This window comes from Streptomyces sp. RK62 (assembly GCF_018070255.1).
Classification (GTDB): domain Bacteria; phylum Actinomycetota; class Actinomycetes; order Streptomycetales; family Streptomycetaceae; genus Streptomyces; species Streptomyces nigra.
Genome location: NZ_JAGPYD010000016.1, coordinates 169,149 through 225,043, shown reverse-complemented (window position 1 = coordinate 225,043; position 55,895 = coordinate 169,149). Strand labels below are relative to the sequence as shown.

The following is a 55,895-nucleotide window of genomic DNA, read 5'->3' as shown; positions in this document are numbered from 1 at the left end:
TCGTCATGACGCGGACCACCGGGGTGCCGGTGGCCAGACGGGACTCGAAGAAGGAGGTGGGGATGCCCGCCGCGCCGCTGATGACCAGGCGGTCGGCGGGGACGAAGGGGGCCAGTTCGTCGAGGAGGGTGCCCATGTCCTGCGGCTTGACGGTGAGGATCAGGGTGTCGGCCGACTTGGCGGCTTCCGCGTTGCTGACCGGGGTGACTCCGTAGCGGGTGCGGAGTTCCTCGGCGCGTTCCGGGCGGCGGGCCGTGACCAGGAGATCGGCCGGTGTCCAGCCACCGCGGATCATTCCGCTGAGCAGGGCTTCGCCGATCTTGCCGGTGCCGAGGACTGCGACTTTCTGGGTCATGGCTGGGGTGCCCTCCGGGGGTTGCGTCGTCCGCGTTCATCCTCGCACCGGAGGGCCGGGTGCGCGGTGGACTGTCCGGTGGGCGGACGCGGGGCGGCGCGGTCGGTCAGGCGGTGCGGTCGGTCAGACGGTGCGGCGGCGCAGGGTCGCGGCGCCCAGGCAGAGGACGAGGAGGGCGCAGCCCGCGACGATCAGGGCGTCGCGGACGAAGGCGGCCGTCATGTCGGAGTGCTGGAGGACTTCGTTCATGCCGTCGACGGCGTAGGACATGGGGAGGACGTCGGAGAGGGCTTCCAGGGCGGGGTGCATGGCGTCGCGGGGAGTGAAGAGTCCGCAGAGGAGGAGCTGGGGGAAGATCACGGCCGGCATGAACTGGACGGCCTGGAACTCGGAGGCGGCGAAGGCCGAGACGAAGAGGCCGAGGGCGGTGCCGAGGAGCGCGTCGAGCAGGGCGACCAGCAGGAGCAGCCAGGGGCTGCCGGTGACGTCGAGATCGAGGAACCACAGGGCGAGTCCGGTGGCGAGCGCGGACTGGACGATCGCGAGGGCGCCGAAGGCGAGGGCGTAGCCGGCGATCAGATCGCCCTTGCCCAGGGGCAGGGCGAGGAGGCGTTCGAGGGTGCCCGAGGTCCGTTCGCGCAGGGTGGCGATGGAGGTGACCAGGAACATCGTGATCAGCGGAAAGATCCCGAGGAGGGAGGCGCCGATGGTGTCGAAGGTGCGCGGGCTGCCGTCGAAGACGTAGCGCAGCAGGAAGAGCATCACGCAGGGCACGAGGAGCATCAGTGCGATGGTCCGCGGGTCGTGGCGGAGCTGGCGCAGGACGCGGGCCGCGGTGGCGAGGGTGCGGGCGGGGCTGAGGGCGCCGGTGGGGGCCGGGCGGAGCGGGGTGGGCGTGCTCGCGGTGGTGCTCATCGGGTGGTCTCCTTCGCGCGGGCGGTGGCGGCCGCCTCGTCGACCAGGTGCAGGAAGGCCGCTTCGACGGTCTCGGAGTCCGTACGGGCGCGGAGGGCTTCGGGGGTGCCGTCGGCGAGGACGCGGCCCTCGCGCATGAGGAGGAGGCGGTGGCAGCGCTCGGCCTCGTCCATGACGTGGGAGGAGATGAGGAGGGTGGCGCCGCGGGAGGCGGCGATGTCGTGGAAGAGGGCCCAGAGGTCGCGGCGCAGGACGGGGTCGAGGCCGACGGTGGGTTCGTCCAGGACGAGGAGTTCGGGGGCGCCGAGGAGGGCTACCGCCAGGGAGACGCGGCTGCGCTGGCCGCCGGAGAGGGCACCGGCCAGGGCGTCGGCGTGGCTGGTGAGGTCGACGTCGGCGACGGCGCGGGTGACGGCGTCGGCGCGCCGGTCGGCGGCGGAGCGGCCGGGGTCGAGGATCGCCGCGAAGTAGTCCAGGTTCTGGCGGACGGTCAGGTCGTCGTAGACGGAGGGGGCTTGGGTGACATAGCCGATGCGGGTGCGCAGGGAGGGGTGTCCGGCGGGGTGGCCGAGGACGTCGAGGGTGCCGGTGACCTTGGCCTGGGTGCCGACGATGGACCGCATCAGGGTCGTCTTGCCGCAGCCGGAGGGGCCGAGCAGGCCGGTGATCTGTCCGCGCGGGACGGTGAAGGCCAGGTCGCGCAGGACCTGGCGGGTGCCGCGGACGACGGTGAGGGAGTCGGCGCGGACGGCCGGCTCGTCCCCGGGGCTGTCGGGAGGGTCGGTGCGGGCGGCGTCATAATTCATCATGCGATGAATAATGCTCGCGCCGGACCTTGAGCGTCAAGCGCCGTGCGGGGCGCGGTTCCCGGTCCCGGGGGTGGTGGCGACGACCAGGTCCACGTCGTACGTCTCCTCGACGGTGCCGTCCGGGAAGGCGTCGAGGAGATGGCGCCGCTCCTCGGCGAAGAAGGCGGCGCTCGACTCGGCGCCGTGGACGAGGAAGAGCGAGTGGCTGGCGAGGTTGGCCAGGTGGGTGTCGACGGGGACACGGCGGCTCCAGCGGACCGTGCGGGAGGTGAAGGTGAGGCGGCCGGTGGGGTCGGCCTCGGCGGCTCGGGCGCCCCTGCCCTGCTGCTCGACGGCGGGGGCGACGGGCGCGGGGCCACCGGAGTGGAGGCCGAAGCGGCTCTCGATCCGCATCGCCTGCTCGACGTGCCAGGGGATGTCGAGGGGGGTGATGTTCCACCACAGGGCGAGCGCGCCGCCGGGGCGCAGCACGCGCAGGGCCTCCGGCACCGAGCGGGCGGGGTCGGTCCAGTGCCAGGCCTGGGCGTAGGTGAGGAGGTCGGCGGAGGAGGTGGCCAGGGGCAGGGCGTCACCGGTGCCCCGTACGAGCGGGATGCCGGGGTGGCCGCGGCGGAACTGGGCCGCCATGCCCTCGCCGGGCTCCACCGCCAGCACGTCGGCGCCGCGGTCGTGGAGCAGGGCGGTGGCGATCCCGGTCCCGGCACCGACGTCGACGACCCGCGCACCGGCCAGGGGCCGCCCCGCGAGTTCCTCGACCGCGTCGAAGAGGGCGGGTGGATAGGAGGGGCGGTTCGCCGCGTACTGGGCGGCGGCGGTGTTGAAGGAGTGGGCGCGGGCCGCGTCGGAGGGGGCTGTCATGGAGCCATGGTGCCGCCCGTCACCCGGTCGGCCACAGCGCCAGGGGCGTGCTCAGCGGTTGCGCTTGGTCTTGCGCTTGGACGGGTTGCCGGTGCGGCGGGTGGTGCGGGACTCGTGGCGCTTGCGGGCCGTCTCGTACTCCTGGCGGTGCAGTTTCTCGCCGGGGGCCTCGAAAAGGGAGCGGAAGAAATAGGCGAGGAGGGAGCCGACGAAGCCGATGGTGAGCAGGCCGCGCAGGCTGGCCTGCCGGTCCGGGTCGGGGCGCTTGGTGAAGCCGTCCCAGGTGTGGCGGAACGCCAGCGCGCTGCAGACCGCGAACATCACGACGACCAGCACCGTCACGAAACTGCCGGTGCCGGCGATCGCGATGCCCTGGTAGGCGAAGCGCAGCACCAGGCAGGCGGCAGCGGCGGCGGCCAGGGAGCCGACGGCCACGCCGATCCGGCGGAGCGTGTAGCCCTGGTCGTGCTCGACCCAGGTCGTGCCGAAGAAGCGCAGGGGCTCGGGGCGGGGGCCCGAGGTGTCCGCGGGGGTGGCCGGGGTGCCGTTCGTCTCGCTCACGCGTCGATTATCGCCCCGGCGCCCTCGTCAGTCCCCGCTCAGGCCGTCAGGCCCCGGCCCTGGGCTCGGGCACCCTCGCCCGAGCCCATGGCCCACGGCCCATGACCCAGGCCCACGGCCCGTACGCCAAGGCCCAGACCTCGCTACGAGCAGCGCGGGCGGATGTAGCCGTCGCTGCCGGTCTTGACGTACGCGTCGGAGACGTACTCGCCGTTGGCGATGTTGTCCCAGATGGCCGAAGTGCCGTAGGGGCCGGTGACGCTGGTGCCGGGCCGCTGGCAGTAGATCGCGACCCGCGTGCCCTCGGGCAGGACCTTGATGATCGGGTAGCTGGTGCCGGGACCGCTGCGGACGTTGAGGCGCACGCCCGGCGCGACCGGGTAGTAGGGCACTCCGGCGGACGCCGCGAGTGTGCTGACGGCGTCGTCCTCGCCGCGGTCCGCCACTTCCGTACGGTCGACAGACATAGGTACTCCCCCCGTTGAGCCCACGACCATCGTGGGGCCCCGTTGATTCCCCCAGATCACGCCATGAAACAGGCGTGCTCAGATCGAACGCGAAGACTAGCAAGCCGCCTCGGTATCGCACGTGTCATCGACTAGGCTCCGTGCGTCGCGCGCGTGGACGAACAGCACGGGGGTGGTCCCATGGCGTCACGGCACAACATCGGGGCGGACGCCGAAGCGGAACTTCCCGAGTACGCCGGGCACTACCGCCTGGAGTCGGTCCTCGGTTCCGGGGGCATGGGCGTCGTCCATCTGGCCAGGAGCACCTCGGGCATGCAGGTCGCCGTGAAGGTCGTCCATGCCGAGTTCGCGAAGGACCCCGAGTTCAGGGGCCGTTTCCGGCAGGAGGTCGGGGCGGCGCGCAAGGTCAGCGGCGCGTTCACGGCACCGGTGGTGGACGCCGATCCGGAGGCCGGACGGCCGTGGATGGCCACGCTGTTCATCCCCGGCCCGACGCTCTCCGACCATGTGAAGCGGAACGGCCCGATGGACCCCGCGCAGTTGCGGCGGCTGATGGCCGGGCTGGCCGAGGCGCTGCGGGACATCCACCGCGTCGGCGTGGTGCACCGCGATCTGAAACCGAGCAACGTGCTGCTCGCCGACGACGGCCCGAAGGTCATCGACTTCGGCATTTCTCGGCCAAAGGACAGCGAACTGCGGACCGAGACCGGCAAGTTGATCGGGACGCCGCCGTTCATGGCGCCGGAGCAGTTCCGGCGGCCCCGGGAGGTCGGCCCCGCCGCGGACGTCTTCGCGCTCGGCTCGGTGATGGTGCACGCGGCCACGGGACGCGGGCCGTTCGACTCGGACAGCCCGTACGTCGTCGCCTACCAGGTCGTCCATGACGAACCGGATCTGACCGGGCTGCCGGAGAACCTCGCCCCGCTCGTGCTGCGCTGTCTCGCCAAGGAGCCGGAGGACCGGCCCACCCCGGACGAGCTGATGCGCGAACTGCGGTCGGTGTCGGCGTCGTACGACACACAGGCGTTCATACCGGCCCAGCGTGCGAGCGAGGAGGGCGACCCCGAGCCCGACCCCGGGAGCACCAGCAGGAGGCGAAGAACCGCCGGATCTCGGCAGCCCCGGAAGACGGCGACGCGACGGCGGATGGGCCTGGTGACGGCGGTCGTCGTCGCGCTGGGCGTCGTCGCCGGGGCCGCCGTGCTGTGGCCCGGGGACGAGCCCCGGCAGGAGGCGGGTGCGCGAAAGCCCGCGGCGGCGTCGCCGGTCGAGCCCTGGGCCGTGAAGCCGTCGCCGGAGCACGGCGGACTGCCGCGGTGCGCGCACGACGGCCGGCGGCTGGTGTGTACGCAGCCGGGGCTGGTCAGCGCGCTCGACCCGGCCGACGGACGGGTGCTGTGGCGCCACGACCTCGCCGACGAGGACGACGCACCGGGCGGCACTCCGGTGTTCTCGGGCGGCCTCGCACATGTGGCGACCCACGCGGACCAGCATCTGGAGGCCCTCGACCCGGCGACCGGCGAGTCGCGGTGGGAGCTGGACGTGTCGGCGTACCGGGGATTCCGGTACGCGGGCGACATGCTCGTGCTGATCGGCGCGGACGGTGTGGCGCGGGGCGTGGACAGCGCGTCCGGCGAGACCCGCTGGAAGCGGCGGATCCCGGGGCTGGGTGAGGCGTACGCCGTCTCGTTCCCGGGGAATCCCTGGCTCTTCGTCGCGAACGTGTCGGACGGCGGCAGCACCCGGGTGCGGTCCATCGACCCGAAGGACGGCAAGGTGCGCTGGGACGCGCCGTTCGACGGCGCCCTGACCCCCGTCGGCGCCACCGACGGCGAGGTCTTCCTCGTCGCGAGCGGCGGCGACTACGGCGAGGCGCTGGCCGTCGTCCGCTACAGCCCGGCGTCGGGCGCCACGCGGCGCGTGCGTCTGTCGGAGTCGCTGAACCGGGCACAGGCCGGCGTGCACGGCGGGACCGTCCACCTGCTGGGGGCGAACGGCTCCCTGGTGGCCGTCGACATGCGCGCGGGACGGCAGCGCTGGTCGCTGCAGACGGGCGTCAGCCAGGGCTCGGCACCGGTCTCCGACGGCCGGCGTGTGTACGTGAGCGCGGTGGACGGGCGGCTGCTCGCCGTGGACGGGACCCGGGGACGGCTGGTCGGCCAGACGGAGCCCCGGCTGAACCCCGACCCCGCCGGCGCCATCGCGGACCTGCCCGCACCCGCCCTGGGCGACGGCCGGGTCCACGCCACCGCACCGGACGGCACGGTCTTCACCGTCGACGGCCGGTCGCCGGGCACATGGTGACCTGAGCCCCGGGGCCGTACAAAGGGACCGTACGGCGAAGGGGCCGCCCCCGAAGGAGACGGCCCCACCGACTACACAATCCCGCCTGGGTCAGCCCAGCTTCGAGACGTCGCGCACCGCGCCCTTGTCCGCGCTGGTCGCCATCGCCGCGTAGGCGCGCAGGGCCGCAGAGACCTTGCGCTCGCGGTTCTTCGGCGCGTACGCGCCGTTCAGCGCCTGCTCGCGGCGGGTGAGCTCCGCGTCGTCGACGAGCAGCTCGATCGTGCGGTTCGGGATGTCGATGCGGATGCGGTCGCCGTCCTCGACGAGGGCGATGGTGCCGCCGGACGCGGCCTCCGGGGAGGCGTGGCCGATGGACAGGCCCGAGGTGCCGCCGGAGAAACGGCCGTCGGTGATCAGCGCGCAGGTCTTGCCCAGGCCGCGGCCCTTGAGGAAGGACGTCGGGTAGAGCATCTCCTGCATACCGGGGCCGCCCTTGGGACCCTCGTAGCGGATGACGACGACATCGCCGTCGGTCACCTGCTTGTTGAGGATCTTCTCGACGGCCTCCTCCTGCGACTCGCAGACGACCGCCGGGCCCTCGAACGTCCAGATGGACTCGTCCACGCCCGCGGTCTTCACGACACAGCCGTCGACGGCGAGATTGCCCTTGAGGACCGCGAGTCCGCCGTCCTTGGAGTAGGCGTGCTCGACGCTGCGGATGCAGCCGCCCTCGGCGTCCTCGTCGAGCGCCGCCCAGCGCTCCGACTGGGAGAACGCCTCGGCCGAGCGGACGCAGCCGGGGGCCGCGTGCCACAGCTCGACGGCCTCCGCCGAGGGGGAGCCGCCGCGCACGTCCCAGGTCTTCAGCCAGTCGGACAGCGAGGGGCTGTGGACGGCGTGGACCTCCTCGTTGAGCAGTCCGCCGCGGTGCAGCTCGCCCAGCAGGGCCGGGATGCCGCCGGCGCGGTGCACGTCCTCCATGTAGTACGTGCGGTCCTTGGCGACGTTCGGGGCGACCTTGGCCAGGCAGGGGACGCGGCGCGACACGGCGTCGATCTCCTCCAGGCCGAACGGCACGCCCGCCTCCTGGGCGGCGGCCAGCAGGTGCAGGATCGTGTTGGTGGAGCCGCCCATGGCGATGTCGAGCGCCATGGCGTTCTCGAACGCGGCGACGGTGGCGACGTTGCGCGGCAGCACCGTCTCGTCGTCCTGCTCGTAGTAGCGGCGGGTGATGTCCATGACGGTGCGGGCGGCGTCCTCGTACAGGCCCTTGCGGGCCGTGTGCGTGGCGAGGATCGAGCCGTTGCCCGGCAGGGAGAGGCCGATGGCCTCGGTGAGGCAGTTCATCGAGTTGGCGGTGAACATGCCGGAACAGGACCCGCAGGTCGGACAGGCGTTCTCCTCGATACGGAGGATGTCCTCGTCCGAGATCTTGTCGTTCACGGCGTCGGAGATCGCGTCGACCAGGTCGAGGGTGCGGACCGTGCCGTCGACCAGGGTGGCGCGGCCGGACTCCATCGGGCCGCCGGAGACGAAGACCGTGGGGATGTTGAGCCGCAGGGCGGCGTTCAGCATGCCCGGGGTGATCTTGTCGCAGTTGGAGATGCAGATCAGGGCGTCGGCGCAGTGCGCCTCGACCATGTACTCCACGCTGTCCGCGATCAGGTCGCGGGACGGCAGGGAGTACAGCATGCCGCCGTGGCCCATGGCGATGCCGTCGTCGACGGCGATCGTGTTGAACTCGCGCGGGATGCCGCCGGCCTCGCGGATGGCCTCGCTGACGATCCGCCCGACGGGCTGGAGGTGCGTGTGACCGGGCACGAACTCGGTGAAGGAGTTCGCCACGGCGATGATCGGCTTCCGGCCGATGTCCGCACCGGGTACACCGGAGGCGCGCATAAGGGCGCGTGCGCCCGCCATGTTGCGGCCGTGGGTGACTGTGCGGGACCTCAGCTCGGGCATCGTCGCTCGCTCCTTCAGACAGATAGGGCTGTTGTCGAGCGTACGCCGGTCATCCAGTGGGCGGGACGAGGCGTCCGTCATACGGGACGAATGTCTCGCGGAGAGAGCGGTACGGGGGTCCGGGGCAGGCCTCAGGGCCCGGTGAGGTGCCCCTGCACCACAGGTGCCACGCGCTCGACGATCCGCTCCATGTCGGCCGAGGCGATCGGCTCGATCTTGATGACGTACCGCATCATCGCGATCCCCACGAGCTGCGCGGCGGCCAGCTCGGCGCGCAGCTCCGCGTCCGGCGCGTCGATCTCCCCGGCGATCCGGCGCAGCAGCTGGCTGGCGACCAGGCGGCGGAACACGGTGGCCGCGGCCTCGTTCGTGACCGCCGACCGGACGATCGCGAGCAGCGGCTTACGGGTCGCCGGGTTCTCCCAGAGCCCGAAGAGAAAGCGGGTCATCCGCTCGCCGACGTCGTCCAGGGGCGCCTCGAGGACGGCGTCGCGCACCTTCAGGGCGGGGACGAGGGCGACCTCGACGGCCGCCTCGAAGACCTGCTCCTTGGTGCCGAAGTAGTGGTGGACGAGCGCGGAGTCGACCCCGGCGGCCTTGGCGATGCCCCGTACCGAGGTCTTCTCGTAGCCCCGTTCGGCGAACTCCTCGCGGGCCGCGTCCAGGATGCGCTCACGGGTGCCGGCGGACTCGGTGCGCGGGGGCCGGCCCCGGCGTCGCCCGCCCGTGCCCGGTGCGGTGTCGGTCACGGCCGGGGCACCTTCACCGCGGACGCCAGATGGAGCCGGGTGAAGGCGAGGGCCTCCGCGAGGTCGGCCTCACGCTCGGCGCCGGACATCGCGCGCCGGGTGTTGACCTCGATGACGACGTGCCCGTCGAAGCCGGTGCGGGCGAGGCGTTCCAGCACCTCGGCGCAGGGCTGGTTGCCGCGGCCGGGGACGAGGTGCTCGTCCTTGGCCGAGCCCCGCCCGTCGGCGAGGTGCACATGACCGAGCCGGTCGCCCATGCGGTCGACCATCTGCAGCGCGTCGCAGCGGGCGGTCGCGGTGTGGCTGAGGTCGATCGTGAAGTGCCGGTAGTCGTCCTGCGTGACGTCCCAGTCGGGGGCGTACGCCAGCATCTCGCGGTCGCGGTAGCGCCAGGGGTACATGTTCTCGACGGCGAAGCGGACGTCCGTCTCGTTCGCCATGCGCCAGATGCCCTCGACGAAGTCCCGGGCGTACTGGCGCTGCCAGCGGAACGGCGGGTGCACGACGACCGTGCCGGCCCCGAGCTTCTCGGCGGCGGCCTGGGCCCGCTGGAGCTTGGTCCAGGGGTCGGTGGACCACACGCGCTGGGTGATCAGCAGGCAGGGGGCGTGGACGGCCAGGATGGGGATGCGGTGGTAGTCGCTGAGCCGGCGCAGCGCCTCCAGGTCCTGGCTGACCGGGTCGGTCCACACCATGACCTCGACACCGTCGTAGCCGAGGCGCGCGGCGATCTCGAAGGCCGTCGCCGTCGACTCCGGATAGACCGAGGCCGTCGACAGGGCGACCTTCGCATCCGGGATGCGCACCACTGGATCTGCCACGAGGGACAGCGTACGGGGACTCCCCCGGCCCGCGGGAACGGATGACCATGTGCCCGGGGGCGTCGCACACAACCGGCCACCTGTGCGAACAGGGCATTCACGGCTCGGGGCGCGGCCCGGGCTCCGGCCGGTGTGTGGCGGGCTTCACGCGGGGGTGCGGTGGACCGCCGGGGCGCGCGGGCGGAGCCGGGCGCCGCCCCACGGCCCGCACACGACCGCCCTCACGCCGGCCGCGGCCCGCACACGACCGCCGCCCTCACGGGTTCATGTGATCCAGCTTGCGCAGGATGACGCCCTCGCGCAGGGCCCACGGGCAGATCTCCAGCGTCTCCACGCCGAACAGGTCCATGGCCCCCTCGGCCACCAGCGCCCCGGCGAGCAGCTGGCTCGCGCGGCCCTCGGAGACTCCGGGCAGTTCCGCGCGCTCGGCCTCGGTCATCCCGGCCAGCCGCGGGACCCACGCCTCCAGGGACTCCCGCTTCAGCTCGCGCTGGACGTACAGGCCCTCGGCGGAGCGGGCGGCACCGGCGATCCGGGCCAGCTGCCGGAAGGTCTTGGACGTGGCGACGACGTGGTCGGGCGCCCCGAACCGGGTGAACTCGCCGACCGTACGGGCGATCTCGGCCCGTGCGTGGCGCCGCAGCGCGCGTATGTCCTCCGGGTCCGGCGGATCGCCCGGCAGCCAGCCCGCGGTGAGCCGGCCCGCGCCCAGGGGCAGGGACACGGCGGCGTCCGGTTCCTCGTCCATGCCGTACGCGATCTCCAGGGAGCCGCCGCCGATGTCCAGGACGAGGAGTTTCCCGGCCGACCAGCCGAACCAGCGGCGGGCGGCCAGGAAGGTCAGCCGGGCCTCGTCGTCGCCGGCGAGGACCTGGAGCTCGACACCGGTCTCGGCCTTCACGCGCGCGAGGACCTCGTCGGCGTTCACGGCCTCGCGTACGGCGGAGGTCGCGAAGGGCAGGACCTCCTCGACCCCCTTGTCCTCGGCGGCCTGCAGCGCGTCCTGGATCACCCGCACCAGCCGGTCGACCCCGTCGATGCCGATGGCGCCCTTGTCGTCGAGGAGTTGGGCGAGCCGCAGCTCCTCCTTGTGCGAGTGCGCGGGCAGCGGGCGGGCGCCGGGATGCGCGTCCACCACCAGCAGATGCACCGTGTTCGAACCCACGTCGAGGACACCGAGTCTCATGTACGGCACGCTACTGCCAGCCGGGCCCCGCTCCGTCCTCGAATGCGCAGGTGCGGACGCCGTACCCTGGACCCGTGCCAAAGACGAAAAAGGCGAAGGACGACAAGACGGCCAAATCAGCCAAGGGTTCTTCGCAGGCGAAGGCAGCCGCGGTGGCGAAGCACCCCAGGAAGGGCCGGGACGCGGACGAGAAGGGGCTCGACTTCGCACGCGCGTGGGTGGAGTTCCCTGATCCGGCGGACGACGAGCAGGTCTTCCGCTGCGATCTGACATGGCTGACCTCTCGCTGGAACTGCATCTTCGGCAGCGGCTGCCAGGGCATCCAGGCGGGCCGCGCGGACGACGGATGCTGCACGCTGGGCGCGCACTTCTCCGACGAGGACGACGAGAAGCGGGTGGCCGAGCATGTGGCGAGGCTCACGCCGGACATCTGGCAGCACCACGCCGAGGGCACCCGCAACGGCTGGGTGTCCGAGGACGAGGACGGCGACCGCCAGACGCGCCCCTTCAACGGTTCGTGCATCTTCCAGAACCGCCCCGGTTTCGCCGGCGGCGCGGGCTGCTCGCTGCACATCCTCGCCCTGCGCGAGGGCCGCGAGCCGCTGGAGACCAAGCCGGACGTCTGCTGGCAGCTGCCGGTCCGGCGCACGTACGACTGGATCGACCGGCCCGACGACACGCGCGTGCTGCAGATCTCGATCGGTGAGTACGACCGCCGCGGCTGGGGTCCGGGCGGCCACGACCTGCACTGGTGGTGCACCTCGGCGACCTCGGCGCACGGGGCGGGCGACCCGGTCTACGTGTCCTACCGGCCGGAGCTGATCGAGCTGATGGGCAAGGCCGGCTACGACCGCCTGGTCGAGCTGTGCGAGGAGCGGCTGGCCTCGCAGCTGCCGCTGGTGGCCCCGCACCCGGCGGACCCGGTCGCCTGATCGACAGGACACCCCTCTAGGAGTCCGTCGGGCTCGGCTCGCCGCTGCCGTCGGCCGGTGACGTGGTGTCCGACGGGCCGGTCGGGTCCGTCGGGCCCGGTGTGGACGGGTCCGTCGACGGCGGCGGGTCGCTGGGCTCCGGATCGGTGGGCGTCGGGTCGGTCGGTGTAGGTGTCGGCGTCGTGGGTGTCGGGTCGGGGTCGGACGACGAGGGCGGCGGGTCGCTGGGGGTGCCCGGGTCGGTCGGCCGGCCGGGGTCCGAGGGGGTCGGCGCGGTGCCGTAGCCCTGGATGGTGACGAGCGTCCCGGCGGGCGAGATCGCGAGGCGCGCGCTCCAGAACCCGGACGGCTCGCGCAGATGGTCGACGTACACCTTGACCGTCGCCGACTCGCCGGGCGCGAGCATGCCCGTCGACCGGCTCATATAGAGCCAGGGGGCCGAGGTGCTCGCGGACCAGCGCACCGGTGTGCGGCCCGTCGCACGGAGCGTGACCAGCGTGGTGTCGCCGATGGTGGACGCGGACACCTCCAGCCGGGCGGCGCCCTTCTCCCCGGGGCCGCCGACGCTGATGACCTCCACGGAGACGTCCGGCGCGTCACGGTCGCCGAAGCGGTCCGCGTGCCGGGGGCTGGCGTTGCCGGCGTTCTCGTAACCGCCGTCCGCGCCCTCGCCGTCGAGCGCGCCGGGGCCGTGTGCCGCGCCCGCGGTGGCCGAGTGCCCGTCGACGGACTCGCCGGTCGGGGTGGACCGGTAGGCCGCCCACAGCGCGAGGACCGGGGCGGCGACGACGGTGGCGACGACGGTCGTGGTGACGGCACGCGCGCGCAGCCGGTCCCGGCGGGCGGCGCGGTCCTTCGGGTCCATCGGGAAGCCGCGCCGGTCGAAGCGGGGCACGGCGCCGCCCCGCGCGCGGGGGGCGTGGGCGAGGGCCATGTGCAGGGCCGCGCGCGGGGCGGGCAGCACGGGCAGCTCGGCGGGGGTGACGGCGGCGCCGGGCCACCGGCCGGGGACGGCGCGCTCGGCGGTACGGCGGCAGCGCGGGCAGTCGTCGACGTGCCGGACGAGCTCGCGGCGCAGGGCGGTGCCGAGGACGAGCTGGCGGTCGCCGGTGAGCCGGGCGACGCCCGGACAGGTGCCGGTCTCGACGACGGCGAGGGCGGCGCGGGTGCGCTCGACCTCGCAGGCGGCGGAGGCGAGCAGCTCGCGCGCGGCGGCGAGGCCCAGACCGAGGACGGCGGCGACCTCGTGGGCGGCCAGGTGGTGGCGCACGGCCAGCTCCAGGGCCTCGCGCTGCTCCGGGGTGGTGCCGGCCGCCTCCGGCCAGGCCAGCAGGGCCAGTTCGCGGCGCCGCTGCTCCTGGACGTCCTCGGGGACGGCGGGGCCCGGCTCGGGTCCTGTCCCCCGGTGGGCGCCGTGCCGGCCCGCCGCGTGGCTGCCCTGACGTTTCTGCTTGGCCTCGGCCAGCTTGCGCAGGCATGCCCAGCGGGCCAGGGCGTACAGCCAGGGCCGCCGGTCGGCCGGGCTGTCCGGCACCCGCTGTCCGCGGCGCTCGGCGAGGACGAGGACGTCGGCGAGGGCGGCGGTCGCGGCGTCGTGGTCGCACAGCACGGACAGGCAGTAGGTGAACAGCCCGTCCAGATACGGCTCGTAGCGCGTGGACGGGTGCTGCGCCACCGTTCGCGCCGCCGCACGATCACGCGCTTCCCGATGCGCCCTGTGCGCGCCGGTGGTGCGGGTCGAGGTCTCCGGACTGCTGCTCGTCATTGGGGGACCGTAGGCGTCCGGCACCGGCGCCTTCTCCCTGCTTGAGCACTTTTAATCCGTACGGGTGAAACGATCCCTCAATGGGGTACAGGAGCCCCGGATTCCATGTCCTGTTCATGGCGAATGCCTGCCGAACCCGTGGCCGCCGGGACAGGCACCGCATGCCCAGCCCCATGCCCAGAAGGTCAGCGCCCGGAGCGTTGTCAGTGCCCTCGGCTACGGTTCCTCGCATGGCTGCCCGTACCAAGTCCACCAAGGACCGCCCGTCCTACCGCTGCACCGAGTGCGGCTGGCAGACGGCCAAGTGGCTCGGCCGCTGCCCCGAGTGCCAGGCGTGGGGGACGGTCGAGGAGTACGGCGCGCCCGCGGTCCGTACGACGGCACCGGGCCGGGTCACCAGCTCCGCCCTCCCGATCGGCGAGGTCGACGGCCGTACGGCGACCGCCCGCAGCACCGGCGTGCCCGAGCTGGACCGGGTGCTCGGCGGCGGCCTGGTGCCCGGCGCGGTCGTCCTCCTCGCGGGCGAGCCCGGCGTCGGCAAGTCCACCCTGCTGCTGGACGTCGCGGCCAAGTCGGCGAGCGACGAGCACCGCACCCTCTATGTGACGGGCGAGGAGTCGGCCAGCCAGGTGCGGCTGCGCGCCGACCGCATCCACGCCCTCGACGACCATCTGTACCTCGCGGCCGAGACCGATCTGGCGGCCGTGCTCGGGCATTTGGACGCGGTGAAGCCGTCCCTGCTCATCCTCGACTCGGTGCAGACGGTTGCCTCCCCCGAGATCGACGGCGCCCCCGGCGGGATGGCCCAGGTCCGCGAGGTGGCCGGCGCCCTGATCCGCGCCTCCAAGGAGCGCGGCATGTCGACCCTGCTCGTGGGCCATGTCACCAAGGACGGCGCCATCGCCGGCCCCCGCCTCCTGGAGCACCTGGTCGACGTGGTGCTCCACTTCGAGGGCGACCGGCACGCGCGCCTGCGCCTCGTACGCGGCGTCAAGAACCGCTACGGGGCGACGGACGAGGTCGGCTGCTTCGAGCTGCACGACGAGGGCATCGTGGGGCTGACCGACCCCAGCGGCCTCTTCCTGACCCGCCGTGACGAGCCGGTCCCGGGCACCTGCCTGACGGTCACCCTGGAGGGCCGCCGCCCCCTGGTCGCCGAGGTCCAGGCCCTCACCGTCGACTCCCAGATCCCCTCCCCCCGCCGTACGACGTCCGGTCTGGAGACCTCGCGGGTCTCGATGATGCTGGCCGTGCTGGAGCAGCGCGGCCGGATCAGCGCCCTCGGCAAGCGGGACATCTACACCGCGACCGTCGGCGGCGTGAAGCTGTCCGAGCCCGCCGCCGACCTCGCGGTGGCCCTCGCGCTGGCCTCCGCCGCGAGTGACACACCTCTCCCCAAGAATCTCGTCGCGATCGGCGAGGTGGGCCTCGCGGGCGAGGTCAGACGGGTCACGGGCGTGCAGCGCAGGCTCGCCGAGGCCCACCGTCTGGGCTTCACGCACGCCCTGGTCCCGAACGACCCGGGGAAGGTCCCGCCGGGCATGAAGGTGCTGGAAGTGGCCGATATGGGAGACGCTCTCAGGGTCCTTCCGCGCTCGCGTCGGCGAGAGGCCCCACGGGACGACGAGGACCGCCGGTAGACTTTGCCCAGGTCTCGCCCGTCCGTACGAACCGAATGTGCGAAACGGGAGCGCCTTGGAACCTGCGACCGGAGGAGTGCAGTGGCAGCCAACGACCGGGCGTCAGCTCCCGGAAAGGCCGGCGGGAGCTCCGGTGCCGATGGCCTGATGCGCGCCTCACTGAGTGCTGTGGCACCGGGCACGGCGCTGCGCGACGGCCTGGAGCGGATCCTCCGGGGCAACACCGGCGGACTCATCGTGCTCGGCTCCGACAAGACCGTCGAGGCGATGTGCACGGGTGGATTCGTCCTGGATGTCGAGTTCACGGCGACGCGTCTGCGTGAGCTGTGCAAGCTCGACGGCGGCATCGTGCTCTCGTCCGACCTGTCGAAGATCCTGCGGGCCGGCGTCCAGCTGGTCCCGGACCCGACGATCCCCACCGAGGAGACCGGCACCCGGCACCGCACGGCGGACCGGGTCAGCAAGCAGGTCGGCTTCCCCGTCGTCTCCGTCTCCCAGTCGATGCGCCTGATCGCGCTGTACGTGGACGGTCAGCGCCGCGTCCTGGAGGACTCGGCGGCGATCCTGTCCCGCGCCAACCAGGCGCTGGCCACCCTGGAGCGCTACAAGCTCCGCCTGGACGAGGTCGCGGGCACGCTGTCGGCGCTGGAGATCGAGGACCTGGTGACGGTCCGGGACGTCTCGGCGGTCGCCCAGCGCCTGGAGATGGTCCGCCGTATCGCGACGGAGATCGCCGAGTACGTGGTGGAGCTGGGCACCGACGGCCGGCTCCTGGCGCTCCAGCTGGACGAGTTGATCGCCGGCGTGGAACCCGAGCGCGAGCTCGTGGTGCGCGACTACGTCCCCGAGCCCACCGCCAAGCGCTCCCGCACGGTCGACGAGGCGCTCTACGAGCTGGACGCCCTGTCCCACGCGGAGCTTCTCGAAATGCCCACGGTGGCCAAGGCGTTGGGCTACACCGGCTCCCCCGAGGCGCTGGACTCGGCGGTGTCGCCGCGCGGCTTCCGGCTGCTGGCCAAGGTGCCGAGGCTGCCGGGCGCCATCATCGACCGGCTGGTGGAGCACTTCGGCGGGCTGCAGAAGCTGCTGGCCGCCAGCGTCGACGACCTCCAGACCGTGGACGGCGTCGGCGAGGCCCGCGCCCGCAGCGTCCGCGAGGGCCTGTCCCGCCTGGCGGAGAGCTCGATCCTGGAGCGGTACGTCTAGGACCTGCCCAGGGCCCCGGACCCTAGTCCTTGTCCAGCACGAACGACGTCTGCGCCGTGCCGAAGCCCGGCGTCTTCGTCTCCACCAGATAGGTCCCGGCCTTGGCCGCCCCGGCCTTCGGGGTGGCGCACTCCGGCGCGCTCGCCTTGCGGTCCCACTTCACGGTGTAGGTGATGCTCGACTCGGCGGGCACCCGGAACCGCAGATTGCCGGCCCCGTCGGGGCAGTCGGCCGAGGACCAGATGTCGTCGTCGGCGCCGGCCTGCGTGATGGTCGTCACGGCGTTCTTCGGGCCGAGGTCGATCTTGCAGTCGTAGCTGGAGGAGTTGGCCGCCGTGAGGCGCAACGTGGGCTTCTGGCCGGGCGCGTAGGAGTTGCGCAGGCTGCGCAGCGTCAACTTCACCTGTCCGGCGACGCAGTTGGGCAGCGAGGACCCCTCGGCGACCGTGTCGCCCGCGCCGACCGCGGTGCCCGAGCCGCCGCCCGCGGAGCCGCCGCCGGAGCCGGCCTCGCCGCCGGAACTCCCGGCGTCCCCGCCGCCCGAGTCCGACCCGGAGCCGTCGTCCGCACCCGAACCGCCGGAGTCCCCACCGCCGGGCGACTCGTCACGCCCGCCCGGCGCCTGGCTGATGGCCGGTCCGGAACCCGAGGGGCCCGGGGTGATCGTCGTGGGTGAGGGATTCTTGCCGTCGGACCCGCCGGCGTCGTTCTTTCCGCCCCCGCCGCCCGACGTGAGCACCCAGGTGGCCAGCAGGGCCAACAGGGCGAGCACGGACAGCATGACGGCCCTCCGTCGCCAGTAGATGGAGGAGGGAAGCGGCCCGACCGGATTGCGCAGAGATCCCACGGCGCAAACTGTACGAGAGATCGGTGGCCCGGCTTGCGTCACCCGCCGCCGAGACGACAACTTTTCCGGATCATCATCCCGGAGAGCCCCCGAAGCCGCCTTCCGGAGCCGAACTACCGGGGCGATCCCGGCACTTCGAAGCAGCGCTCACGACCGACCTCCCGCCGCCCCGGCCGCCGGGAAACGCACCGACACCGCCGCCTCCCCTTCCGGCCGCCCCCGGCATGGCAGGATCGGAAGGCCATGACTGCGCCCACGAAACCCCCGCACAGCCACTCCGCCGCGCCCCGTTCCGACGGCCCTCTCGGTCAGTCGCTGCACGGCGCCGTCATCGACTGGTTCGAGGAGAACGCACGCGACCTCCCCTGGCGGCGTCCCGACGCCGGTCCCTGGGGCGTGATGGTCAGTGAGTTCATGCTCCAGCAGACTCCGGTGAGCCGCGTCCTGCCCGTCTACGAGCAGTGGCTGGCGCGCTGGCCCCGTCCCGCCGACCTCGCCAAGGACACCCCCGGCGAGGCGGTCCGCGCCTGGGGCCGGCTCGGCTACCCGCGCCGCGCGCTGCGGCTGCACGGCGCCGCAGTCGCCATAGCGGAACGGCACGACGGCGACGTACCGACCGACCACGCGCAACTCCTGGCGCTGCCCGGCATCGGCGAGTACACGGCCGCCGCGGTCGCCTCGTTCGCGTACGGGCAGCGGCACGCCGTCCTGGACACCAATGTCCGCCGGGTCCTGGCCCGTGCCGTCACGGGCGTGCAGTACCCGCCGAACGCCACGACGGCCGCCGAGCGCAAGCTGGCCCGCGCGCTGCTCCCCGAGGACGAGCGCACCGCCTCACGCTGGGCGGCCGCGTCGATGGAGCTCGGCGCGCTGGTGTGCACGGCGAAGAACGAGGCCTGCCACCGCTGCCCGATCGCCGCGCAGTGCGCGTGGCAGCTGGCGGGCAAGCCGGAGCACGAGGGCCCGCCCCGCCGGGGGCAGACGTACGCCGGGACCGACCGGCAGGTGCGCGGCAAGCTGCTCGCCGTGCTGCGCGACGCCCACGCGCCCGTGCCGCAGGCCGCGCTCGACCGGGTGTGGCACGAGCCGGTGCAGCGCGCCCGCGCGCTGGACGGGCTGGTGGCCGACGGTCTGGTGGAGCCGCTGCCGGACGGGATGTACCGGCTGCCGGCGAGCTGACGCCCGGGGAAATCACCCGGCTCTGTCACAGGAACCGGGCTCCCCCGCCCCGCACTTCACAGCTGTCACCTAGCCCAGAACCGGGCATATCGTCGCAGAGTACCGCCAACCACCCTGTTCGATTCGCCCGTTTCCTGCTTCCGTTACACAACCGACGGACAGCCGAGCGTTCTCCGCAGGCTGCCTCGGACAGCCCCGTGACAACGCCTCCGTAGCTTCATTCCCGTACCCGGCAGACGGGGACCGGTGACGAAGCACAGGCAGTACGACCGGCGGTGAACAGGCCGCCGGTGACGGGGAATCAGGAGGCGGTCAGGATGGCGCAGGGAGAGGTGCTCGAGTTCGAGGAGTACGTCCGCACCCGGCAGGACGCGCTGCTGCGCAGCGCCCGCCGGCTGGTCCCGGACCCGGTCGACGCCCAGGACCTGCTGCAGACCGCGCTGGTGCGCACGTACCACCGCTGGGACGGCATCGCGGACAAGCGCCTCGCCGACGCCTATCTCCGCCGCGTCATGATCAACACCCGGACCGAGTGGTGGCGGGCCCGCAAGCTGGAGGAGGTCCCGACCGAGCAGCTGCCCGACGCCTCGGTCGACGACGCCACCGAGCAGCACGCGGACCGCGCCCTGCTGATGGACATCATGAAGGTGCTCGCTCCGAAGCAACGCAGTGTCGTGGTGCTGCGACACTGGGAGCAGATGTCCACTGAGGAGACGGCCGCCGCCCTCGGCATGTCGGCGGGTACGGTCAAGAGCACGCTGCACCGGGCGCTCGCCCGGCTCCGCGAGGAGCTGGAGAACCGCGACTTGGACGCACGCGCGCTGGAGCGTGAGGAGCGGGAGCGTTGCGCGGCCTAGGCACGACGAGGGGCGGCACCGGGCGCTCGGACGGCGGCGACCCCGGCGCGGAGCCGGACGCCGCGGACGGCGGACCGGCGATCCGGGGAAATCTCCAGGCGGCGTTCACGGCGGTGGCCGTGGTCGTCGCCCTCGCCCTTTTCGCGTCCGCCTGCGCGACCGGTGGCACCGGCGCCCGTGACGAGGGACCGGCGCACGCCGAGAGCGTGGGCAGCCCCGCGCACTCCTCGGCCGATCTCGCGTCGGCCTCCCCCACACCCGTCCCGGACCGGCGCGCGGCCGTCCGGCTGGTGCAGGCCGACCCCCAGGTGTCACGGCAGGTCAAGCGGGACCTGAAGCCCTGTGTGTCCGACGAGTACCCGGTCGACGTGTCGTACGGTGAGCTGACCGGAGGGCCGGCCGACGACATCGTGGTCAACGTCCTGTCCTGCGGGGACGCGGTCGGGATCGCCTCGTACGTGTACCGGGAGCGCGACGGCTCCTACCAGAACGTCTTCAAGGCCGAGGAGCCTCCCGTCTACGCGGAGATCGACCGGGGCTACCTGGTGGTGACCGAGCAGGTCTACGCCAAGGACGACGCCCTGTCGAACCCGTCGAGCGAGAACGTCGTGTCCTACAGGTGGACGTCCGGCCGTTTCGTACGCGAGTACAGCACGCACACCGACTACGGCACCCTGGACGACGGCCAGGACACACCCGAGCCGGCCGGCTGAGTGGCGCCGCCCACGGCGGTGAACGCTTCGCCGGGCCCACGCGTCTGTGAAGTGGGCACCGCCCGACGCACCCCGACCGCACACGAGGACTGAGAGCACCTGGATGGCAGAGCAGACCCACGTCCTGTTCGTCGAGGACGACGACGTCATCCGTGAGGCCACCCAGCTCGCCCTGGAGCGGGACGGCTTCGCGGTCACCGCCATGCCCGACGGGCTGTCGGGGCTCGAGGCGTTCCGGGCCGACCGGCCCGACATCGCGCTCCTGGACGTCATGGTGCCGGGCCTGGACGGTGTGAGCCTGTGCCGCCGTATCCGGGACGAGTCGACCGTGCCGGTGATCATGCTGTCCGCCCGCGCGGACTCCATCGACGTGGTGCTGGGCCTGGAGGCCGGCGCCGACGACTACGTCACCAAGCCGTTCGACGGTGCCGTGCTGGTCGCGCGGATCCGGGCGGTGCTGCGCCGCTTCGGGCACGCGAGCGGTGGCGACCGATCGGAGGACGGCGGTGACACGGTTGACGGCGGGCTGCTGACCTTCGGCGACCTGGAGGTCGACACCGAGGGCATGGAGGTGCGCCGGGCCGGGCAGCCGGTGGCTCTCACACCGACCGAGATGCGGCTGCTGCTGGAGTTCTCCTCCGCGCCCGGGACCGTGCTGTCCCGGGACAAGCTGCTGGAACGCGTGTGGGACTACGGCTGGGGCGGCGACACCCGGGTCGTGGACGTCCATGTGCAGCGGCTGCGCCAGAAGATCGGCCAGGACCGGGTCGAGACCGTCCGTGGCTTCGGCTACAAGTTGAAGGCCTGAGCGGGGCGGCATGCGGGGGTTGTTCGGGCGTACGGCCGCGTCGGGCGCGGCAGGCGGCGGGCTCGGCGAGCCGGCCGCGGCCGTGGCCGGGGGTGCCGGCGGTGTCATGGAGCGGCCTGGGGGCGCGGTGATGCGGGGTCGTACGGGTGGGCGACGGGCCGGTCTGCGGGGCCGGGTGGCGATCCGCACGGGGCTGCGCTGGAAGCTGAGCGCGGCGATCGCGCTGGTCGGCGCGCTCGTCGCGGTCGTCCTGAGCCTGGTCGTGCACAACCAGGCCCGGGTCTCGATGCTGGACAGCGCCCGTGACGTCGCGGACGAGCGAGTGCAGATCGCGCAGCGCAGCTTCGAGCAGTCCAAGCGGCTGAACTTCCCCAACGCCACGATCGACGATCCGGAGCTGCCCGCCGCGCTGCGGGACAAGGTCGAGGAGGGCCGGCGGGCGACCTATGTCACGGAGACCGCCGGGGGCGCGCCCGACATCTGGGCGGCCGTCCCGCTGAGCAACGGGCATGTGCTGTCGCTGCGCAGCGGCTGGACCGACCGCAGCGAGCAGATCCTCAACCGGCTCGACCAGGCCATGATCATCGGCTGTATCGCGGTGGTGCTCGGCGGCAGCGCGCTGGGCGTGCTCATCGGCGGGCAGTTGTCGCGGCGGCTGCGCAAGGCGGCGGCCGCGGCCAACCGGGTCGCGAGCGGCGAGCCGGACGTCCGGGTGCGGGACGCCATCGGGGGTGTCGTACGGGACGAGACCGACGATCTCGCGAGCGCGGTGGACGCCATGGCGGACGCGCTCCAGCAGCGGCTGGAGGCGGAGCGCCGGGTCACCGCGGACATCGCGCACGAGCTGCGCACGCCGGTGACCGGGCTGCTGACGGCCGCTGAGCTGCTGCCGCCCGGGCGGCCCACCGAGCTGGTCCTGGACCGGGCGAAGGCGATGCGCACGCTGGTGGAGGACGTCCTGGAGGTGGCCCGGCTGGACAGCGCCTCGGAGCGGGCCGAGCTGCAGGACATCCTGCTGGGCGAGTTCGTCGAGCGGCGGGTCGCGGTGAAGGACCCGGCGATCGAGGTGCGGATCGTGCACGAGTCGGAGGTCACGACGGACCCCCGGCGCCTGGAGCGCGTGCTGTTCAACCTGCTGGCGAACGCCGCCCGGCACGGCAGGCCGCCCGTCCAGGTCACCGTGGAGGGCCGGGTCATCCGGGTCCGCGACCACGGCCCCGGGTTCCCCGAGGACCTGCTCGCCGACGGACCGAGCCGCTTCCGTACGGGCAGCAGCGACCGCGCCGGGCACGGGCACGGGCTGGGCCTGACGATCGCGGCGGGGCAGGCCCGGGTGCTGGGCGCCCGGCTCACGTTCCGCAACATCCGGCCCCCCGGCTCCCCGGACGACCTGCCGGCCGAGGGCGCGGTGGCGGTCCTGTGGCTGCCGGAGCACGCGCCGACGAACACGGGCAGCTATCCGGCGCTTCCCTAGAAACGCACCGAGGGCCCCTGTACAGGGGCCCTCGCGTCGTCCCTACTCGGCGGGCTTCGCCTCGGGGACGCACCGAGGGCCCCTGTACAGGGGCCCTCGCGTCGTCCCTACTCGGCGGGCTTCGCCTCGGGTCCGGTCCCCTTGAGCGGGACCTCCTTGACGAACACGGCCGTCACCAGGGACAGCACCGCGACCACGGCACCCAGCAGGAACGCGGAGTGCGTCCCGGAGGACACCGCGTGCTGGTACGCCTCCCGGGCCGCCTCCGGCAGCTTGGCGAGGCTCGCCGCGTCCAGCTGCGCCGACTGCTCGGTGACCTTCGCGCCCAGCGATCCGGCGCGCTCGGACATCACGTCCTGCACCCGGTTGTTGAACAGCGCGCCCATGACGGCGACGCCGAAGGACGAGCCGAGCGTGCGGAAGAGCGTGGTGGAGGAGGAGGCGACGCCCATGTCCTTCATCTCGACGCTGTTCTGCGCGACGAGCATGGTGATCTGCATCAGACAGCCCATGCCGAGTCCGACGACGGCCATGAAGACGCCGGAGGTGAACCGGCTGGTCCCGGTGTCCATCGTGGACAGCAGGTACAGCCCGACGACCATCAGCGCGCCGCCGACGACCGGGAAGAGCTTGTAGCGCCCGGTGTTCGTGGTCACGCGGCCCGCGACCATCGAGGTGACGAGCATCGCGCCCAGCATCGGGAGCAGCAGCAGACCGGAGTTGGTGGCCGAGGCGCCCTGCACGGACTGCTGGTACAGCGGCAGGAACAGGGTGGCGCCGAACATCACGAAGCCGGTGATGAAGCCGATCACGGACATCAGGGTGAAGTTCCGGCTGCGGAAGATGTGCAGCGGCACGACCGGCTCGGCGGCCTTGGTCTGCCAGAACACGAACCCGACGAGCGCGACGACGCCGATCGCGACGAGCTCCATGATCATCGCGGAGTCCCACGCGTACTCGGTGCCGCCCCACGTGGTCACCAGCACGATCGCGGTGATGCCGACGGTGAGCAGGCCCGCGCCCAGGTAGTCGATGCGCGCCTGCGACCGCTTCCTGGGCAGGTGCAGCACGACGCTGATCGCGGCGAGGGCCACGACGCCGAGGGGCAGGTTGATGTAGAAGGCCCAGCGCCAGCCCCAGTGGTCGGTGATGGTGCCGCCGACGAGCGGGCCGCCGATCATCGCCAGCGCCATGACGCCGGCCATCATGCCCTGGTACTTGCCGCGCTCCCGGGGCGGGATGAGGTCGCCGATGATGGCCATCACGCCGACCATCAGACCGCCGGCGCCGAGACCCTGCACGGCCCGGAACCCGATGAGCTGGCCCATGTCCTGGGCCATGCCGCTGAGCGCGGAGCCGATGAGGAACAGCACGATCGACGCCATGAAGACGCCCTTGCGGCCGTACATGTCGCCGAGCTTGCCCCAGAGCGGGGTGGAGGCCGCGGTCGCCAGCGTGTACGACGTCACGACCCAGGACAGATGCTCCAGACCGCCGAGCTCGCCCACGATCGTCGGCATCGCGGTGCCGATGATCATGTTGTCGAGCATGGCCAGCATCATCGTGATCATCAGTGCGAGGAGGACGACACGTACGCTCCTCGGCCGTTTGCCGTCCTGGGTCTCCTGGCCCACGGGCCCGGTGTCCACCGTCAGAGTCTCCGCCATGATCCCCACTCCCCCAGGTACGGTACTTACTTGCCGCCCGGCTAGTTATCTACACTCAGGGGGAAGGTAGACACTCAACTAGCCGGGCGTCAAGTAAGTTTTCTGGAAGGCCGAGGAGTACGAGGATGGGTGGCACCATGGACGGCACCAAACAGCGGCGCCGCGGGAACACCCGCCAGCGCATCCAGGACGTGGCACTGGAGCTCTTCGCCGAGCAGGGCTACGAGAAGACCTCGCTGCGGGAGATCGCCGAGCGTCTGGACGTCACCAAGGCGGCGCTCTACTACCACTTCAAGACCAAGGAAGAGATCATCGTCAGCCTCTTCGAGGATCTGACGAAGCCGATCGAGGAGCTCATCGAGTGGGGCCGGCAACAGCCCCACACCCTGGCCACCAAGCAGGAGATCGTCCGCCGCTACGGCCAGGCGCTCCAGGACGCGGCCCCGCTCTTCCGGTTCATGCAGGAGAACCAGGCGACGGTCCGCGAGCTGAGCATCGGGGAGATGTTCAAGTCCCGCATGCTCGGCATGCGGGACATCGTGATCGATCCCGACGCCGCCCTGGTCGACCAGGTGCGGTGCGTCAGCGCGCTGTTCACGCTGCACGCCGGGATGTTCGTGCTCAGAGACCTCGAAGGCGACCCCGAGGACAAGCAGGAAGCCGTCCTCGAGGTCGCCATCGATCTGATCACCCAGGCGCATCAGGGCGCCCATAAGTCGCGGTAGGTCAGATCTTCAGACCCTTGGCCTTCAGGAACGACACCGGGTCGATCGCCGAGCCGTAGTTGGCGGTCTTGCGGATCTCGAAGTGCAGGTGGGGACCGCTGGAGTTACCGGTGTTGCCGGACTTCGCTATCTCCTGGCCGGTCTTCACGACCTGGCCGATCTTCACCTCGACGCGCGACAGGTGGGCGTACTGGGAGTACGTGCCGTTGCCGTGCTTGATCACGATGGCGTTGCCGTACGCCGGACCGTCACCGGCGCCGTTGCCGCCGGCCTTCACGACGGTGCCGCCGTGCGCGGCCACGACCTTGGTGCCGGTGGGCACCGCGAAGTCCTGACCGCTGTGCTTGTGGGCCCAGCGGGCGCCGTTCTGCATGAAGGAAGCGGACTTCGAGTACTTCTCCACCGGCGCCACCCAGGACACGGCCTTCTTGGCGGCGGCCTTCTTGGCGGCGGCGCTCTGCGCCGTGACGGCGGCGGAGGCACCGGTGCCCGAGTTCATCTCGGCAGCGACCGCGCCTCCGGCGCCCAGCACGACCGAGGCTCCCAGTCCGGCGGCCAGCACAGCGGCACGGGTGCGGAACGCGGACGTACGGGGCGAGCGGAAAGAAAAGCGCGGGGACATTCGAAACCTCACGGGGAAGACGACGGGGAAAGCCATTCGGCACTTGAGCCGCACCGGATGGCGCCATCCCTTGGTAACCCCACTCGGGCCCCGGAACAAAACCCCCCATCTACGACCGACCCTAGTACGTGCCCTCAAAAATCATGTATCCCGCCAGAACCCCTCAATACGGACGTACCAGCTCAGACGCCTTGACAGAGGGGCAGGATGGGTGCCTGCGGGGGTGAAATGTCCTATTTGCCATAAAGGGCAAACCCCTATTGCCCTTAGTACGTGACGTACCTCGCGTGCCCCATGTCACCGGCTCCCGCCTCACAGGAACCCCTGAATGTGACCCGCGCTACGCGAATGCGCACGCCTTTCAGTAACAAATTCGCGCCCGCCTATGTGAGCCACGCCTCTTTGTCGGCTACCGTCCGGTAACCCGCGGGACTCCCGCGGGTCACCACGTTCCACGACCATGCACGCGACCCTTCAGCGCACATGACGTGAGAGGACCCCCCAGATGACGTTTCGCCCCTGGGCGCGCCGTATCGCGGTCGGATCAGCCTCCGCCGCCGCTCTCGTGGCCTTCGCCGTCCCCGCCGAAGCCGCGGGCCCCACGACGGCTTCCACGTCCGCCACGGCCGCCGTGACGGCCGCCGCGGACGTCGACTACACGACCTGGCAACGGGACTGCCAGACGGTGATGGACCAGGCCCTGCCGTATCTGAAGCAGCGGATCGCCGACGCCCGGCCCGGCGAGCGCCAGGCGATCGTCTTCGACATCGACAACACGACCCTGGAGACGGATTTCGGCTTCAGCTTCCCGCAGCCGGCCAACAGACCCGCCCTGCGGGTCGCCCAGTACGCGCAGGACCACGGCGTCGCGCTGTTCTTCGTGACGGCCCGCCCGGGCATCATCGCCGGCGTCACCGACTTCAACCTCGAGCACGTCGGCTACGACGTCTCCGGACTGTATGTGCGCGGCTTCCTCGACCTGTTCAAGAACGTCGCCGACTACAAGACCGCCCAGCGCGTCGACATCGAGAAGCGCGGCTACACGATCATCGCGAACATCGGCAACAGCGCCACCGACCTCTCCGGCGGGCACGCCGAGAAGACGTACAAGCTCCCCGACTACGACGGACAGCTCTCATAGGAGCTCCGTAGGAGCGTGCGGGCATGCCGAAGGGGCCGGTGCTGGGAAGCACCGGCCCCTTCGGGTGGGTCGTGAGGCTTACGCCTCCTTGCTCAGGTTCGGGCCGGTCCCACCGGCCGCCTGCTCGATCGGCGGGACGTCGGGCAGCGCCGACTTCTCCTCGCCGCGGAAGGTGAAGGTCTTGCTCTCACCCTCGCCCTCGGTGTCCACGACCACGATGTGACCGGGACGCAGCTCGCCGAAGAGGATCTTCTCCGACAGCGAGTCCTCGATCTCGCGCTGGATGGTCCGGCGCAGCGGCCGGGCGCCCAGCACGGGGTCGTAGCCCTTCTTGGACAGCAGCTCCTTGGCGGACTGGGAGAGCTCGATGCCCATGTCCCGGTCCTTCAGGCGCTCGTCCACCTTGCCGATCATCAGGTCGACGATCCGCAGGATGTCCTCCTGCGTGAGCTGCGGGAAGACGACCACGTCGTCGACGCGGTTGAGGAACTCGGGGCGGAAGTGCTGCTTGAGCTCGTCCGACACCTTGTTCTTCATGCGCTCGTAGTTGGTCTTCGTGTCACCCGAGGCCGCGAAGCCCAGGTTGAAGCCCTTGGAGATGTCCCGGGTGCCGAGGTTGGTCGTCATGATGATGACCGTGTTCTTGAAGTCCACGACCCGGCCCTGGGAGTCGGTCAGGCGACCGTCCTCCAGGATCTGCAGCAGCGAGTTGAAGATGTCCGGGTGGGCCTTCTCGACCTCGTCGAACAGGACCACGGAGAACGGCTTGCGGCGGACCTTCTCGGTCAGCTGGCCACCCTCTTCGTAGCCCACGTAGCCGGGAGGCGAACCGAAGAGCCGCGAGACCGTGTGCTTCTCGCTGAACTCCGACATGTCGAGGGAGATCAGCGCGTCCTCGTCACCGAAGAGGAACTCGGCGAGCGCCTTGGACAGCTCGGTCTTACCGACACCGGACGGGCCGGCGAAGATGAACGAGCCACCGGGGCGCTTCGGGTCCTTCAGACCGGCACGCGTACGGCGGATCGCCTTCGACAGCGCCTTGACGGCGTCGACCTGGCCGATGACCCGCTTGTGGAGCTCGTCCTCCATGCGCAGCAGACGCGAGGACTCCTCCTCGGTCAGCTTGAAGACCGGGATGCCGGTGGCCGTCGCGAGGACCTCGGCGATCAGCTCACCGTCGACCTCGGCGACGACGTCCATGTCGCCGGCCTTCCACTCCTTCTCGCGCTTGGCCTTGGCGGCCAGGAGCTGCTTCTCCTTGTCGCGCAGCGAGGCGGCCTTCTCGAAGTCCTGCGAGTCGATCGCGGACTCCTTGTCCCGGCGGACACCGGCGATCTTCTCGTCGAACTCGCGCAGGTCCGGCGGCGCGGTCATCCGGCGGATGCGCATCCGGGAACCGGCCTCGTCGATCAGGTCGATCGCCTTGTCCGGCAGGAAGCGGTCCGAGATGTACCGGTCGGCCAGGGTGGCGGCCTGGACCAGCGCCTCGTCGGTGATGGAGACCCGGTGGTGCGCCTCGTACCGGTCACGCAGACCCTTGAGGATCTCGATCGTGTGCGGCAGGGACGGCTCGGCGACCTGGATGGGCTGGAAGCGGCGCTCGAGGGCCGCGTCCTTCTCCAGGTGCTTGCGGTACTCGTCCAGGGTGGTGGCACCGATGGTCTGCAGCTCACCGCGGGCCAGCATCGGCTTCAGGATGGAAGCCGCGTCGATGGCGCCCTCGGCGGCACCCGCACCCACGAGCGTGTGCAGCTCGTCGATGAACAGGATGATGTCGCCGCGGGTGCGGATCTCCTTGAGCACCTTCTTCAGGCGCTCCTCGAAGTCACCGCGGTAGCGGGAGCCGGCGACCAGCGCGCCGAGGTCCAGGGTGTAGAGGTGCTTGTCCTTGAGGGTCTCGGGCACCTCGCCCTTGACGATGGCCTGGGCGAGGCCCTCGACGACGGCGGTCTTGCCGACGCCGGGCTCACCGATCAGGACCGGGTTGTTCTTGGTACGGCGGGACAGCACCTGCATGACCCGCTCGATCTCCTTCTCGCGCCCGATGACCGGGTCGAGCTTGGACTCACGAGCGGCCTGGGTGAGGTTCCGGCCGAACTGGTCGAGGACCAGGGACGTCGAGGGGGTGCCCTCGGCAGGCCCGCCGGCGGTGGCGGTCTCCTTGCCCTGGTAACCGGAGAGCAGCTGGATCACCTGCTGCCGCACACGGTTCAGATCAGCGCCCAGCTTGACCAGGACCTGGGCGGCGACGCCCTCGCCCTCACGGATCAGGCCGAGCAGGATGTGCTCCGTGCCGATGTAGTTGTGGCCCAGCTGAAGAGCCTCGCGGAGCGACAGCTCCAGGACCTTCTTGGCACGGGGGGTGAAGGGGATGTGCCCGGACGGGGCCTGCTGGCCCTGGCCGATGATCTCCTCCACCTGCTGGCGGACCGCCTCGAGCGAAATCCCGAGGCTCTCAAGGGCCTTGGCGGCGACACCCTCACCCTCGTGGATCAGGCCCAGGAGGATGTGCTCGGTGCCGATGTAGTTGTGGTTGAGCATCCGGGCTTCTTCCTGAGCCAGGACGACAACCCGCCGCGCGCGGTCGGTGAACCTCTCGAACATCGTTAATCGCTCCTCAGAGCGGTCAGGCAGTGGGGGGAACTTCCCCTCCCTGTCCTTCCGCAGCTTAGTCCCGCAAGCGGGGACCGCTCATTCCAACTGCCGACACCGTCGATGGCCTCCTGACCCGTGACGCCGACATCTGCTCCAACCCGATGGTGCGAGACGATGTTCCCGCAGGCCAGGTGGTTACCCTCACCATCAGTACGCCGATGGCGAACGTGAGACCCACTGTCCTGCGTGTCGCCCCCTCCCACTAGGGATGTCTTACCCGCTGGGACTGACACTCCATGCCGTAGCCCCCGGTTCCCTCCGCTACGGGCGAACAACCTTGCGCCGCCTCACGCCTCCGAGCACCCCTCGAAGCGCGACGCTCCGCAGTCAAGGCGGCACGTGCCGTAACCACGCGGCTCTTCCGGCGGTTCACCGGACATGGTCGGCCCCCGTCCCGTGGTCGCCGTGGAGCCCGTCGCGGACCCCGCCGTGATCCCCCCGCCCCGTCGGCCGCCCGATCCGCACGCGCCGGTCCGCCGGTGGTACGGCACGGTCCTCGGCTGGGCGGCGCTGCTCACCCCGCCCGGCCCCGCGCCGTGTCTGCGGCTCGGGGTGCGGTTCGACGTGCTGGACGTGCCGGCCGAGGCGGGCCTGGCCGCGCTGCGCCATCTCGCGCCCGGGTCCCCGGTGGCGGCCCGGGACGGCCGGCTGCGGCTGCTGGTGGCGCCGGGGAGCGCGCAGGAGGTGCCGGGGGTGCTGGACTGGCTGGAGTGGGGCACGCTGCCGCTCGATCTGGCGGCGCTGGGCGCGGGCGCCCACATGGAGGCGCCCCTGCCGCCCGGGCAGGGGCTCACCGGGCCCGCGCCGGAGCCGGGCGGGACGCGGCCGCTGCCGCGGGGCCGCTCCGGTGCCGTGCAGGGGGCCGCCGTATGGCTGCGGCCCCCCGAGCCTGGGGGCGAGGTCGAGGCCTCGCTGCCGACGCTGTCGGCCCTGGGGGGCGGTGGGGGCGCCCCCGATCTGGTGCGGGTGCTGGGCACGGTGGCGACACACTGCCACCGGCTGCGGCTGCGGCGCGGGTGCGCCTGGCCGGCCGTCGGTCCGTAGCTCAGCCGTTGGCCTTCTCGTAGGCCTCGCGGATGCTCGCGGGAACGCGACCGCGGTCGTTGACCTCGTAACCGTTCTCCTTCGCCCACGCACGGATCTGCGCGGTGTCCTGGCTGCCGCCGCCGGAAGCGGCACGCGCCTTTCCACGCCCACCCGAAGCACGGCCTCCGGTACGACGGCCGCCCTTCACGTAAGGCTCGAGAAGGCCACGGAGCTTGTCCGCATTGGCAGTCGTGAGATCGATCTCGTACGTCTTGCCGTCCAGCGCGAACGTCACGGTCTCGTCCGCCTCGCCGCCGTCGAGGTCATCGACAAGAAGGACCTGAACCTTCTGTGCCACCGGATTTCCTTTCATCGATAACGTGAGGGCCGGGGGTCGCGGCGTCCGCCGTTTCGCCGTCCCCTGTTATATGCAGTACTGCAGTACGTCGGAAAGCAAACCGCTTTTGCCGGAAAAACACAAACCCCCGGGAGAGACCCGGCTCCCGCTCCCGCACCGGAAACATGCGCGTTTCGGACATAGGGCACCTGGGCATGCCCGGTCGGGTGGAATACGGCTTGTCGAACCGGCGATCACAGATGCAGAAGCATCCGGCTGTTGCCCAAGGTGTTCGGTTTCACTCGTTCGAGACCCAGGAACTCCGCGACGCCTTCGTCATAGGAACGCAGCAGCTCGGCGTAGACATCCGTGTCGACCGGCGTCTCCCCGATCTCCACGAAGCCGTGCTTGCCGAAGAAGTCCACTTCGAAGGTCAGACAGAAAACCCGGCGAACACCCAGCCAGCGCGCGGTGTGCAGCAACTTCTCCAGCAACTGGTGGCCGACCCCGGCGCCGCGCAGGCCCGGCTTCACGGCCAGGGTGCGGACTTCCGCCAGGTCTTCCCACATCACGTGCAGGGCGCCGCAGCCGACGACCTCGCCGTTGTCGTCCCGTTCCGCGACCCAGAACTCCTGGATGTCCTCGTAAAGCGTGACCGTGGCTTTGTCGAGCAGGATGCGGCGCTGGACGTAGGCGTCAAGGAGACGGCGCACCGCCGGGACATCGCCGGTACGCGCCCGCCGGACGGTGATGGCTTTTGCGGTGACTTCCGGGCTCCCCGCCGAGGCGCTTCCCCCGGAGTGGCTCTCTGCTGACATGAGCGGACGCTATCGCCCGCCGGACCCCTGCGCCGAGCCGGGGTTCTCCGGGGCGGTATCGCCGGCGGTATCGGAACCGGTATCGGCACCGGGCGAATGGGCGGCGCCGCTATCGCCGCCGGTAACGCCGCGGGTTTCGGGCGCCGGCGCCGGCTCGGCCGTTTCCGGACCCTGGACGATGCGTACGGCGTCCCGCAGGGCGGTGCGCTGTTCGTCGCTCATCATGCCGAAGAACGCGACGAGTGCGGCGGCGGGGTTGTCGCTCTGCGACCAGGCCTCGTTCATCAGGGCGGCGGCGTAGGCGGCGCGTGTGGAGACCGCCTCATATCGATAGGCCCGGCCTTCCGCTTCCCGCCGGACCCAGCCCTTCTGATGGAGATTGTCCATAACGGTCATCACGGTCGTGTACGCGATGGACCGTTCCTTCTGGAGATCTTCCAGGACTTCTCGAACGGTCACCGGGCGGTTCCACTTCCACACCCGCGTCATGACCGCGTCTTCGAGTTCTCCCAAGGGGCGAGGCACAACTCAGAACAATAGTGGGGAAACTGATCGTTGGCGCCCCGACGTGCACCTTCATCGGCAAACAGGAACAAAAAGGGCGTACGACCCGGAAAGCGCACGGTGCGTGCGGGGAACCGGAGTCGTACGCCCTGTGAGGCGGGAGGGTCAGGCGTCGGGCTGCGCGGAGGTGCCGCGGGAGCCCTCGGCGCGCGCGAGGGCGGCGTCCACGGCCGCGTCCTCCTTGGCCTTGTTCGCCCCGCCCTGCGTCTTCACGATCACCCGGATCAGTCCGATGAAGAACACGGCCATCACGACCGGCGGGAGCAGTGCGGAGACGTAGTCCATGGGTCCAGGGTAGCCAGGGGGCGGGGCGATCTTCGCGCAGGGGCGCTCAGCCGGCGGCCAGCTGCTGGGGCGGGTTGGCGGGCGGCGGGGCCGGCTTGCGGCGGGGGAAGACCTCGCCGGGGGTGGGGATGGGGCGGCCGGGCTTGGGGGCGTCGGGTTCGCGCTCCGGCGACGGGGCGGCCGGCTTCTCGGCGGGCGGCTTGCGGGCCGGCTTCGCGGGCTCGTCGCCCGCGGCCTGGGCGGGCAGGGTGACGGGCGCGGCCTGGAGCCCCCCGGGAAGGGCCTGGAGGCGCGTACGGGACGCCGGGACGAACGGCCTGGACTCGGCGACCCGAGCGGGGGCGGGGCGCCCCTGAGGGGCCACGAGGTCCGTCACCGCCTGAGGGCGGAAGCGGGCCAGCAGGACGGCCGCGGCCCGGTTGCCGCGCAGCGCCCCGAGGGCGGCGAGGTCGTCGGCGGTCGGCCGGTGCCCGGCGTCCAGGGCCTCCTGGAGGAGGGCGAGGTAGCCCGTCGCACTGCCGGGCAGGGCGGCGCGGTAGCGGGCGAGGTCCGCCACCAGGAAGGCGCGCCGCCGGGCGCCCTCGTGGATCGCCTCGTCGAGCGACTCGGCGAGATGGAGACAGTCCTGGACGTCTTCGGCCGAGGCGGGGCTGGGGTCAAGGGCGAGGGCGAGGGCGCGGCGGAGCACACGCAGCTCCTCCGCACCGAAGGCCATGCCACCGAGGGATCCGTAGGGCGTGGGCATGCCGCGACGATACGCGCTAATCGGACAAACCCGGCATAGGGAAATGGGTGTCGCCGGGGAGACACCCGGCTGGGGGTGCGCCGGACGACCGGGCTCACCAGGGCCGATACCGCGATACCGGCCCTGGTGGCGGGGTCGGGTCAGCTCCGGGCGACGTTGCGTTCGTAGACCAGGCGGAGCCCGATCAGGGTCAGCCACGGCTCGTGCTCGTCGATGACGGTGCTCTCGCCGAGCACCGTCGGCGCCAGGCCTCCCGTGGCGATCACCGTCACGTCGTCCGGGTCGTCCGCGAGCTCCCGGGCCATCCGGGTGACGACCCCGTCGACCTGGCCCGCGAAGCCGTAGACGATGCCCGACTGCATGGCGGCGACAGTGTTCTTGCCGATCACGGTCCGGGGCCGGGCCACCTCGATCTTCCGCAGCTGCGCGGCCTTGACGCCGAGGGCCTCCACGGAGATCTCGATGCCGGGCGCGATCACGCCGCCGACGTACTCCCCGCGCGCGGAGACCGCGTCGAACGTGGTCGCCGTGCCGAAGTCGACGACGATCGCCGGGCCGCCGTACAGCTCGTTCGCCGCGACCGCGTTGATGATGCGGTCGGCGCCGACCTCCTTGGGGTTGTCGAACTGGATCGGCACGCCCGTCTTCACGCCCGGCTCGACGAGGACGGCGGGGACGTCGCCGTAGTAGCGGCGGGTCACCTCGCGCAGCTCGTGCAGGACCGACGGGACGGTCGCGCAGATGGCGATGCCGTCGATCCCGTCGCCCAGTTCGTCCCCGAGGAGCGGGTGCATGCCCATGAGGCCCTGCAGGAGGACCGCCAGCTCGTCGGCGGTGCGGCGCGCGTCCGTGGAGATACGCCAGTGCTCGACGATGTCCTCGCCGTCGAACAGGCCGAGGACGGTGTGGGTGTTGCCTACGTCGATCGTGAGCAGCATGCCGGTACCTACTCCGCCGCTCGCAGGTCGAGACCGATGTCCAGGATCGGCGAGGAGTGGGTGAGGGCACCGACCGCGAGGTAGTCCACGCCGGTGTCCGCGTACGCCTTGGCGTTGTCCAGGGTCAGCCGGCCGGACGCCTCCAGGGCGGCGCGGCCGTCGACGATCGCCACGGCCTCCTCGCACTCGCCCGGCGTGAAGTTGTCCAGCAGGATCAGGTCGGCGCCGGCGTCCACGACCTCGCGGAGCTGGTGCAGCGTGTCGACCTCGACCTCGATCGGCACGTCCGGGAAGGTCTCGCGGACCGCCTTGAAGGCCTGCGCCACACCGCCCGCCGCGACGACGTGGTTGTCCTTGACCAGGGCCGCGTCCGACAGGGACATGCGGTGGTTGACGCCGCCGCCGCAGCGCACGGCGTACTTCTCCAGCGCCCGCAGGCCCGGCGTCGTCTTGCGGGTGTCGCGGACCTTCGCGCGGGTGCCGTCCAGGACGTCCGCCCACGCGCGCGTGGCCGTCGCGATGCCCGACAGACGGCACAGGATGTTCAGCGCGCTGCGCTCGCCGGTGAGCAGGTCGCGGGTGCGGGTGGTCACGGACAGCAGCTTCTGCCCCGCCGTGATCCGGTCGCCATCCTCGACGTGCCGCTCGACCTCGAACTCGTCCTCGCAGACGATCGACAGGACCGCTTCGGCGACCCGCAGGCCGGCCACGACGCCGTCCTCGCGCGCGACGAAGTCGGCGGTGGCGACGGCCTCCTCGGGGATGGTCGCGACCGTGGTCACGTCCACGCCGCCGGCGAGGTCCTCCTGGATCGCCACGTTGGCGATGTCCTCGACCTCGACGGGGTCGAGACCCGCGTCGGCGAGGAGCTGGGCGAGCGCGGGGTCGAGCCCGCACTCCAGGTACTCCTCGCCGGCGCCGCAGGCGCAGTCGTCGCCGCAGCCGCCGTTCGAGGCGAGGGGAAGGTCCGGGGTGGTCACTGCTGTCACTGCTCCTGGGGCCGGGTCGGGGGGAGGTCTGCGGTGTCGGTGGTGTGCACGGCCAGTGTGCGGTCCGGGTTCAGGCTCACGACGATGTGACGCCGCCACGCCGTGTCGTCGCGGTCGGGCCGGTCCTCGCGCCAGTGGCAGCCCCGGGTCTCCTCGCGCATCCGGGCGGCGGCCACGAGGGCGCGCGCCACGCACAGGAGGTTCGTGGCCTCCCAGGTGTCGACGCCGGGCTCGGCGGTCTTGCCGTTCTCCAGGAGGGCGTCGCGGGCCTCGGCGTGCAGCCGCTGGATCTGTTCGGCGGCCTCGGTCAGGGAGGCTTCGGAGCGCAGGACGCCGGCGCCCATGGTCATGATCCGCTGGATGGCGAACCGGGCCTCGGGGGCGAGCAGCGGGTGCTCGGGGGTCTCCGGGTACGGCACGGGCTGCGGCACGCGCGCGGTGAGGCCGTCCGCGGCCCGGACCTCGGCGATGTCGGCGGCGATCCGCTCGGCGTAGACGAGCCCTTCGAGGAGCGAGTTCGACGCGAGCCGGTTGGCGCCGTGCACACCGGTGCAGGCCACCTCGCCGCACGCGTACAGGCCGGGGACCGTCGTCCGGCCCCGGGAGTCGGTGCGTACGCCGCCGGAGGCGTAGTGGGCGGCCGGGGCGACCGGGATGGGCGTGGTGACGGGGTCGATGCCGTGCGCGCGGCAGGCGGCCAGGATCGTCGGGAAGCGGTGCTCCCACATCTCGGCGCCGAAGTGCCGGGCGTCGAGGAACATGTGCCCCGCGTCCTGCTCCTGCATCCGCCGGGTGATGCCCTTGGCGACGATGTCCCGGGGCGCGAGCTCGGCCAGCTCGTGCTGTCCGACCATGAACCGCACGCCGTCGGCGTCGACCAGGTGGGCGCCCTCGCCGCGGACCGCCTCGGAGACCAGCGGCTGCTGGCCCTCCGCGTCCGCGCCCAGGAACAGCACGGTCGGGTGGAACTGCACGAACTCCAGGTCGCTGACCTCGGCGCCCGCGCGCAGCGCGAGGGCCACGCCGTCGCCGGTCGACACCGACGGGTTCGTCGTCGCGGAGAAGACCTGGCCCATGCCGCCGGTGGCCAGGACCACGGCGGGCGCGTGCACCGCGCCCACGCCGTCGTGCTGCCCCTCGCCCATGACGTGCAGGGTGACGCCCGCGGTGCGGCCCTCGGCGTCCGTGAGGAGGTCGAGCACCAGCGCGTTCTCGACGGTGCGCAGGCCCCGCGCGCGGACCGCCTCGACCAGGGCGCGGGAGATCTCCGCGCCGGTCGCGTCACCGCCCGCGTGGGCGATACGGCGGCGGTGGTGGCCGCCCTCGCGGGTCAGCTCCAGCCCGCCCTCGGAGGACTCGTCGAAGTGGGCGCCGGTCTCGATCAGCCGGCGTACGGCGTCGGGGCCCTCGGTGACGAGGATCCGTACCGCCTCCTCGTCGCACAGCCCGGCGCCGGCCACCAGGGTGTCGTCCAGATGCTGCTCGGGGGTGTCGCCCTCGCCGAGGGCCGCGGCGACGCCGCCCTGGGCCCAGCGGGTGGAGCCGTCGTCCAGGCGTGCCTTGGTGACGACGACGGTGTCGAGGCCGGCCGCCTCGCAGCGCAGCGCGGCCGTCAGGCCGGCCACGCCGGAGCCGACGACCACGACGTCCGCTGCGATGGACCATCCGGGCGCGGGGGCGTGCAGTCGTATGCCTGTGCTGGTCACGAGGCGGCTCCGAAGGTGAGGGTGATGTTGTCGATCAGCCGGGTCGCGCCGACCCGGGCGGCGACGGCGAGGACGGCCTCGCCGGTGAAGTCGTCCCCGATCTCGGTGAAGTCGTCGGGGTCGACGAGGGCGAGGTAGTCCAGTTCGAGCGGCGGGGTGAGCCGGGCGGCCTCGTCCAGGACCAGGCGGGCGGCGGCGCGGACGGCGGCGGCGGAGCCGGGCGCGGCCTTGGCGACGGCGTGCGCGTCGGCCGCGGCGCGGGACTCGCCGATGGCGCTGAGCGCCTCGGCACGCGCACGCGTGGCGGGCACCTCGCGGGCCCGCGCGCGCAGCGCCTCCTGGGCGGCGTGCCGGTCGGCGCCGGCGAACAGGGCCTGCGAGAGGGCGAGCGCGGTGCGCCGCTCCTTGGGGGAGAGGTAGCGGTTGCGGCTGGACAGCGCGAGGCCGTCCTCCTCGCGCACGGTGGGGACGCCGACGATCTCCACGCCGAAGTTCAGATCGCGGACCATACGGCGGATCAGCGCGAGCTGCTGGGCGTCCTTCTGGCCGTACAGGGCGACGTCGGGGCGGGTCAGGTGGAGCAGCTTGGCGACGACGGTCAGCATGCCGTCGAAGTGACCGGGGCGGGAGGCGCCCTCCAGCCGCTCGCCCATGGGGCCCGCGGTGATCCGGACCTGGGGCTCGCCGCCCGGGTAGACCTCGTCGACGGCCGGGGCGAACACGACGTCGGCGCCCGCCCGTCCGGCGACCTCGAGGTCGGCGTCCAGGGTGCGCGGATAGCGGTCGAGGTCCTCGCCCGCGCCGAACTGCAGGGGGTTCACGAAGACGGTGACGACGACCTCGCCGTCCGGTCCGGCGATCCGGCGGGCGGTGCGGATCAGGGTGGCGTGGCCCTCGTGCAGGGCGCCCATCGTCATCACGACGGCACGGCGGCCCGTGCGCACGCGCGCATGCAGCTCTGCGGCGGTGCGCAGCAGGGTGGTGGTCATCGGGCCTCTCCCTCGGCGCCGTCGGGACCGGTCGCGAGCACGTCGAGGAGGTCCTCGGCGAGTTCCGGCTTGAGCAGCCCGTGGGCCAGCGCGCGGTCGGCGGTGGCGCGGGCCATCGCCAGATAGCCGGCGACGGTCTGCGGGGCGTGCCGGCGCAGTTCGGTGACGTGCGCGGCGACGGTGCCCGCGTCCCCGCGCGCGACGGGGCCGGTCAGGGCGGCGTCGCCGGAGCGCAGCGCGTTGTCCAGGGCGGCGCCGAGCAGCGGGCCCAGCATCCGGTCGGGGGCGGCCACGCCCGCCTCGCGCAGCAGCTCCATGGACTGGGCGACCAGGGTGACCAGGTGGTTCGCGCCGAGCGCGAGGGCCGCGTGGTAGAGCGGGCGGCGCTCCTCGGCGATCCACTCGGGCTCGCCGCCCATCTCGATGACCAGGGCCTCGGCGGCCAGCCGCAGCTCGGCCGGGGCGGTGACGCCGAAGGAGCAGCCGGCCAGGCGCTGGACGTCGACGGGGGTGCCGGTGAAGGTCATCGCCGGGTGCAGGGCCAGTGGCAGCGCCCCCGCGCGCAGGGCGGGGTCCAGGACCCGGGCGCCGTACCGCCCGGAGGTGTGCACCAGCAGCTGGCCGGGGCGGACCGCGCCGGTGTCGGCGAGCCCTTCGACCAGGCCGGGGAGCGCGTCGTCGGGGACGGTCAGCAGCACCAGCTCGGCGTGGGCCAGGACCTCGGCGGGCGGCATGAGCGGCACCCCGGGCAGCAGGTGCTCGGCGCGGCGCCGGGAGGCGTCGGAGACGCCCGAGACGGCGACCGGGCGGTGTCCGGCCAGTTGGAGGGACGCGGCGAGGGCGGGGCCCACACGGCCGGCGCCGACGACACCGACGGTGAGCCGCGCGGGGCGGTCCCTGGGATCCGGCTGTTGGCTTGTACTCACTCGACGGTGGCCTTCCCGTTCCAGTCCGCTCGGGGTACCGGACGATTTCTCGTCATGTTAACGCGATTGGTTCGGCAGGGGTCCGGTCGTCCACAGGCTGTGGGCCATCGCACGGCCTCGCCCGCCCCGGCCGCCGGGCGCCGGGGCGGCCGGGCGCCGGGGCGGCCGGGCGCCGGGGCGGCCGGGCGCCGGGGCGGCCGGGCGCCGGGGCGGCCGGGCGCCGCGTAATCCGGATGCCCGCGCGCACCGCCGTACGGGATCATCCCCGGATGAGCGACACGGCGCCGCACAGCGGCCAGCGGCAGGACGGCATGTCGGACGAGGAGCGGCGGGGGCTGCTGCGCGAGCGGCGGATCACCGCCCAGCGCACCGCGAAGCGCGTGCTCGCGCGCCAGGGCTTCCAGAAGACCCTCCGCGAACGCCTGGCCCTGCTGGACGAGGCGCAGGACGTGTACGACCTGGACGAGCCGTCGGACGTCTACGGCAACCGCGTCGTCGAGGCCCTGGAGGAGAAGGTCGCCGGGCTGCTCGGCATGGAGGCCGCCGCGTTCTTCCCGACCGGCACGATGGCCCAGCAGATCGCCCTGCGCTGCTGGGCGGGCCGCACCGGGAACCCGGCGGTCGCCCTGCACGCGCTGAGCCACCCGGAGGTGCACGAACGCCATGCCCTCGGCCAGGTCAGCGGGTTGCGCCCGGTGCGGGTGACGTCCGAGCCCCGGATGCCGACGGCCGCCGAGGTGCGCGACCTCGCGGAACCCTTCGGGACGCTCATGCTCGAACTGCCCCTGCGGGAGCCCGGATTCCTGCTGCCCACCTGGGAGGAGCTGACCGAGGTCGTGGAGGCGGCGCGCGAGCGGGACGCCGTGGTGCACTTCGACGGCGCCCGGCTGTGGGAGTCGACGGTCGCGCTCGGCCGCCCGCTGCCCGAGATCGCGGGCCTGGCGGACAGCGTCTACGTGTCGTTCTACAAGTCGCTCGACGCCTTCGGGGGCGCGGCCCTGGCCGGCCCGAGGACCCTGGTCGAGGAGGCGAAGGTCTGGCGGCACCGCTACGGCGGCCAGGTCTTCCAGCAGTTCCCGACCGTGCTGTCGGCACTGGTGGGCCTGGAGACCCGGCTGCCCCGGCTGCCCGAGTACGTCGCCCACGCGCGCGTGGTGGCCGCCGCGCTGCGCGAGGGGCTGGCCGCGGCCGACCTGCCGTGGGCGCGGGTCCACCCCGAGCCGCCGCACACCCACCAGTTCCAGGTGTGGCTGCCGTACGACGCCGATGTGCTCGGGGAGGCGGCGGTCCGGCAGGCCGAGGAGACCGGGACGCTGCTGTTCACCCACTCCTGGGAGGCCGCGGGCCCCGGGCTGGCCTTCACCGAGGTCTGCGTCGAGGCGGCCGGCCTCGACTGGTCCGCCGCCGACGTCCGGGAGGCCGTCGCGGGCTTCGTCACCCGGCTGCGGGAGGAGACGGGCCGGTGACGCGGCAGCCGGATCTCGGGTGCGTCGATTGACGGCCGGCGTCAATCGGCGGTCGTGTTGTCAGTGGTGGGGTGCACCATGTGGGCATGAGCGTGAGCATCGACATCGCGGGGCTGCGGCCGGAGAGGGTCGCCGTCGTGCCCTCCCCCCTCGCCGAGCTCGGCATGGCGCTGCACGCGCTGTCGGAGCCGGGGCACCACCCGGGCCTCCAGGGCTGGGTGACCGGTGTGACGGCCCGGCTGGACCCGCACCTGGCCGACCGCATGAGCGAGGCCGACTTCCTGTGGCGGACGACGTTCTCGGACCTGTTCCTGCCCTACGCGGGCGTCCCCGGCGGAGCCCTGCCCGGCGAGACGCTCGCCGAGGAGCTGGATCTGCTCGACAAGCTGTCCGACGAGCAGTTCGTGGACGCCGCCCTGGAGTTCACCTGCGCCCTGCCCTACGGCAATCCGAGCCGGAGCGTGCTCGCCGACCCCGAGCTGCGCCGCCGCTCCCTGGAGCTGGCCGCCGCGCGCGGGCCGCAGCAGCTGCGGTTCACCGGACGGCTGCTCGACGATCCGGCGCTGATCCGGGCCTGGCTGCGGCAGTTCCTCGAGGACTGCGACGAGGCGTTCTTCGCCGACACCTGGGCCCGGCTGCGCCACCAGCTGACCGCGGACGCCCGCCACCGGACCGACCTCCTGCGGCACAAGGGGCTCGCCGAGGCGCTGACCTCGATCTCCGCGGCGGTGACGCTCGACGAGGCCGCCGGACGCATCACGATCGACAAGCTCCGCCAGGGCCACAGCCTGATCCGGGACGGCAGTCTGCTGCTGGTGCCGACGAGCCTGGGCTGGCCGCATCTGACGGTGCTGCACCGGTACGGCTGGCAGCCGGTCCTGCACTACACGGTCGGCTCCCCTGAGATCGCGTCCCCGCCGTCGGTCGGGCAGCTGACCCTGCGCATGACCGCGCTGTCCCACCCGGTACGCATGCAGCTGTGCCGCAACCTCGCGCGCAGCACCTACACCACGAGCGAGCTCGTGCAGATCCACGGCATGTCGGCCCCGGAGATATCCCGGCACCTGAGCGTCCTCAAGAAGGCGGGCCTGATCACCACCCGCCGCCGGGGCCGGTACGTCCTCTACCAGCTGGACGTGACCTCGGTGGCCCGGCTCGGCAGCGACTTCCTCGAAGCGCTGCTGCGATGAGGGCGGCGTAGAACGTCGAACGGCCGTCAGTCGAAGCGGATGTGCCGGATCCCGACCGCCGCCTGCCGCAGCCGCGTCCGCAGCGCGCCCTCGGCGTTGGGCCGCAGCGTCAGCCCGGCCAGGACGGCGATCCGGTCCGCCGTCCTCGGCACGCTCGTGCGGTCGGTCCACAGATGCTCGGCGAACTCCGGTTCGCGCAGCCGCTCCAGGCAGTGGTCGAGCCGGGACACCGCCCAGCTCTCCCGGCGCGGCCCGCCGCCCCTCCCCGCGGCGATCTGCGCCAGCCGCCCGAAGCCGCGCTCGCGCAGCCGCCGCAGGACGGTCTCGCGCTCCGCGAGGAGCGTGAAGTGCCGGACGTTGTGCCCGAGTTGGCGCAGCCGGCCCACCGTCTCCGCGAAGTACTCCGGATGCGTGACGGTCATCGGCGCGATGACCACGCCGTCGTGCCGGGTGAGCGCCAGGTCGAGGACCTCGACGACGCCCTGCCGCCAGGAGGCCAGATCCTGGAAGTCCCCGCGCAGGTCCGGCGGGAGCATGCGCCGCAGTCCGAACCCTGGGTGCTCGGGGTCGCAGACGACGCTGCCGGGCAGCCGGCGCCGGATCTCGTGTGCGGTCTGTGTCTTGCCGCCCCCGAAAGGGCCGTTGATCCACAGGAGCATGCGCAGACCCTAGTGGCGCTCGGCTCAGCCGTGGCCGCCCGCTCGCACCAACCCCGTCTCGTAGGCCAGGACGACCACCTGGACGCGGTCGCGCAGGCCGAGCTTGGTCAGGATGCGGCCCACGTGGGTCTTCACGGTGGCCTCGGACAGGACCAGCCGGGCCGCGATCTCGCCGTTCGACAGGCCCTGCGCGACCAGCACCATGACCTCGCGCTCCCGGTCGGTGAGCCGCTCCAGCTCCTTGTGCTTCGGCTCCCCGCCGGTGGAGGGCAGCATGGGCGCGAACCGGTCCAGCAGCCGCCGAGTCGTCGACGGGGCCACCACGGCGTCGCCGCTGTGCACCGAGCGGATCGCGGCGAGGAGTTCCCCGGGCGGCACGTCCTTGAGCATGAACCCGGAGGCGCCGGCCTTCAGCCCGGAGAACGCGTACTCGTCGAGGTCGAAGGTGGTCAGGATGAGCACCTTGGGCGGCTCGGGCTCCGAGCAGATGCGGCGGGTGGTCTCCACACCGTCCAGCTTCGGCATACGGACGTCCATGAGGACGACGTCGACGGAGGTCGAGCGGAGCACTTGGAGCGCCTCGACGCCGTCCCCCGCCTCCGCGACGACCTCCATGTCCGGCTGGGCGGCGAGCACCATCCGGAACCCGGTGCGCAGCAGCACCTGGTCGTCGACGAGCATCACGCGGATCGCCATCGGGTCCTCTTCCGTGTCTTCGGGGGCTTGCGGTTCGCCGGGGGCTTGCGGAGGCGTACCGGGGCTTGCGGGCTTCGGGTGTGCGCGGGGCCGGGTCAGTGGGCCGGTTTCAGCGGCAGCAGCGCGCTGATGCGGAATCCTCCGCCCGGCCGCGGCCCGGCGTCCAGGGTGCCGCCGACCATGCCGACCCGCTCGCGCATGCCGATCAGGCCGTGGCCCTGTCCGTCGGCGCCGCCGTCCTCGTACAGCTCGTGCGGGGCGCCCTTGCCGTCGTCCTCGACGAGCAGGCCGAGCCCGTCGTCGAAGTAGACCAGGCGCACGCTGGCCCCGGCGTTCGGGCCGCCGTGCTTGCGGGTGTTGGTCAGCGCCTCCTGCACGATGCGGTACGCCGTGAGCTCGACGCCGCTGGGCAGCGGGCGCGGGGTGCCCTCGACCTTGAAGTCGACGGGCAGACCGGAGCTGCGGCACTGCTCGACGAGGTCGTCGATCTGCTCGACGTCGGGCTGGGGAACGTACTCGCCGGTCTCCTGGTGCTCGCCGGTGCGGAGCACACCCAGGAGGCGGCGCATCTCGGCGAGGGCCTGGCGGCCGGTGGAGGAGATCGTCTCCAGGGCCTTCTTGGCCTGGTCCGGGGCGGCGTCGAGGACGTAGGCGGCGCCGTCGGCCTGCACCACCATGACCGAGACGTTGTGCGCGACGACGTCGTGCAGCTCACGCGCGATACGGGCGCGTTCGGCGGCGACGGCGACCTTGGCCTGGGCCTCGCGCTCCTTCTCCAGCCGGGTCGCGCGTTCCTCCAGCTGCTCGTAGTAGGCGCGGCGGGTGCGGATGGAGTCGCCGAGCACCCAGGCGAGCGCGAAGGGCACGCTGAGGAAGATGATCAGCGCGATGTTGCTGAGGACGGTGGCCTCCTGCTCCGGCCACCGCAGCTGGGACAGGGGCGCCGCGCACAGGCCCGCGCCGAGCGCGAGCCGCGACGCCCAGCGGGCGCCGGTCGCGGCGACGGTGTAGACGATCACCAGGAACGCGAAGTCGGCGGGCGTGGTCGCCACGTCCAGCACCAACTGCGCCAGACCGATCCCGATGGCCAGCAGCAGCATCTTCTCCGGCATCCGCCGGCGCAACGCGATGACCAGGCACAACAGCACCAGGATGGGGACGATGACGGCCTCGGACCCGGTGCCCTGGCCGTCGGCCCGCCCACCCTCCGGCTGGATGGCCACGCTCGCCACAGAGATCCCGAACAGGAGGACGGCCCAGAAGGTGTCGACCCCGGTCGGGTGCCTGCGGAGGAAGTCATAGAGGCGCTGCACGTAACCCAGCGTAGGGACACCGGATGTGTGCAGGGGTCAACCGGAGGGCCGATCCGCACCCCGCGCGCGTACTCCGCAAGGTGGAGGGACCGCATTTCTGTGCGCAGGAGAACGCCCTAGCCTGGGCCGGTGACACAAGAGGCGGCGGACGCGTGGCAGGGCTGGCGGGCGGCGGCGGAATCCGCCCTGTACGGCCCGGAGGGCTTCTACCGCCGTCCCGAGGGACCGTCCGCTCACTTCCGGACGTCCGTGCACGCCTCGCCGCTCTACGCGGCCGCCGTGGCCCGGCTGCTGTGCCGGGTGGACGAGGCACTGGGCCGGCCGGACACCCTCGACCTCGTCGACATGGCGGCGGGCCGGGGCGAGCTGGTCACCGGTGTGCTGGCCGCGCTCCCCGCCGGGGTGGCGGCCCGCACGCGCGCGTACGCCGTCGAGATCGCCGCCCGCCCCCCGGACCTGGACCCCCGGGTGACCTGGCTGTCCGAGCCGCCCCGGCCGGTGACGGGACTGCTCTTCGCCAATGAATGGCTGGACAACGTGCCGGTGGACGTCGCCGAGGTGGACACCGCGGGCGTGCCACGCCGGGTCCTGGTCCGCCGGGACGGCACCGAGCGCCTCGGGGAGCCGGTCGGCGGCGCCGAGGCGCGCTGGCTGGACCGCTGGTGGCCGCTGCCCGAGGAGGGCGGCGAGGGGCTGCGCGCCGAGATCGGGCTGCCCCGGGACCAGGCGTGGGCCGCCGTGACGGGCACGCTGGAGCGAGGGCTGGCGGTCGCCGCGGACTACGCGCACACGCGCGGGTCACGGCCCCCCTTCGGCACGCTGACCGGCTTCCGCGAGGGACGCGAGACGGCTCCGGTGCCGGACGGCTCCTGCGATCTGACCGCGCATGTGGCGCTGGACGCGTGCGCGCTGCCCGGCGCCCGTCTCCTCACCCAGCGCGAGGCGCTGCGCGCCCTAGGCATCACCGGCGCACGCCCCTCCCTGGAACTCGCCTCCACCCGCCCCGCCGAGTACCTGCGCGCCCTCGCGAGCGCCGGTGAGGCCGCCGAGCTGACGGCGACGGGCGGCCTCGGCGACTTCGGCTGGCTGCTCCAGCCGGTCGGCGTCCCGGACCTGCTGAACGCCTGACCCCGCGCCGGGGCTACTTGTCGATGTCCCCGACCACGAAGAACATCGACCCCAGGATCGCCACCATGTCCGCGACCAGCGTCCCCGGCAGCAGCTCCACCAGCGCCTGGATGTTGTTGTACGAGGCCGAGCGCAGCTTCAGCCGGTACGGCGTCTTCTCGCCCTTGCTGACCAGGTAGTAGCCGTTGATGCCGAGGGGGTTCTCGGTCCACGCGTACGTGTGCCCCTCGGGTGCCTTCAGCACCTTGGGGAGCCGCTGGTTGATCGGCCCCGGCGGCAGCTCCGCGATCCGGTCCAGGCAGGCGTCCGCGAGATCGAGGGCGTTGTGGGTCTGCTCCAGCAGGCACTCGAACCGGGCGAGGCAGTCGCCCTCCTGCCGGGTCACGACCTTCAGGACGTCCTGGAGCTCGCCGTACGCGAGATACGGCTCGTCCCGGCGCAGATCGAAGTCGACGCCCGAGGCGCGCCCGATCGGTCCGCTCACGCCGTACGCGTGCACGGCCTCGGGCGCGAGGACGCCCACCCCGCGCGTGCGCCCGCGGAAGATCTCGTTGCCGAGGACCAGATCGTCGAACCGGTCCATGCGGGAGCGCACGTCGGCGACGGCGGCACGCGCGCGCGTGGTCCAGCCGGCCGGGAGGTCCTCCTTGAGGCCGCCCACCCGGTTGAACATGTAGTGCATCCGCCCGCCGGAGACCTCCTCCATGACGTGCTGGAGTTCCTCGCGCTCGGTGAAGGCGTAGAAGATCGGCGTGATCCCGCCCAGCTCCAGCGGGTACGACCCGAGGAACATCAGATGGTTGAGCACGCGGTTCAGCTCCGCCAGCAGGGTCCGCGTCCAGACCGCCCGCTCCGGCACCTCCATGCCGAGCATGCGCTCCACGGCGAGGACGACGCCCAGCTCGTTGGAGAAGGCCGACAGCCAGTCGTGGCGGTTGGCGAGCATGATGATCTGGCGGTAGTCACGGGCCTCGAAGAGCTTCTCCGCGCCGCGGTGCATATAGCCGATCACGGGCTCGGCGCTCGTGATGCGCTCGCCGTCCAGGACGAGCTTGAGGCGCAGCACACCGTGCGTCGAGGGGTGCTGGGGGCCGATGTTGAGCACCATGTCGGTGCTCTCCGCGGCGCCGCCGATACCGACCATGGTCTCCGTCGTAGGAGTCATGGCCCCAGTCTCCCCTACGTACGCTGACCCCATGGAGACGGGGAGTCAGAAGGACACGGGAACGGCGCGGGACCGGCGCACGGAGGACGGACCGGTGTGGACCGGGCTCCCGCCGGGGCTGCTGCGGATGCGCCGGCTGCTGCTGGTGGTGTGGCTGGGGCTGCTGACGGTGGGCCTGGGCGTGCTGCTCGGCTGGCTCGCCGGGCCCGGCTGGGCGGTGTTCGCCGCGCTGCCGCTGGCCCTGATGGTCTGGGGCTGGGTGATGCTCGAACGGAACTGGCGTTCCTGGCGCTACGCCGAGCGCGCCGACGACCTGCTGATCAGCCGGGGTGTGCTGTGGCGTGAGGAGACGGTCGTGCCGTACGGCCGTATGCAGCTGGTGGAGGTCACCTCGGGGCCGGTGGAACGGCACTTCGGGCTGGCCAGCGTGCAGCTGCACACGGCCGCCGCCGCGACCGACGCCACCATCCCCGGCCTCGACCCGGCCGAGGCGGAGCGGCTGCGGGACCGGCTCACCGAGCTGGGCGAGGCCCGATCGGCGGGCCTGTGACGGCCCCGGGCGTCGACGACGCCATACGCGAGGCGCGGCCCGTGTCGGAGCGCCGGCTGCACCCCGTGACGCCGCTCCGGCGCGCGTGGGCGCCCGTCGCCGTGCTCATCGGCTGGGCGGTGCACGACCCCGACCAGGCGCAGCGCCAGCTGACCCGGCTGACGACCACGACCCTGCTGATCGCGCTCGCGGTGCTCGTCCCGGCCGCCGCCCTCTACGGCTTCCTCACCTGGTGGTACACGCACTTCGCCGTCACCGACTCCGAACTGCGCATCCGTACCGGCCTGGTGTTCCGGCGCACCGCGCACATCCGGCTGGAGCGCATCCAGGCCATCGACGTCACCCAGCCGCTCCTCGCGCGCGTGGCGGGCGTCGCCAAGCTGAAGCTGGACGTCGTCGGCACGGACAAGAAGGACGAACTCGCCTTTCTGGGCGCGGAGGAGGCGCGCTCCCTGCGCGCGGAGCTCCTGGCGCGCGCGGCCGGGTTCGCGCCGGAGACCGCGCACGAGGTGGGCGAGGCCCCGTCCCGGGAGCTGCTGCGGGTGCCGCCGCGCGTCCTCGCCGTCTCCCTCGTGCTGACCGGCGCGACCTGGGGCACGCTGGCCGCCGCCCTCGTCGTCCCGGCCGTGCTGTGGCTGTTCACGGAGAGCGTGTGGACGGTGCTCGCCACCGCCGTGCCGCTGGTCGGCGCGGCGGGCGCGGCCAGCGTCGGACGGTTCGTCACCGAGTACGACTGGACGGTGGGCGAGTCGCCGGACGGGCTGCGCCTCGACCACGGTCTGCTCGACCGCGCCCACGAGACGGTGCCGCCGGGCCGGGTGCAGACCGTACGGCTGGTGGAGCCGCTGCTGTGGCGGCGGCGCGGCTGGGTGCGGGTGGAGCTGGACGTGGCCGGCTCGTCCAACTCGGTGCTGCTGCCGGTCGCCCCGCGCGAGATCGCCGAGTCGGTCGTGGCCCGGGTGCTGCCCGGGGTGACCGTCCCGCCGCCCGAGGCCCTGACGCGTCCGCCCCGGCGGGCGGGCCGGTGTGTGCCCCTGTGGTGGCGCGGGCACGGACTGGCCGTCACGGACGCGGTGTTCGCGGCCCGGGCAGGTCTGCTGAGCCGCACCCTGGCCCTCGTCCCGCACGCGAAGGTGCAGAGCGTACGGCTCACCCAGGGGCCCTGGGAGCGCCGCTGGAACGTCGCCGACGTCCATGTGGACACGGGGGCCGGCAAGACCGTCACCGCGCGTCTGCGGGACGCCGGGGAGGCGGCCGAGCTGCTGCGCACGCAGGCGGAACGGTCCCGCACGGGGCGCCGGGACGCACGGCCGGACCGCTGGATGGCCTGAGACACCCTTTGAGGCGCGCGAAAAGGGGCGCCGGGGACCGATCGTGGTCCCCGGCGCCCCTTCGCGTGGTTCAGGAGACCGCGCTGCGCAGTCCCTGGACGTCGATGTGCTCGGTCTCGTCGTGGGCCGTCAGGTCGATGACCTGGCCGACGCCACGGGACCGGTCGTCGGCGGGCTTGAACTCCGCCTCCGCCTCGGCCTTGTGCAGGGCGAGCGCCTCCTCGCCGACCACGTCGGCCAGGTCCTCGTTCTGCACGGACTCCAGCGCGGCGGGCCCGTCCTGCTTCTGGGTGCCGAAGAAGTCGAAGCCGCCCTCGACCGAGGGACGCCGTACGGGAGTTGCCGGGACGACGGCCACGGCGGTCGGCGCGATGAAGTGGCCGCCGGGCCGCCGGGCCGGCGGCAGCGCGGGCTGGGCCGATGCCGACGCGTCGGTCCGGGTGGTGGCGGCCGCGCGCTCGTGCCCGTCGGCCGCCCCGGACTTCCCCCGCGGGTCGTCCTCCGGCGCGCGCTCCGTCTCGGAGCCCGCGGTGCGCGGCGCCTCGGGGGCGCCCGCGCCGGCCTTCACGGCCCTCCGGCCGGAGGGGCCCTGCGGCGGGACGTGGTGCGGGGGCTCGCCCTTCGGGGAGCGGCCGGACGGCGCCTCGTCGGTGCCCTTCGCCGGGCCGGTGCCCTCCACCCGCTCGGCTGCCGGGTCCTCGTCGGCGGCCACGGCCTCGGTGTCCGCCGTACCGTCCTCGTCCGCGCCGTCGTCGGCAGCCGCCTCGGCGGCCTCCTCGTCGCCCGGACCGTCCTCGGTGGCCTCGGTGTCCCGTGCGTCCCGCGTGTCCTCGTCGAACCGCGAAAGCGCCGCCTGCGCCCGCAGGAACAGCCGGGAGCCCTCGGGCGAGAAGACCGTCGGAGCCTCGCCGGGCGCCTCGTCCGGCTCCACCGCCCCGGCCTCGTCCAGCGCCTCGGCGTCCGCGAGCGCCTCCGCGGCGGCGGTGTCCTCGGCGGCCGGGGCCGTGCCCGGCGGCAGGGCGCGCGCGGGTGTGGTCGCCTCTATCTCCAGGACCCGGCGCTCCTCCAGGACGCTCGCCCGCTCGGTCTCCGCCGTGGCGTAGCGGCGCAGCAGGGCCGCGTGCTCGTTGCGCAGCTTCGCGAGCTCGGCGCGCTTGGCACGCAGCCGCTGCTCCAGCTTCTGGCGCAGCTCGCGCGACTCGTCGAGGTCGGTCTCCAGTTCGGCGACCCGTTCCTCGTGCCGCCACTCGTCGCTCGCCCGCGCGCGCGTGAGGTCGGCGACCTGTTTGCCCGCCTGGGCGTCCCAGCGGCGCATGACGACCGCGCCGACGACCGCGGTGGCCGCGGCGGCCGCGGCCAGTCCGCGCAGCACGACCGGTTCGGTGAACACCCAGGGCGCCAGCGCCCAGACGACGGACACGCCTGCGATCGCCGACGGGGGCAGCACCCTGTGCAGGGGCGGGGAATGACGGTGACGTCCACGTGGCATGGCCAGAAACTTACCGCGCGTAGGCGTTTCTTGGAGCCCCGCCCCGTAAAAACACGGCCATCCCCTGCCGTTCACACGGCATCAGCAATCACATTCGCCGTGGAATTGACCAAGAATCAAGATCGGGGCGGCTCTTCCGCTCTCTCCGGGGTGCTCAGCCGCTCGCTCGTCCACTCCAGTGTCGCCGGAATCTCGCGCCGCCAGGTGTTGAAGTTGTGCCCGCCGCTTTCGAGGATGATCGACGAGATCCGCGTCCGCTTCGTCGCTTTCACGCGCTCGATGAACTTCAGCGTGTCCCGGTAGTTGGATTCGCCGACCCTGCTGCTGCTGACGAGCAGGGACGTGTCCGGCGCGGGCAGGTTCTCCAGGCACCACCGCAGGTCGGCCCGGTCGCGCAGGTTCTCGTCGCCGTGGAAGAGGTCGCCGGTCGTCGCGTCGATCGGCGCCTTGTAGTAGGCGGAGAGCCCGGCGCCCGCGCCGTACACCGCCGGATGGTGCATGGCGAGCTTCAACGCGCAGTAGCCGCCGGTGGAATCGCCGATGATCCCCCAGCCGCCGGGCCGCCCGCCCACCCGGTAGTGGCCTTCCACGGCCTCGGGCAGGTCCTCGGCGAAGAAGGTCTCCGTCTGCGGGCCGTCCGGGATGTCGACGCATTCCGTGTCCCGGGGCGGCGCCACGGTCGGGCGCATCATCACCAGCACCATCGGAGACATACGACCCCGACCGGTGAGCCGCGCCGCCGTCTGCGGATAGTCGAGCTTGTCGACCAGTGCCTCGGCCGTCCCCGGATACCCGGTCAGGACGACGGACGCCGGAAACGTCCGGGTGCGAAATCCCGGCTGGAAATACTCCGGTGGCAGATAGACGTACGCGGGCGTCGCGATACGGCTCGTGCGGCCCACGATCTCGACCTTGTGGATCCGCCCGCTCACGGCCGGGTCCCCGCTCGCCGACCCCGGCACCCGGCGGGTGTCCACGACACGCAGCGGGCCGTCCGCCGGGGTGTGGTCGACCACGACCCCCATGCCGTTCTCCCGCCCGAACAGATCGGCCCAGCCGGCGTAGAAGCCGAAGGCCTGGTTGGCGGCGAGACCGACCGACGCGAACAGCGCCAACTGCGTGCCCAGCAGCAGCCCGACCCGTCCGGCCACGGCCCGTACGCTCCTCCGGGCGAGCCGCGGCCACAGCCACACCGTGCCGGCGAACAGCCCCACGGCCGTCAGCACCGCCAGTGCCAGCACCTTGTCGCTCGTCAGACCCATCAGTGGTTACCCGCCCGCGCTTTCCTCGGCCTCTGAAACGGTTTTGAGGAGCCGAGTGAACCTCTCCCCCCACGACACCGTCCTAGAAGGCGCAATGTCGCCGGATGCCCGAATCGGCACCGGATCCAAAACTCTCGCAGCACTCATGGGATGCGATGTCTGTCAGGACAGATGTGGAAATGTCGGGCGGGGTTCCGCGACGGGCAAGCCGGATACGGCATCTGTCGGGCCGGCTGCGGCCGCTGCTGCTGGGGCCGCGCCCCGAGGCCGTCCCGCTCCTCGTCGGACGGGCCTGCGCCCTGGTCGGACTGCTGGACGTCGCCGCGGGCGTCTTCCCGCGCTTCCGGCACAGCCGGATGCACGCCCTCGCCGAGGTGCTCCCGGGCGCCTTCGGGCCGTTCGCGGCCGCGCTGTCGCTCAGCGCCGGCGTGCTGTTGCTGCTGCTCGCCCACGGACTGCGGCGCGGCAAGCGGCGGGCGTGGCGCGCGGCCGTCGTGCTGCTGCCCGCCGGAGCGGTGGCCCAGTTCGCCTACCGGCACTCCGTCATCGGCGTCCTCATCTCCGTCTGGCTCCTCGTCACCCTGCTGCGCCACCGCGACCAGTTCACGGCCCTGCCCGACCCGCGCAGCCGCTGGCGGGCACTGGCCAACCTCGTCCTCATGGGCGCCGGTTCGCTCGCCCTCGGACTGGTCATCGTCAGCGCCCATCCGGGCACCCTGCTCGGCGACCCGAGCCTGGCCGACCGCATCAGCCACGTCCTGTACGGCATGGCCGGCTTCGAGGGACCGGTCGACTACCACGGCAGCACGTCCTGGACCGTCGCCTTCTCCCTCGGCGCCCTCGGCTGGATCACCGCCGTGAGCACCATCTACCTCGCCTTCCGGCCCGAGCACCCGGCCGCCCGTCTCACCGAGGACGACGAGAGCCGGCTGCGCGCCCTGCTGGCCCGGCACGGCGGCCGCGACTCCCTCGGCCACTTCGCGCTGCGCCGCGACAAGGCCGTCGTGTTCTCCCCCAGCGGCAAGGCCGCGGTGACCTACCGGGTCGTCTCCGGCGTGATGCTCGCCAGCGGCGACCCCATCGGCGACGTCGAGGCGTGGCCCGGCGCCATCGAGCGCTTCATGGACGAGGCCAAGGCCCACTCCTGGACCCCGGCCGTCATGGGCTGCTCCGAGACCGGCGCCGAGGTGTGGACGCGCGAGACCGGGCTCGACGCCCTCGAACTGGGCGACGAGGCGGTGGTGGACGTCCCGGATTTCTCGCTCGCCGGCCGCGCGATGCGCAATGTGCGCCAGATGGTCAAGCGCATCGAGCGCGCCGGTTACGAGACCCGGGTACGCCGCGTCCGTGACCTCGGCGACACCGAGCTGGAGCGGGTGCGCCGCGCCGCCGAGGACTGGCGCGGCACCGACACCGAGCGCGGCTTCTCCATGGCCCTCGGCCGGGTCGGCGACCCCGCCGACGGCGACTGCCTCATCGCCACCGCCCACAAGAGCGACGCCGAACCGGGTCCCTACGGCGACCTCAAGGCCGTCCTGCACTTCGTGCCCTGGGGCACCGACGGCGTCTCCCTGGACCTGATGCGCCGCGACCGCTCCGCCGACCCCGGCATGAACGAACTGCTGATCGTGGCCGCCCTCCAGGCCGCCCCCAGGCTCGGCATCGCGCGCGTGTCGCTGAACTTCGCCATGTTCCGCTCGGCGCTGGCCCGCGGCGAGAAGATCGGCGCGGGCCCCGTCCTGCGCGCCTGGCGCGGTCTGCTGGTCTTCCTCTCCCGCTGGTTCCAGATCGAGTCCCTGTACAAGTTCAACGCGAAGTTCCAGCCCCGCTGGGAGCCCCGTTTCGTCGTCTACCGCGCCTCCGCGGACCTGCCGCGCCTCGGTATCGCGGCCATGCAGGCGGAGGGCTTCGTGAACCTGGCCCTGCCCCTGCCGCGCTTCCTGCGCCGCCGCACCACCGCCCCGCGCCCCTGCCCGCACCGGCTGGCGGAGTCGGACATCCAGGCGGCCTAGGGGGTGTCTGACAATTCCCACCTGCCTCGCGGTGTCTGGCACGCACGCTCGCCGCGTTGGGCCGGCAGCCGCCCACGAACCTGTTCCGGCACCCACCGTGGGCGCCCGGCCCGACCAGCGGAGCGCCTACGCTGAACGTATGAGCAAGCAGAGCGGACGCGGGCGGGTCGCGGGCCTTCCGCAGTGGGACCGGTGCGCGGTCATGGGAGTCGTCAACGTGACCCCCGACTCCTTCTCCGACGGCGGCCGCTGGTTCGACACCACGTCCGCCGTCAAGCACGGCCTCGCGCTGGTCGAGGAGGGCGCCGACCTCGTCGACGTCGGCGGCGAGTCCACCCGCCCCGGCGCCACCCGGGTCGACGAGGACGAGGAGCTGCGCCGCGTCATACCCGTGGTCCGCGGCCTCGCCGCGGAAGGCGTCACGGTCTCCGTCGACACCATGCGCGCCTCCGTCGCCGAGCAGGCCCTCGCCGCCGGCGCCGCCCTGGTCAACGACGTCAGCGGCGGCCAGGCCGACCCCGCGATGATCCCGGTCGTCGCCGATGCCGGCGCCCCCTTCGTCGTCATGCACTGGCGCGGCTTCCTGGAGGGCGGGAACGTCCGGGGCGTGTACGCCGACGTCGTCACCGAGGTCGTCGACGAGATCCGCGCGCGTGTGGACGCCGTCCTGGCCGGCGGCATCGCCCCCGACCGCGTCGTCGTCGACCCCGGCCTCGGCTTCTCCAAGGACGCCGAGCACGACCTCGTCCTGCTCGCCCACCTCGACCGGCTGCACACCCTCGGCCACCCGGTCCTGGTCGCCGCCTCCCGCAAGCGGTTCCTCGGCCGTGTCCTCGCGGGCCCCGAGGGCGAGCCGCCGCCCGCCCGCGAGCGGGACGCCGCCACCGCCGCCGTCTCCGCGTTCGCCGCGCACGCCGGCGCCTGGGCCGTCCGCGTCCACGAGGTGCGCGCCACCGCCGACGCCGTCCGGGTCGTGCACGCCATCGAGGAGGCACGCGGCGGCGCGGCGGGCGGCGAAGGAACCCGGTGAGCGCCCCCCACACCGACGTCGAGCAGGTGGAGGCGGCCAACACCGCCTTCTACGAGGCACTGGAGCGCGGCGACTTCGAGACGCTCTCCTCGCTCTGGCTGACCCCGGCCGACCTCGGCGTCGACGAGAGCTACCACGACCCGGCCGACGCCGGAGTGGTCTCCTGCGTGCACCCCGGCTGGCCCGTGCTCACCGGCCGCGGCGAGGTCCTGCGGTCGTACGCGCTGATCATGGCGAACACCGACTACATCCAATTCTTCCTCACCGACGTGCACACCTCGGTGACCGGCGACACCGCGATCGTCACCTGCACGGAGAACATCCTCAGCGGCGGTCCCGCCCCCGAGGGTCACGACGACGAGCTCGGGCCCCTCGTCGGGCAGCTCGTCGTCGCCACGAACGTGTTCCGGCGCACACCCGACGGCTGGCGGATGTGGTCCCACCACGCCTCCCCGGTCCTCGCCGAGAACGACGCCGAGGACGGCGACGAGACCCCCGGCTGAGTGGGTACGCGGGCCACAGGGACCAAGAGGTGATTGGGATCGGCTGACCGCGGGTAGGGGCGGCTTCCGATCGGGCCGCGCCCCCACGGCCCGGCGCTGTCGGTGCCCGCGGGTAGATTCGGCCGAGGCCGGTGTGCCGCCCGCACAGGGCACCGACCGGCCGTCACCGACGACTGCAGGAGTGATTCGCGTGGATCGTGTCGCGCTGCGCGGCCTGAGGGCCCGCGGGTACCACGGGGTGTTCCCCGAGGAGCGCAGAGAGGGCCAGACCTTCGTCGTGGACCTCGTCCTCGGCCTGGACACCCGGCCCGCCGCCGCCGACGACGACCTGGCGAAGACCGTGCACTACGGCATCGTGGCGGAGGAGGTCGTGGCCGTCGTCCAGGGCGAGCCGGTCAACCTCATCGAGACGCTCGCCGAGCGCGTCGCGCAGGCCTGTCTGAAGCACGAGGGAGTCCAGGAGGTGGAGGTCACCGTCCACAAGCCGGACGCGCCGATCACCGTGCCCTTCGACGACGTGACCGTCACCATCACCCGGAGCCGAGTATGACCGCACCCTTCATCAAGGGCCCCAGCGACCCGACCGTCCAGCCGGTACCCGCCTCCGTCGTCGACAAGGTCGACGCCGCCGACACGACCCTGCACAACCCCAAATGGGCCGTGCTCTCCCTCGGCTCCAACCTGGGCAACCGTCTGGAGACCCTCCAGGGCGCCGTGGACGCCCTCGCGGACACGCCGGGCCTGCGGATCAAGGGCGTCTCCCCCGTGTACGAGACGGAGCCCTGGGGCGTCGACCCGGGCAGCCAGCCGTCGTACTTCAACGCGGTCGTCGTCCTGAAGACCACCCTGCCGCCGTCCTCGCTGCTGGAGCGGGCCCACGCCGTCGAGGAGGCCTTCCACCGGGTCCGCGACGAGCGCTGGGGCGCCCGCACCCTCGACGTCGACATCGTCGCGTACGCCGATGTCGTCTCCGACGACCCGGTGCTCACGCTCCCGCACCCGCGCGCCCACGAGCGCGCCTTCGTCCTCGCGCCCTGGTACGACCTGGACCCCGAAGCGCAGCTGCCCGGCCGGGGCGCGGTCGCCGATCTGCTCGGCACCCTCACCCGTCAGGGCGTCGTCCCCCGCCAGGACCTGGAACTCCGGCTGCCCGAGTAGTCGTTAAGGTCGAGACGGCCCACACTCCGTGGGTGCCGGGGGAGCTGAAGGGACACCGTGAGAGAGCTGCGCATCAGGATGCTGGTCGGCGTGTTCGTGGTCGCCGGGGTCCTGTCCTGGGCGGGCGCCCGCCTGTGGAACGCCATCGGGACCCTGCCCAGCGTCCCCCTGGCCGCCCCCATCGTGCTGGCGATCATCGCCGTGATCCTGCTGTCCACGGCGCTGTCGATCCGCTCCCGCCTCAAGGCGCAGCGCGAGCGCGACCCGGAGGCCAAGGGCGTCGACCCGCTGATGGCGGCCCGGGCGGTCGTCTTCGGACAGGCCAGCGCCCTGGTGGCTGCCCTGGTCGCCGGTATGTACGGCGGCACCGGGGTCGTCCTGCTGGAGTCCCTGGAAATCCCCGCCCGCCGCGACCAGGCC

At 72.5% G+C, this 55,895-nt stretch carries 54 protein-coding genes (2 of these 54 cut by a window edge); 23 read left to right on the top strand and 31 right to left on the bottom strand.

Translation table 11 applies throughout. The features are described 5' to 3' along the window. The 6 genes from proC to KBY32_RS28900 all read right to left on the bottom strand — a co-directional run. Nucleotides 1–355 carry the beginning of a pyrroline-5-carboxylate reductase gene (gene proC / locus KBY32_RS28925; protein ID WP_210982169.1) on the bottom strand. The gene continues 455 nt to the left of window position 1, outside the view, so only the first 355 of its 810 coding nucleotides appear in the window; it begins with the start codon at nt 353–355; the stop codon falls past the left edge of the window. Between the two features lie 123 nt (nt 356–478). Then, entirely contained in the window at nt 479–1,270 is a 792-nt protein-coding gene (locus tag KBY32_RS28920; protein ID WP_055624661.1) for an ABC transporter permease, read from the bottom strand. Next, nucleotides 1,267–2,079, bottom strand: coding sequence for an ABC transporter ATP-binding protein (locus KBY32_RS28915; protein WP_210982168.1), 813 nt, complete (start codon nt 2,077–2,079; stop codon nt 1,267–1,269). Before KBY32_RS28915 ends, KBY32_RS28920 begins: the two co-directional genes overlap by 4 nt. A 33-nt stretch (nt 2,080–2,112) precedes the next feature. Further along, nucleotides 2,113–2,937, bottom strand: a complete 825-nt coding sequence (locus KBY32_RS28910) for a class I SAM-dependent methyltransferase (protein ID WP_210982167.1) — start codon at nt 2,935–2,937, stop codon at nt 2,113–2,115. A gap of 51 nt (nt 2,938–2,988) precedes the next feature. After that, nucleotides 2,989–3,498 carry an EamA/RhaT family transporter gene (locus KBY32_RS28905; protein WP_210982166.1) on the bottom strand — a complete coding sequence of 170 codons (510 nt, stop codon included), beginning with the start codon at nt 3,496–3,498 and terminating at the stop codon, nt 2,989–2,991. 143 nt (nt 3,499–3,641) lie between these two features. Beyond that, nucleotides 3,642–3,965, bottom strand: coding sequence for an SH3 domain-containing protein (locus tag KBY32_RS28900; RefSeq protein WP_210982165.1), 324 nt, complete (start codon nt 3,963–3,965; stop codon nt 3,642–3,644). A 180-nt stretch (nt 3,966–4,145) separates the two neighbouring features. Here KBY32_RS28900 and KBY32_RS28895 point away from each other — a divergent pair, with 180 nt between their 5' ends. Continuing rightward, a complete protein-coding gene (locus tag KBY32_RS28895; RefSeq protein WP_210982164.1) occupies nt 4,146–6,269 on the top strand; it encodes a PQQ-binding-like beta-propeller repeat protein in 2,124 nt (707 codons plus the stop codon). A gap of 90 nt (nt 6,270–6,359) precedes the next feature. Here the strand turns inward: KBY32_RS28895 and ilvD are convergent, their stop codons facing one another. The 4 genes from ilvD to KBY32_RS28875 form a co-directional block, all read right to left on the bottom strand. After that, complete coding sequence (gene ilvD, locus KBY32_RS28890) at nt 6,360–8,213, bottom strand: dihydroxy-acid dehydratase (RefSeq protein ID WP_055624667.1); 1,854 nt, start codon at nt 8,211–8,213, stop codon at nt 6,360–6,362. Between the two features lie 131 nt (nt 8,214–8,344). Further along, nucleotides 8,345–8,962, bottom strand: coding sequence for a TetR/AcrR family transcriptional regulator (locus KBY32_RS28885; protein ID WP_055624668.1), 618 nt, complete (start codon nt 8,960–8,962; stop codon nt 8,345–8,347). Then, on the bottom strand, nt 8,959–9,783 hold the full coding sequence (locus KBY32_RS28880) for a sugar phosphate isomerase/epimerase (protein WP_079033862.1): 825 nt from the start codon (nt 9,781–9,783) through the stop codon (nt 8,959–8,961). Before KBY32_RS28880 ends, KBY32_RS28885 begins: the two co-directional genes overlap by 4 nt. A 256-nt stretch (nt 9,784–10,039) precedes the next feature. Next, on the bottom strand, nt 10,040–10,969 hold the full coding sequence (locus KBY32_RS28875) for a Ppx/GppA phosphatase family protein (protein ID WP_055624670.1): 930 nt from the start codon (nt 10,967–10,969) through the stop codon (nt 10,040–10,042). 74 nt (nt 10,970–11,043) lie between these two features. Here KBY32_RS28875 and KBY32_RS28870 point away from each other — a divergent pair, with 74 nt between their 5' ends. Next, a complete protein-coding gene (locus KBY32_RS28870; RefSeq protein WP_210982163.1) occupies nt 11,044–11,901 on the top strand; it encodes a hypothetical protein in 858 nt (285 codons plus the stop codon). A gap of 16 nt (nt 11,902–11,917) precedes the next feature. Here KBY32_RS28870 and KBY32_RS28865 read toward each other — a convergent pair whose 3' ends face one another. Then, nucleotides 11,918–13,666, bottom strand: a complete 1,749-nt coding sequence (locus KBY32_RS28865) for a hypothetical protein (RefSeq protein WP_210982162.1) — start codon at nt 13,664–13,666, stop codon at nt 11,918–11,920. A gap of 230 nt (nt 13,667–13,896) precedes the next feature. Between KBY32_RS28865 and radA the strand changes: the two genes are divergently transcribed. Together radA and disA are read left to right on the top strand one after the other, a co-directional pair. After that, nucleotides 13,897–15,306, top strand: coding sequence for a DNA repair protein RadA (gene radA, locus KBY32_RS28860; RefSeq protein ID WP_055624673.1), 1,410 nt, complete (start codon nt 13,897–13,899; stop codon nt 15,304–15,306). A gap of 81 nt (nt 15,307–15,387) precedes the next feature. After that, nucleotides 15,388–16,512 carry a DNA integrity scanning diadenylate cyclase DisA gene (gene disA / locus KBY32_RS28855; RefSeq protein WP_055624674.1) on the top strand — a complete coding sequence of 375 codons (1,125 nt, stop codon included), beginning with the start codon at nt 15,388–15,390 and terminating at the stop codon, nt 16,510–16,512. A gap of 22 nt (nt 16,513–16,534) precedes the next feature. On the opposite strand, the gene KBY32_RS28850 is transcribed toward disA, so the two are convergent. Then, nucleotides 16,535–17,359, bottom strand: coding sequence for a hypothetical protein (locus KBY32_RS28850; RefSeq protein WP_210982161.1), 825 nt, complete (start codon nt 17,357–17,359; stop codon nt 16,535–16,537). A gap of 243 nt (nt 17,360–17,602) precedes the next feature. On the opposite strand from KBY32_RS28850, the gene KBY32_RS28845 reads away from it, so the two are divergent. From KBY32_RS28845 to cseC, 5 genes are all read left to right on the top strand, one after another. Further along, a complete protein-coding gene (locus KBY32_RS28845) occupies nt 17,603–18,538 on the top strand; it encodes an A/G-specific adenine glycosylase (RefSeq protein WP_210982160.1) in 936 nt (311 codons plus the stop codon). A gap of 317 nt (nt 18,539–18,855) precedes the next feature. Further along, the gene (locus KBY32_RS28840; RefSeq protein ID WP_055624676.1) at nt 18,856–19,395 is read left to right on the top strand and encodes a SigE family RNA polymerase sigma factor; all 540 of its coding nucleotides are present in this window, start codon (nt 18,856–18,858) and stop codon (nt 19,393–19,395) included. Continuing rightward, entirely contained in the window at nt 19,383–20,108 is a 726-nt protein-coding gene (locus KBY32_RS28835; protein ID WP_247690118.1) for a hypothetical protein, read from the top strand. The genes KBY32_RS28840 and KBY32_RS28835 overlap by 13 nt, the downstream gene beginning before the upstream one ends. A gap of 103 nt (nt 20,109–20,211) precedes the next feature. Continuing rightward, complete coding sequence (gene cseB / locus KBY32_RS28830) at nt 20,212–20,916, top strand: two-component system response regulator CseB (protein ID WP_210982159.1); 705 nt, start codon at nt 20,212–20,214, stop codon at nt 20,914–20,916. A 10-nt stretch (nt 20,917–20,926) separates the two neighbouring features. Beyond that, nucleotides 20,927–22,390 (top strand): two-component system sensor histidine kinase CseC, encoded by a 1,464-nt coding sequence (gene cseC, locus KBY32_RS28825; RefSeq protein WP_374225003.1) that lies wholly within the window; start codon nt 20,927–20,929, stop codon nt 22,388–22,390. Nucleotides 22,391–22,497: 107 nt separating this feature from the next. Here the strand turns inward: cseC and KBY32_RS28820 are convergent, their stop codons facing one another. Further along, nucleotides 22,498–24,057, bottom strand: coding sequence for an MDR family MFS transporter (locus tag KBY32_RS28820; protein ID WP_210982158.1), 1,560 nt, complete (start codon nt 24,055–24,057; stop codon nt 22,498–22,500). A gap of 125 nt (nt 24,058–24,182) precedes the next feature. Here KBY32_RS28820 and KBY32_RS28815 point away from each other — a divergent pair, with 125 nt between their 5' ends. Continuing rightward, the gene (locus KBY32_RS28815; protein WP_210982157.1) at nt 24,183–24,782 is read left to right on the top strand and encodes a TetR/AcrR family transcriptional regulator; all 600 of its coding nucleotides are present in this window, start codon (nt 24,183–24,185) and stop codon (nt 24,780–24,782) included. Between the two features lies 1 nt (nt 24,783). On the opposite strand, the gene KBY32_RS28810 is transcribed toward KBY32_RS28815, so the two are convergent. After that, the gene (locus KBY32_RS28810) at nt 24,784–25,404 is read right to left on the bottom strand and encodes a M23 family metallopeptidase (RefSeq protein ID WP_210982156.1); all 621 of its coding nucleotides are present in this window, start codon (nt 25,402–25,404) and stop codon (nt 24,784–24,786) included. Nucleotides 25,405–25,909: 505 nt separating this feature from the next. On the opposite strand from KBY32_RS28810, the gene KBY32_RS28805 reads away from it, so the two are divergent. Beyond that, nucleotides 25,910–26,545, top strand: a complete 636-nt coding sequence (locus KBY32_RS28805) for an HAD family acid phosphatase (protein ID WP_210982155.1) — start codon at nt 25,910–25,912, stop codon at nt 26,543–26,545. Nucleotides 26,546–26,623: 78 nt separating this feature from the next. Here the strand turns inward: KBY32_RS28805 and KBY32_RS28800 are convergent, their stop codons facing one another. After that, nucleotides 26,624–29,149: an ATP-dependent Clp protease ATP-binding subunit gene (locus tag KBY32_RS28800; RefSeq protein WP_086867140.1), complete on the bottom strand. Its 2,526-nt coding sequence runs from the start codon at nt 29,147–29,149 to the stop codon at nt 26,624–26,626. 429 nt (nt 29,150–29,578) lie between these two features. Here KBY32_RS28800 and KBY32_RS28795 point away from each other — a divergent pair, with 429 nt between their 5' ends. Further along, nucleotides 29,579–30,244 (top strand): SCO3374 family protein, encoded by a 666-nt coding sequence (locus KBY32_RS28795; RefSeq protein WP_210982154.1) that lies wholly within the window; start codon nt 29,579–29,581, stop codon nt 30,242–30,244. 1 nt (nt 30,245) lies between these two features. Here the strand turns inward: KBY32_RS28795 and KBY32_RS28790 are convergent, their stop codons facing one another. From KBY32_RS28790 to KBY32_RS28745, 10 genes are all read right to left on the bottom strand, one after another. After that, nucleotides 30,246–30,584 (bottom strand): Lsr2 family protein, encoded by a 339-nt coding sequence (locus KBY32_RS28790; RefSeq protein WP_055624684.1) that lies wholly within the window; start codon nt 30,582–30,584, stop codon nt 30,246–30,248. A 233-nt stretch (nt 30,585–30,817) separates the two neighbouring features. Next, nucleotides 30,818–31,381 (bottom strand): amino-acid N-acetyltransferase, encoded by a 564-nt coding sequence (locus tag KBY32_RS28785; protein ID WP_055624685.1) that lies wholly within the window; start codon nt 31,379–31,381, stop codon nt 30,818–30,820. A gap of 9 nt (nt 31,382–31,390) precedes the next feature. Beyond that, nucleotides 31,391–31,870, bottom strand: a complete 480-nt coding sequence (locus KBY32_RS28780; RefSeq protein ID WP_055624686.1) for a BlaI/MecI/CopY family transcriptional regulator — start codon at nt 31,868–31,870, stop codon at nt 31,391–31,393. A 180-nt stretch (nt 31,871–32,050) separates the two neighbouring features. Continuing rightward, nucleotides 32,051–32,230, bottom strand: coding sequence for a hypothetical protein (locus KBY32_RS28775; protein WP_055624687.1), 180 nt, complete (start codon nt 32,228–32,230; stop codon nt 32,051–32,053). Nucleotides 32,231–32,276: 46 nt separating this feature from the next. Further along, complete coding sequence (locus KBY32_RS28770; RefSeq protein WP_210982181.1) at nt 32,277–32,945, bottom strand: hypothetical protein; 669 nt, start codon at nt 32,943–32,945, stop codon at nt 32,277–32,279. 170 nt (nt 32,946–33,115) lie between these two features. Continuing rightward, nucleotides 33,116–33,913 (bottom strand): type III pantothenate kinase, encoded by a 798-nt coding sequence (locus KBY32_RS28765; protein WP_055624689.1) that lies wholly within the window; start codon nt 33,911–33,913, stop codon nt 33,116–33,118. 8 nt (nt 33,914–33,921) lie between these two features. Continuing rightward, the gene (nadC, locus tag KBY32_RS28760) at nt 33,922–34,893 is read right to left on the bottom strand and encodes a carboxylating nicotinate-nucleotide diphosphorylase (protein ID WP_210982180.1); all 972 of its coding nucleotides are present in this window, start codon (nt 34,891–34,893) and stop codon (nt 33,922–33,924) included. Nucleotides 34,894–34,898: 5 nt separating this feature from the next. Then, on the bottom strand, nt 34,899–36,608 hold the full coding sequence (locus KBY32_RS28755) for an L-aspartate oxidase (protein ID WP_210982153.1): 1,710 nt from the start codon (nt 36,606–36,608) through the stop codon (nt 34,899–34,901). Further along, a complete protein-coding gene (gene panC / locus KBY32_RS28750; protein WP_210982152.1) occupies nt 36,605–37,597 on the bottom strand; it encodes a pantoate--beta-alanine ligase in 993 nt (330 codons plus the stop codon). The genes KBY32_RS28755 and panC overlap by 4 nt, the downstream gene beginning before the upstream one ends. After that, nucleotides 37,594–38,523, bottom strand: a complete 930-nt coding sequence (locus KBY32_RS28745) for a Rossmann-like and DUF2520 domain-containing protein (protein ID WP_210982151.1) — start codon at nt 38,521–38,523, stop codon at nt 37,594–37,596. The genes panC and KBY32_RS28745 overlap by 4 nt, the downstream gene beginning before the upstream one ends. Before the next feature lie 269 nt (nt 38,524–38,792). On the opposite strand from KBY32_RS28745, the gene KBY32_RS28740 reads away from it, so the two are divergent. Both KBY32_RS28740 and KBY32_RS28735 read left to right on the top strand, forming a co-directional pair. Beyond that, on the top strand, nt 38,793–39,989 hold the full coding sequence (locus tag KBY32_RS28740) for a low specificity L-threonine aldolase (protein ID WP_247690116.1): 1,197 nt from the start codon (nt 38,793–38,795) through the stop codon (nt 39,987–39,989). 86 nt (nt 39,990–40,075) lie between these two features. Continuing rightward, nucleotides 40,076–41,179: a DUF5937 family protein gene (locus KBY32_RS28735; RefSeq protein ID WP_210982149.1), complete on the top strand. Its 1,104-nt coding sequence runs from the start codon at nt 40,076–40,078 to the stop codon at nt 41,177–41,179. A gap of 26 nt (nt 41,180–41,205) precedes the next feature. Here the strand turns inward: KBY32_RS28735 and KBY32_RS28730 are convergent, their stop codons facing one another. The 3 genes from KBY32_RS28730 to KBY32_RS28720 form a co-directional block, all read right to left on the bottom strand. Then, nucleotides 41,206–41,838 (bottom strand): AAA family ATPase, encoded by a 633-nt coding sequence (locus KBY32_RS28730; protein ID WP_210982148.1) that lies wholly within the window; start codon nt 41,836–41,838, stop codon nt 41,206–41,208. Between the two features lie 24 nt (nt 41,839–41,862). Continuing rightward, nucleotides 41,863–42,534, bottom strand: coding sequence for a response regulator transcription factor (locus KBY32_RS28725; protein WP_210982147.1), 672 nt, complete (start codon nt 42,532–42,534; stop codon nt 41,863–41,865). Between the two features lie 95 nt (nt 42,535–42,629). After that, entirely contained in the window at nt 42,630–43,847 is a 1,218-nt protein-coding gene (locus KBY32_RS28720) for a sensor histidine kinase (protein WP_210982146.1), read from the bottom strand. 129 nt (nt 43,848–43,976) lie between these two features. On the opposite strand from KBY32_RS28720, the gene KBY32_RS28715 reads away from it, so the two are divergent. Beyond that, complete coding sequence (locus KBY32_RS28715; RefSeq protein ID WP_210982145.1) at nt 43,977–44,975, top strand: SAM-dependent methyltransferase; 999 nt, start codon at nt 43,977–43,979, stop codon at nt 44,973–44,975. 13 nt (nt 44,976–44,988) lie between these two features. Here the strand turns inward: KBY32_RS28715 and KBY32_RS28710 are convergent, their stop codons facing one another. Then, nucleotides 44,989–46,140, bottom strand: a complete 1,152-nt coding sequence (locus KBY32_RS28710; RefSeq protein ID WP_210982144.1) for an NADH-quinone oxidoreductase subunit D — start codon at nt 46,138–46,140, stop codon at nt 44,989–44,991. 31 nt (nt 46,141–46,171) lie between these two features. On the opposite strand from KBY32_RS28710, the gene KBY32_RS28705 reads away from it, so the two are divergent. Next, nucleotides 46,172–46,690, top strand: coding sequence for a PH domain-containing protein (locus KBY32_RS28705; RefSeq protein ID WP_210982143.1), 519 nt, complete (start codon nt 46,172–46,174; stop codon nt 46,688–46,690). After that, nucleotides 46,687–48,021 (top strand): PH domain-containing protein, encoded by a 1,335-nt coding sequence (locus KBY32_RS28700; RefSeq protein ID WP_055624702.1) that lies wholly within the window; start codon nt 46,687–46,689, stop codon nt 48,019–48,021. Before KBY32_RS28705 ends, KBY32_RS28700 begins: the two co-directional genes overlap by 4 nt. 70 nt (nt 48,022–48,091) lie before the next feature. On the opposite strand, the gene KBY32_RS28695 is transcribed toward KBY32_RS28700, so the two are convergent. Beyond that, nucleotides 48,092–49,510: a hypothetical protein gene (locus KBY32_RS28695; RefSeq protein ID WP_210982142.1), complete on the bottom strand. Its 1,419-nt coding sequence runs from the start codon at nt 49,508–49,510 to the stop codon at nt 48,092–48,094. A 116-nt stretch (nt 49,511–49,626) separates the two neighbouring features. Continuing rightward, nucleotides 49,627–50,772, bottom strand: coding sequence for an esterase family protein (locus tag KBY32_RS28690; RefSeq protein ID WP_210982141.1), 1,146 nt, complete (start codon nt 50,770–50,772; stop codon nt 49,627–49,629). 179 nt (nt 50,773–50,951) lie between these two features. Between KBY32_RS28690 and KBY32_RS28685 the strand changes: the two genes are divergently transcribed. From KBY32_RS28685 to KBY32_RS28660, 6 genes are all read left to right on the top strand, one after another. Continuing rightward, on the top strand, nt 50,952–52,784 hold the full coding sequence (locus KBY32_RS28685) for a phosphatidylglycerol lysyltransferase domain-containing protein (protein WP_115509333.1): 1,833 nt from the start codon (nt 50,952–50,954) through the stop codon (nt 52,782–52,784). A gap of 139 nt (nt 52,785–52,923) precedes the next feature. Next, nucleotides 52,924–53,814 carry a dihydropteroate synthase gene (folP, locus tag KBY32_RS28680; protein ID WP_210982140.1) on the top strand — a complete coding sequence of 297 codons (891 nt, stop codon included), beginning with the start codon at nt 52,924–52,926 and terminating at the stop codon, nt 53,812–53,814. Further along, entirely contained in the window at nt 53,811–54,317 is a 507-nt protein-coding gene (locus KBY32_RS28675; protein WP_055624707.1) for a nuclear transport factor 2 family protein, read from the top strand. Before folP ends, KBY32_RS28675 begins: the two co-directional genes overlap by 4 nt. A gap of 190 nt (nt 54,318–54,507) precedes the next feature. Further along, nucleotides 54,508–54,867 (top strand): dihydroneopterin aldolase, encoded by a 360-nt coding sequence (folB, locus tag KBY32_RS28670; RefSeq protein ID WP_055624708.1) that lies wholly within the window; start codon nt 54,508–54,510, stop codon nt 54,865–54,867. Further along, on the top strand, nt 54,864–55,475 hold the full coding sequence (gene folK / locus KBY32_RS28665) for a 2-amino-4-hydroxy-6-hydroxymethyldihydropteridine diphosphokinase (RefSeq protein WP_055624709.1): 612 nt from the start codon (nt 54,864–54,866) through the stop codon (nt 55,473–55,475). Before folB ends, folK begins: the two co-directional genes overlap by 4 nt. 57 nt (nt 55,476–55,532) lie before the next feature. Then, nucleotides 55,533–55,895: the 5' portion of a DUF3180 domain-containing protein gene (locus KBY32_RS28660; RefSeq protein ID WP_210982139.1), read on the top strand. The gene runs 129 nt beyond the window's last position; the window shows 363 of its 492 coding nt (coding positions 1–363); it begins with the start codon at nt 55,533–55,535; its stop codon lies off the right edge, out of view.

What these genes read in the sequence shown, in the direction of transcription:
- KBY32_RS28920 (WP_055624661.1), bottom strand. Translation starts at nt 1,270, where the DNA reads ATGAGCACCACCGCGAGCACGCCCACCCCGCTCCGCCCGGCCCCCACC.
- KBY32_RS28915 (WP_210982168.1), bottom strand. Translation starts at nt 2,079, where the DNA reads ATGATGAATTATGACGCCGCCCGCACCGACCCTCCCGACAGCCCCGGG.
- KBY32_RS28910 (WP_210982167.1), bottom strand. Translation starts at nt 2,937, where the DNA reads ATGACAGCCCCCTCCGACGCGGCCCGCGCCCACTCCTTCAACACCGCC.
- KBY32_RS28900 (WP_210982165.1), bottom strand. Translation starts at nt 3,965, where the DNA reads ATGTCTGTCGACCGTACGGAAGTGGCGGACCGCGGCGAGGACGACGCC.
- KBY32_RS28895 (WP_210982164.1), top strand. Translation starts at nt 4,146, where the DNA reads ATGGCGTCACGGCACAACATCGGGGCGGACGCCGAAGCGGAACTTCCC.
- ilvD (WP_055624667.1), bottom strand. Translation starts at nt 8,213, where the DNA reads ATGCCCGAGCTGAGGTCCCGCACAGTCACCCACGGCCGCAACATGGCG.
- KBY32_RS28875 (WP_055624670.1), bottom strand. Translation starts at nt 10,969, where the DNA reads ATGAGACTCGGTGTCCTCGACGTGGGTTCGAACACGGTGCATCTGCTG.
- KBY32_RS28865 (WP_210982162.1), bottom strand. Translation starts at nt 13,666, where the DNA reads ATGACGAGCAGCAGTCCGGAGACCTCGACCCGCACCACCGGCGCGCAC.
- radA (WP_055624673.1), top strand. Translation starts at nt 13,897, where the DNA reads ATGGCTGCCCGTACCAAGTCCACCAAGGACCGCCCGTCCTACCGCTGC.
- KBY32_RS28845 (WP_210982160.1), top strand. Translation starts at nt 17,603, where the DNA reads ATGACTGCGCCCACGAAACCCCCGCACAGCCACTCCGCCGCGCCCCGT.
- KBY32_RS28840 (WP_055624676.1), top strand. Translation starts at nt 18,856, where the DNA reads ATGGCGCAGGGAGAGGTGCTCGAGTTCGAGGAGTACGTCCGCACCCGG.
- cseB (WP_210982159.1), top strand. Translation starts at nt 20,212, where the DNA reads ATGGCAGAGCAGACCCACGTCCTGTTCGTCGAGGACGACGACGTCATC.
- cseC (WP_374225003.1), top strand. Translation starts at nt 20,927, where the DNA reads ATGCGGGGGTTGTTCGGGCGTACGGCCGCGTCGGGCGCGGCAGGCGGC.
- KBY32_RS28820 (WP_210982158.1), bottom strand. Translation starts at nt 24,057, where the DNA reads ATGGCGGAGACTCTGACGGTGGACACCGGGCCCGTGGGCCAGGAGACC.
- KBY32_RS28815 (WP_210982157.1), top strand. Translation starts at nt 24,183, where the DNA reads ATGGGTGGCACCATGGACGGCACCAAACAGCGGCGCCGCGGGAACACC.
- KBY32_RS28810 (WP_210982156.1), bottom strand. Translation starts at nt 25,404, where the DNA reads ATGTCCCCGCGCTTTTCTTTCCGCTCGCCCCGTACGTCCGCGTTCCGC.
- KBY32_RS28805 (WP_210982155.1), top strand. Translation starts at nt 25,910, where the DNA reads ATGACGTTTCGCCCCTGGGCGCGCCGTATCGCGGTCGGATCAGCCTCC.
- KBY32_RS28800 (WP_086867140.1), bottom strand. Translation starts at nt 29,149, where the DNA reads ATGTTCGAGAGGTTCACCGACCGCGCGCGGCGGGTTGTCGTCCTGGCT.
- KBY32_RS28795 (WP_210982154.1), top strand. Translation starts at nt 29,579, where the DNA reads ATGGTCGGCCCCCGTCCCGTGGTCGCCGTGGAGCCCGTCGCGGACCCC.
- KBY32_RS28785 (WP_055624685.1), bottom strand. Translation starts at nt 31,381, where the DNA reads ATGTCAGCAGAGAGCCACTCCGGGGGAAGCGCCTCGGCGGGGAGCCCG.
- KBY32_RS28780 (WP_055624686.1), bottom strand. Translation starts at nt 31,870, where the DNA reads ATGACGCGGGTGTGGAAGTGGAACCGCCCGGTGACCGTTCGAGAAGTC.
- KBY32_RS28775 (WP_055624687.1), bottom strand. Translation starts at nt 32,230, where the DNA reads ATGGACTACGTCTCCGCACTGCTCCCGCCGGTCGTGATGGCCGTGTTC.
- KBY32_RS28770 (WP_210982181.1), bottom strand. Translation starts at nt 32,945, where the DNA reads ATGGCCTTCGGTGCGGAGGAGCTGCGTGTGCTCCGCCGCGCCCTCGCC.
- KBY32_RS28765 (WP_055624689.1), bottom strand. Translation starts at nt 33,913, where the DNA reads ATGCTGCTCACGATCGACGTAGGCAACACCCACACCGTCCTCGGCCTG.
- panC (WP_210982152.1), bottom strand. Translation starts at nt 37,597, where the DNA reads ATGACCACCACCCTGCTGCGCACCGCCGCAGAGCTGCATGCGCGCGTG.
- KBY32_RS28740 (WP_247690116.1), top strand. Translation starts at nt 38,793, where the DNA reads ATGAGCGACACGGCGCCGCACAGCGGCCAGCGGCAGGACGGCATGTCG.
- KBY32_RS28735 (WP_210982149.1), top strand. Translation starts at nt 40,076, where the DNA reads ATGAGCGTGAGCATCGACATCGCGGGGCTGCGGCCGGAGAGGGTCGCC.
- KBY32_RS28730 (WP_210982148.1), bottom strand. Translation starts at nt 41,838, where the DNA reads ATGCTCCTGTGGATCAACGGCCCTTTCGGGGGCGGCAAGACACAGACC.
- KBY32_RS28725 (WP_210982147.1), bottom strand. Translation starts at nt 42,534, where the DNA reads ATGGCGATCCGCGTGATGCTCGTCGACGACCAGGTGCTGCTGCGCACC.
- KBY32_RS28710 (WP_210982144.1), bottom strand. Translation starts at nt 46,140, where the DNA reads ATGACTCCTACGACGGAGACCATGGTCGGTATCGGCGGCGCCGCGGAG.
- KBY32_RS28705 (WP_210982143.1), top strand. Translation starts at nt 46,172, where the DNA reads ATGGAGACGGGGAGTCAGAAGGACACGGGAACGGCGCGGGACCGGCGC.
- KBY32_RS28695 (WP_210982142.1), bottom strand. Translation starts at nt 49,510, where the DNA reads ATGCCACGTGGACGTCACCGTCATTCCCCGCCCCTGCACAGGGTGCTG.
- KBY32_RS28690 (WP_210982141.1), bottom strand. Translation starts at nt 50,772, where the DNA reads ATGGGTCTGACGAGCGACAAGGTGCTGGCACTGGCGGTGCTGACGGCC.
- KBY32_RS28685 (WP_115509333.1), top strand. Translation starts at nt 50,952, where the DNA reads ATGTCGGGCGGGGTTCCGCGACGGGCAAGCCGGATACGGCATCTGTCG.
- folP (WP_210982140.1), top strand. Translation starts at nt 52,924, where the DNA reads ATGAGCAAGCAGAGCGGACGCGGGCGGGTCGCGGGCCTTCCGCAGTGG.
- folK (WP_055624709.1), top strand. Translation starts at nt 54,864, where the DNA reads ATGACCGCACCCTTCATCAAGGGCCCCAGCGACCCGACCGTCCAGCCG.